Consider the following 56,267-nt stretch of genomic DNA (forward strand, 5'->3'; position numbering starts at 1 on the left):
TGCGCCGCTTCGCGCAGGCGCTGAGCCCCGAGCAGGTGCAGCTCTATTACCAGATCGCGACGCTGGGCCGCAGCGAACTGGGTCTCGCGCCCGACGAGTATGCGGGCTTCACGATGGCGCTGCTGCGCATGCTGGCGTTCGAGCCTTCGGTGAGCGCGGGCAGTGTCGGCAGCGCGCCGGTGTCTCGCGCGGACGTGCAGCCGCAGGTTGCCACGCCCGTCGCTACGGCGGCGCCCGCGCCGCGTGCGAGTGCGCCGGTCGCGCCGAGCGTTGCGGCTCCGGCTGCCGCGCCTGTCGTCGAGGCGAAGCCGGTTGAAGTCGCGCCTGCCGAACCCGCCAGGGCGGAAGCGAGCGCGGCGCAGCCGCGTGTCGTGCCGCCGTGGGAAGACGAAGATGCCGCTGCATCGCAGCCTGCTCCGGTTGAGGCCGCTGCCGTTGTTGCTGCCGCGCCGAGCGAAGCCGCGAGCCCTGTAGCGTCGGTGGAAGCCCCGGTCGAAGCCGTTGTGCAACCGGCAGCCGAGCCAGCCGCAGAGGTTGAGCCCGTTGCCGCCGCGCCCGCTCCGGCCGCACAAGAACAAGCCCAACCGACGCAGCAAACGCCCGACGACCCGTTCGAATCGTCCGCACCGGCCTCCGGGCGTAGCGGTGCGAGCGCGGCGCTCGATCTGCTGCGCAACAAGGGCCTGCGCGTCTCGACGGACCGCTCCGCCGCGCGCACGCCGGCCGGCGCCGCCGCGCNNCGCCGCGCAGGAAGCGCAGGCGCGTCAGCCGCGCGCTGCGGCTGCGCGTCAGGACGCCTCGGGCGCGCCGCCGTGGGGCGGCCAGTTCGACGACATGCCGCCCGACGACTACATGCCGCTCGGCGCCGACGACGCCTATTTCTCGTCGTCCGATGACGGTTTCGCGCCGTCGTTCGACAGCGAGTCCGCCGCGCCGCGCGCGAGCGCCGCGAATGCGCCGGCATCGGCAGGATCGGCGAATGTGGTCGATGTCAGCAAGCTGCCGCCGGGCATCGCGCTCGACGCCATCGGCTTCAACGGCGACTGGCCCGCGCTGGCCGCCACGCTGTCGCTCAAGGGCATTTCGTATCAGCTCGCGTTCAACAGCGAACTGACCGCGCTCGACGGCGACGTGCTCAAGCTCAGCGTGCCGGTGCCGCAGTACGCGGAAAGCTCGCAGGTCGCCAAGCTCAAGACGGCGCTCGCGGAAGCGCTCGGCAAGCCCGTCAACGTCGACGTGACCGTTGGTCCGGCGCGCCGCACGGCCGCCGCGCTCGACGCCGCCGCGCGCGCCGAGCGTCAGCGCGACGCCGAACGCACGATCGGCGCCGATCCGTTCGTGCAGCAACTGATTCGCGACTTCGGCGCGAGCATCGTGCCCGGTTCGATCCGGCCGATCGCGCCCGAAGCCGCGCAGGGCGGCCAGGCCGCCCATTGAATTGCGCCGCGCGGCGATGGAGCGCCTGCTTCGTCGCCGCGCGCGCGACGCATCACCCTGATCCACAAGGAGCAATGAAATGTTGAAAGGCCAACTCGCCGGGCTCATGAAGCAAGCCCAACAGATGCAGGAAAACATGAAGAAGGCGCAGGAGCAGCTGGCCCAGATCGAAGTCGAGGGTCAGGCGGGCGCCGGTCTCGTCAAGGTGACGATGACCTGCCGCAACGACGTGCGCCGCGTGTCGATCGATCCGAGCCTGCTCGCCGACGACAAGGACATGCTCGAAGACCTCGTCGCCGCTGCGTTCAACGACGCCGTGCGCAAGGCCGAAGCCACGTCGCAGGAAAAGATGAGCGGCATGACGGCCGGTCTGCCGATTCCGCCGGGCTTCAAGATGCCGTTCTAAAGCGGCTGCCGCGCGCTGCCGGTCCGTGTGGACCGGTGTCGCGCGCAATCGCGGCGCGCCCTGCGCCGGGCCGTGCGTGCGCGCCGCCCGGGCCGTTTGATCGCGCGCCGTGCTCGCATTCACCGCACGCCGATCGTCCGCTTGCCGTGCGCGCGTATCGCGTGCTTATCGTGTGCTTATCGCGCTTACTGTTTTGCCACGCTGAATCCGCATGAAACAACCTTCCGCCCTGTCGGCGCTCGTCGAGGCGCTGCGCGTGTTGCCCGGCGTCGGGCCGAAGTCGGCGCAGCGCATGGCCTATCACCTCATGCAGCACGACCGCGAGGGCGCTGAAAAGCTCGGCCGCGCGCTCACGTTCGCGACCGACCACCTCAAGCACTGCGAGAAGTGCAACACGTTCACCGAAGCTCAGGTGTGCGAAACCTGTCTCGACGACGAGCGCGATCCCACGCTGCTCTGCGTGGTCGAGACGCCTGCCGACCAGATCATGCTCGAACAGACCCTCACGTATCGCGGGCTGTACTTCGTGCTAATGGGCCATCTGAGTCCGCTCGACGGCATCGGTCCCAAGGAAATTCATTTTGACCGCCTCGTGAAGCGCGCCTCGGACGGCGTCGTCAAGGAAGTCGTGCTCGCGACCAACTTCACGAACGAAGGCGAGGCGACCGCGCACTATCTCGGCCAGACGCTCAAGGCACGCGGCCTCACGGTCACGCGCCTCGCGCGCGGCGTGCCGGTGGGCGGCGAACTCGAATACGTCGACGCGGGCACGATCGCGCGCGCGATGCTCGACCGCCGCTCGATGTAAGCGGCGCGGGCCGCAGCAAAAAACACGAAAGGAGACGTATGAGCGCAGCCGAATCCAACGAATCCGGCGCTGGCGTCGGCAATGGCGCTGACGCGAAAGGCGCGGGCCCGCTTGCGGGCGTCAAGGTGCTCGAACTCGGCACGCTGATCGCGGGGCCGTTCGCGGCGCGTTTTCTGGGCGAGTTCGGCGCCGAGGTCATCAAGATCGAGGACCCGAAGGGCGGCGATCCGCTGCGCAAGTGGCGCAAGCTCTGGCCCGAAGCGGGCGGCACCTCGCTCTGGTGGGCCGTGCAGGCGCGCAACAAGAAGTCGGTGACCGTCAATCTCAAGGCCGAAGAGGGCAAGGAGATCGTGCGTCGCCTGGCGGCGGAAGCGGATATCGTCGTCGAGAACTTCCGGCCTGGGCTGCTCGAAAAACTCGGCCTCGGTTACGACGTGCTCTCGAAGCACAATCCCGGTCTCGTGATGGTGCGGCTGTCCGGCTATGGGCAGACCGGGCCGTATCGCGATCGTCCGGGTTTCGGTGCGATCGCCGAATCGATGGGCGGTCTGCGCCACATCACCGGCTATCCCGAACTGCCGCCGCCGCGTATCGGCATTTCGATCGGCGATTCGATCGCGGCGCTGCATGGCGTGATCGGCGCGATGATGGCGCTGCATCACCGCAACATGAACGGCGGCAGCGGCCAGATCGTCGACGTGGCGCTCTACGAAGCCGTGTTCAACATGATGGAAAGCGTGGTGCCCGAGTACGGCGTCTACGGCATGGTGCGCGAGCGCACCGGCGCGTCGCTGCCGGGCATCGTGCCGTCGAATACCTATCCGTGCCGCGACGGCAGCATCGTGATCGGCGGCAACAGCGATCCGATCTTCAAGCGCCTGATGACGGCGATCGAGCGCGAGGATCTCGCCAACGATCCCGCGCTCGCGCACAACGACGGCCGCGTGCCGCGCACCGCCGAGATCGACGGCGCGATTGCCGCGTGGCTCTCGACGCGCACGATCGACGAGGCGCTCGACGTGCTCAACGCCGCCGACGTGCCCGCGGGCCGCATCTACAGCGCCGCCGACATGTTCACCGATCCGCAGTTCGCCGCGCGCCAGATGATCCAGCAGTTCCGCTGGCAGACGAAGGATGCGCATGGCGAGTCGGGCGAGGGCGTCGATATCGCGCTGCCCGCCGTCACGCCCAAGCTCTCGGCGACGCCCGGCGACACGCGCTGGCTCGGCCCGGCGCTCGGCGAGCATACCGACGAAGTGCTGCGCTCGCTCGGCTACGACGCCGATCGGATCGCGCGGCTGCACGAGCAGCAGGTCGTCTGATCGTTGCCGCTGCAAAAACAAAAAGGCTCGCACCTGGCGAGCCTTTTTTCATGGTGCGCGATGCGCGCGTGCGTCAGGGCTCGATCACGATCTTGCCCGTGACCTTGCGCGACGCCATGTCCTTGAGCGCCTGCGCGGTTTCTTCGAGCGTGTAGCGCTTCGAGACATAGGGCTTGAGCTTGCCTGCGCCGATCCAGCCGACCATCTCCGCGAATGCGGCCGCATTGTTCTGCGGCTCGCGGCGCGCGAAATCGCCCCAGAACACGCCGACGAGACTCGCGCCCTTGAGCAGGGCGAGGTTGAGCGGCAGCTTCGGAATCTCGCCGTTGGCGAAGCCGACCACGAGATAGCGACCGCGCCAGCCGATGCTGCGGAACGCCGGTTCCGCATACTCGCCGCCGACCGGGTCGTAGATCACGTCGGGGCCTTTGCCGTCGGTGAGCGCCTTGATGCGTTCGCGCAGATCCTCGGTCGTGTAGTTGATGGTTGCGTCGGCGCCGAAGCGGCGGCAGACGTCGAGCTTCTCGTCGCTCGATGCGGCCGCGATCACGCGCGCGCCGAGCGCCTTGCCAATCTCCACCGCCGCGAGGCCCACGCCGCCCGCCGCGCCCAGCACGAGCATCGTCTCGCCCGCGCGCAGCGCCGCACGGTCGACCACCGCGTGATGCGAGGTGCCGTAGGCGAGCGTGAACGCGGCGGCCGTCGCGAAGTCGGCGCCTTCGGGCAGCGGCACGCAGGCGGCCGCTTCCGCGATGGCCTGCTGCGCGAAGCCGCCGTTGCCCACGTACGCAACGACGCGCGTGCCGGGCGCGAGCTTCACGCCTTCGCCCGCCGCGCGCACGACGCCCGCGACTTCGGCGCCGGGCGTGAACGGCAGCGGCGGCTTGACCTGATATTTGTTCTCGATGATCAGCACGTCGGGGAAGTTGACGGCCGCGGCTTTCACGTCGATGACGACCTGGCCCGCGCCGGGCACGAGGTCGGGCAGTTCCTCGATCGAGAGCGTGTCGGGCGGGCCGTACTGGTTGCAGCGGATTGCGCGCATCGTGTCTCCTGTCTTGTCACTTCGGTCATGGATACTGCACAGCAGCACAGTGTACGGCAATCCGACGGATTGCGAACGATCGTGCGATTTGTTTCGTGTGCCGACGATCGTGAAGGCGCTGACGTAGCGGATCCCAAGGTAAGACGAATCGCGCGCGCCGAGATGAAGAAAATGGCCCTGCGATTTCATGAAAGCGATAGTAGGAATGCGCCGCGCGCGAAGTCGTAAGCGGCGATGCAGCGGGGCCCCGCCTGTCGTTCGCCTGCCTTCTTTCCTCGGTTACAATCGGCTGATGCGAATCCTGATCAGCAACGACGACGGTTACCTCGCCCCCGGCCTTGCCGCGCTTTACGAAGCGCTCAAGCCGCTCGGCGAAGTCACGGTGATGGCGCCCGAGCAGAACTGCAGCGCCGCTTCGAACTCGCTCACGCTGTGGCGCCCGCTTTCGGTGTTGCGCTCGGCCACGACGGGCTTCTATTACGTCAACGGCACGCCCACCGACTCCGTGCATATCGCGCTCACGGGCATGCTCGACCACAAGCCCGATCTCGTCGTGTCCGGCATCAACAACGGCCAGAACATGGGCGAGGACACGCTCTATTCGGGCACGGTCGCGGCAGCCACCGAGGGCATCATGTTCGGCGTGCCCGCCATCGCGTTCTCGCTCGTCGACAAGGACTGGGTCCACCTCGATTCCGCCGCGCGCGTCGCCGCCGACATCGTCAAGCATTACCTCGAACATCCGTTGCCGGGCAGCCCGCTGCTGAACGTCAACATTCCGAACCTGCCGTACGAGGCATTCGGCGACTGGCGCGTCACGCGCCTCGGCAAGCGCCATCCCTCGCAGCCCGTGATCCGCGAAACCAATCCGCGCGGCGAGCCGATCTACTGGATCGGCCCGTCGGGCAGCGCGCGCGACGCGAGCGAAGGCACGGACTTCCACGCAGTCGCGAACGGCCACGTGTCGATCACGCCGCTGCAACTCGACCTCACGCATACGCAATTGTTGCCGGCGACGCACGACTGGGTGCGCCAGGGCGGCGGCGCTTCATGACGGGCGAGCGCACGAAGCGTTTCCCGCTGGGCCTCGCGGATCTGGTGCGCGAGCCGCGCCGTCGCGACGACGCGCGCGGTTCTCTTGCGAGCCCGAGCAAACCCGGCGTGGCGAAAAGCAGCGCCGCGAAGCCTGCGCCGCTCGGCGCGCGCGGGCCGGGTGCGTCGGGTACGCCGGGCATCGGCGGCATCGCGGGATCGGGCGGCGTCAAGGCCGCCAAGGCGCCGGGCGCCGCGCATAGCGCGGCCTCGCCCGCGCGCAAGTCCTCGCATCCCGGCCAGCTGTCCGGCAATCCGCTTGGCAATCCATCCGGCAAGTCGGCGGGCAGTTCGTTGAGCGGCGCATCGGCCAAGCCGCGCGCCGATCTCGCCGGGCGTTCGGCGCAATCGTTTTCGGGTGCAAGCTCGCCGTCCGCGCGGCCCTCGCAGCCGCATACGGCCGCGCCCGCGCGCACCCACGTGACGCCCAGCGCGGGCGCGCCAGGCGTCGCGCTCAACGGCGCGCTCGCGCTGACTTCGGAACGGGTGCGCGAACGCATGGTCGAACGCCTGCGTGCCAACGGTGTGACCGATCCGCGCGTGATCCAGGCGCTCGCGGCCGTGCCGCGCCACATGTTCGTCGATCCGGGCCTCGCGGCTCAGGCCTACGAAGATGCGGCGCTGCCGATCGGCCATCACCAGACCATCTCGAAGCCTTCGGTCGTCGCCCGCATGCTGGAACTCGCGGGCGCGGGCCGGGAGCTCGACCGCGTACTCGAAATCGGCACGGGCTGCGGCTATCAGGCCGCGGTCTTGAGCCGGATCGCACGCGATGTGTATTCGATTGAACGCATCAAGCCGTTATACGAGCGCGCGAAGACGAATTTGCGTCCGCTGCGCATCCCGAACATCCGCCTGCATTACGGCGACGGACGGCTCGGTTTGCCGTCGGCGGCGCCGTTCGATGCGGTGGTGATCGCCGCCGCGGGTTTCGACGTGCCGCAGGCGCTGCTCGAGCAGCTCGCCATCGGCGGGCGGCTCGTGGCGCCGGTCGCTGAGCAGGGCGAGGCGACCCAGGTGCTCACGCTCGTCGAGCGCACGGGCCCGGCGCAGTGGCGGGAGTCGCGGCTTGATCGCGTTTTCTTTGTCCCTTTAAAATCCGGAGTGATCTGAAACCGATGAGTATGTTGCGCGCGATGCAAAGAAAACGCTTGAATATCGACCTGACCGCGGCCCAACGCAGTGCCTCGGTCATCGCGCTCTGTCTCCTGACGGCCTGCGCGACGCGTCTCGACAACGCGCCCGTCGTGGACCGCACCGCACCGCTCGGCACGGCCGGCGCGCAGCCGCCGGTGCCGCTCGGGCCGCCGCCTCCGGGATATTACCGGGTGAAGCCGGGCGATACTCTCTATAGGATTGCGCTCGAAAACGGTCAGAACTATCGCGACATCGCCACGTGGAACAACCTCACCAATCCGAACCAGATTGAGGTGGATCAGTTGCTGCGTGTCGTGCCGCCGGGTGCGAGCAACGCCGCGGCCTACACGCCGGGCGTCGTTACCGCGCCGGTGCCGGGCATGGCTGCTTCGCCGCAGCCGGGCTCGCAGGCTGCGATGCCGCCGATGATCGGCTCGGGTGCGAACGCCACGTCGGCGCCGCAAGCCGCTGTGCCGCCCGCTGCCAGCACGGGCGACATGGCCGCGGCGCCGGGCGGCAGCATTGCGCTCGCATGGCCGGCGCGCGGTCCGGTGCTCAACGGCTTCGACGATTCGAAGAACAAGGGTGTCAATATCGGCGGCGCGGCGGGCGATCCGGTCAAGGCGGCAGGTGATGGCCGCGTGGTTTATGCCGGAAATGGGCTGCGCGGTTACGGCAATCTCATTATCATCAAGCATGACGCCACGTTTTTGACAGCGTACGCACACAACCGGGCTTTGATGGTAAAAGAGGGCGATGCGGTCACGAAGGGCCAGAAAATTGCCGAAATGGGCAATACTGACTCCGATCGCGTGATGCTGCATTTCGAAGTACGCCGTCAGGGCAAGCCCGTCGACCCACTGAAGTACTTGCCGCCGCAATAAAGCGAGCCGACCATGCCGAAATCGAAGCGCCGTCTGCAGCAAGCCGAGTCTGACAGTCAAGCCGCCCAGGTTTCGGTGGAGGACGGCGCGCAGGCGGCCGACGACGAGGAGCGCGATCTCGAGGAGCGCGAGGAACGCGAGGAGCGTGAATCGGGCTCGGAAGAGAGCGGCAGCCGCGAAGGCGAAGAGGGCGCAGCGCCCTCGGACGCCGACGATTTCCGCGCCATCCTGCAGGCCGAACTCACGGCCGACACCATCCAGCATTATCTGAACCGGATCAGCGTCAAGCCGCTGCTCACCGTCGAGGAGGAGCAGCGCTACTCGCGTCTCGCCAAGGCAGGCGAGTTCGAGGCGCGTCAGGTGATGATCGAGCGCAATTTGCGCCTCGTCGTCAGCATCGCGAAGGGCTATCTGAATCGCGGCGTGCCTTTGCTCGATCTCATCGAGGAAGGCAATCTCGGTCTCATGCACGCGATCGAGAAGTTCGATCCTACGCGCGGCTTCCGGTTTTCGACCTACGCCACCTGGTGGATCCGTCAGAGCATCGAACGCGCGATCATGAACCAGGCGCGCACGGTGCGCCTGCCGGTGCATGTGATCCGCGAACTCAATCAGGTGCTGCGCGCCAAGCGCCATCTGGAGAAGAATTCGCTGAACGCCAACGCGGCGTCGGACCGGCGCGACGCGAGCATCGACGACATCGCCTATCTCACGGGCAAGACCACCGAGGAAGTCACCGACATCCTCGCGCTCAACGAGCACACGGCCTCGCTCGACGCGCCGCTCGATCTCGATCCCGCGAGCAGCCTGCTCGACCTGCTGTCCGACGACCAGAGCCAGTCGCCCGACGCCGAGGTGCAGCACCGCGAACTGGAGACGCTCACGCGCGCGTGGCTCGGCCGTCTGTCGGACAAGCATCGGCATGTCATCGAAAGGCGCTTCGGCCTGAACCATATCGAACCGGCCACACTCGAAGAACTGGCCGACGAAATGGGCCTCACGCGCGAACGCGTGCGGCAGATCCAGCAGGAGGCGCTGGTGCGCCTCAAACGCTTTTTCGCATCGAACGGCGTACGCAAGGACGCCGTCCTCTAAGAACAACTCATCCGGCGCGGCCGATCCGCGCCGTCATCCGGTATGACACCTGTACTCGTATTCGACATCGAGACCATTCCCGATGTGGACGGCATTCGCCGTCTCGAAGATCTGCCCGCCACGCTTAGCGACACCGAAGTCGCCGAACACGCGTTCGCCGCGCGCCGCGAGAAAACCGGCAGCGATTTCCTGCCGCATCATCTGCAACGCGTGGCCGCGATTTCCTGCGTGTTCCGCGACGGCCAGGGCTTTCGCGTGCGCTCGCTCGGCACGCCCGGCGACGGCGAAGCGAAGCTGATCGACTCGTTCTACCGCACCATCGAAAAGTATTCGCCGCAACTGGTGTCGTGGAACGGCGGCGGCTTCGACCTGCCGGTGCTGCATTACCGCGCGCTGGTGCACGGCATCCGCGCGGTGCGCTACTGGGAAATGGGCGACGCGGACCGCGAGTTCAAGTGGAACAACTACATCAGCCGCTATCACTCGCGTCACACCGACCTGATGGACCTGCTCGCGATGTATCAGGCGCGCGCCAACGCGCCGCTCGACGCGCTCGCGAAGCTGTGCGGCTTTCCGGGCAAGCTCGGCATGGACGGCGGCCAGGTGTGGACGGCGTTCCAGGCGGGCCAGATCGAGGAAATCCGCAATTACTGCGAGACGGACGTGGTCAACACGTATCTGCTCTATTGCCGCTTTCAGATGATGCGCGGCGGCTTCAGCGAGCGCGAATACGCGGACGAGATCACCTTCGTGAAGCAGTCGCTCGCGGCCGAAACCGCTCCGCACTGGGACAAATATCTGAAGGCGTTCGGCGACGCCGAATGAGCCAGCGCGGCGCGTGACGCCGCGCTTTCCGGCTCGGGATCAGTCGATTTCGAGCACGACCGGCTGATGGTCCGACGCGCGCGTCGCGCCGTCGAACTCGCAGCGCGTGAGTCGCGCGCTCAAATCCTCCGTGACGAACACGAAATCGCAGCTGATTGGCCCGTCCGACCATTGCTGCGTGTCGTAGACGCCCGCCGTGGGCGGCGGCGTCGCGCCGGGATGCAGGGCGGCCCAGGCGTCGACGAACGGCGGGCTGCCGTCGATCGCCTCCAGCATGCGCCGGTAGGCGGCGCTGTTCCACGCACTGTTGAAATCGCCGCAGACGATCGCGCTCACCGGCCGCGCTGTGCGCGCGAACGGGCCCTCGGCGTTTTCGGCGGGCGCGGGCTGCGCCGCGTGCCCGGCGGCTTCCTGTTGCAGGCGGCGCAATTCGTCCACCTGGGCGAGCCGTTGGCGCTCCGAATAAAACTCCAGATGCGTGACGAGCACGCGCAGCGCGCCGCCTTCGGTTGTCGCGCCCGAGACGTCGATGACCGCTTCGAGCGCCACGCGCTGCATCGAGGGCGCGGCCTCGTCGGCGGGCCAGGGCAGCAAGTGGCGAAACACCTGCGCGACGGGCAGCCGCGTTGCGAGCGCATTGCCGAACTGCCGGCGAGGCGCGTCGGCTTGGCCAGAAGCGGGGGGCAGATCGGCGCCAATCGCCTCGATCACCGTAAAGCCCGGCAGCAGCGCGGCGAGTTCCGCGAATTGATCGTCGCCGGGACCGCCCGGCAGCGCGTGAAAGCCGCGTGTGATTTCCTGCAGGCACAGCACGTCGAAGTCGGCGAGACGCCGGGCTTCGCGCACGGTGCGGGCGAGATCGACAATGCCCGACGCGTCGCGGCCCCATTGCACGTTCCAGCTCACGAGTTTCATGACGGGCTCCCGAGATTGCGCGATGACCGGATCGAGACAGTATCGCGCTGGAAGCCGCGCAGGAACCACGCCCGCCTGGCGCGGATCAGCGGCGCGTCACGCTGTAGTCGGCCGAATGCCAGGCAACGGCCGGTCCCGCGCTTGCGCGAACCAGTGCCGGATTGCAGGCTGCGCGCGCGGTGGCGATCACCGTCTGGCGCTTGAAGTAGATCGCGAACGGCACGTCGCCGTATTTTCCGAGCGCATACTGGAAGCATTCGTTGCCGCTTTCGCCGTAGAAGCGGTCGGGCGGCCCGACGCGCTTGATGACGTCGTTCTGCGTCATGCCGGGCGCCACCAGCGACATGACGGTTTCCGGTTTGGCGGTCGGGGCGGAGCAGGCGGCGAGCGTCAGCGCGGCCGCGCCGAGTGTGCAGCAAAGCAGGGTTTTCATGGCGATGTCGAAAATTTTGATGGGGAGTGCAACGAGTACGCCGAGCGCGGTGCCGTTTCCATCAGAAGAGTCCGAAAGCGATCGGGCGATCTGATCGGGAATCCGAACTGCCGTGTGTGAACGCGGGCAAGCAGTCTGGGCGCGGGTGTGGGAGCGCGACGCTAGTCGAGCAGCAGATGCACGGCCAGCCAGACCACGCCGATCACGAACACCGGCGTGCCGAGGATGGCTGCCGCGAAGCAGTAAGAGCGCCTGCGCGCGGCGCTGCCCGCTGACGCGCCGGTTGGCAACGCGTCGATGAGCGGCGCGAGACAGGTGACCGCCACACACAACAAGGCGAGCGGGATCGCAAAACCAGGGGTGGAAATGAGCGTGTTCATGATGTCGGGTCCTTTGTGCCGATGGCGCTGGCACATCGCAAGAACCATCGTACTGACGGGCGTCATGCACGAGGATCAGACAAGTCTGAAAGCGCTAGGGCCCAATATCAGACGGTCCGACAGGCCGTCCGCGTCGACGAATTGAGCGGCCAGTGCGCATCCTGCGACGGCGCGCATGAGGCCGCCGCCGCCGAATCGACTACAATCTCGCCTTCGCCTAAAAAATCCACCCCCCACTGTCTGTCAGGAATCCGCTGGTGTCCCAAGCTGCCCCCGACCCCCAAGCCGAAACGCTCCACGCCGAGCCCGCGCAAGCCGGCGCGATCCCCGTCGCGCCCTCGAAGAAGCGCAGCAAGCGCGAACGCCGCGCCGAAAAGCGCGCCGCCGTGGAAGCCTCGGTCGCTGATGCCCCAATTCTCGAAATCGAGTCGCTCGACATGGAGGCGCGCGGCGTGGGCCGCACCGTCACCGAATCGGGCGAGCCGGGCAAGGTGATCTTCGTCGAGGGCGCGCTGCCGGGCGAGCGCGTCACTTATCTGAGCTATCGCAAGAAGCCGACGTTCGAGCAGGCGGAAGTCGTGAGCGTGCTGCGTGAAAGCGTGATTCGCACCAAGCCGCAATGCCCGTTCTTCGGCAAGTGCGGCGGCTGCTCGATGCAGCATCTGGACGTGCGCGCCCAGATCGCCGTCAAGCAACGCGTGCTCGAAGACAATCTCCAGCACCTGTCGAAGGTGCGTTCGGAGACCATGTTCCGCCCGATCCACGGACCGTCCTGGGGCTATCGCTATCGCGCGCGCCTGACCGTGCGCAATGTGCCGAAGAAGGGCGGCGTGCTGGTGGGGTTCCACGAGCGCAAGAGCAGCTATGTGGCCGACATGACGAGCTGCGAAGTGTTGCCGCAGCACGTTTCGGCGATGCTGGTGCCGCTGCGCAAGCTGGTCGAAGGGCTGTCAATCCGCGATCGCATGCCGCAGATCGAGCTGGCCGTCGGTTCGAGCGTGACGGCGCTCGTGCTGCGTATCCTGGAGCCGATCACGGCCGCCGACGAAGATCTGCTGCGCGCGTTCGCCGACGAGCACAACGTGCAGTTCTGGCTGCAGCCGAAGGGCCCGGAAACGGTGTTCCCGTTCTATCCGCTCGACACGCCGCTCGATTACACGCTGCCGGAATTCGGCATCCGCATGCCGTTCAAGCCGACCGACTTCACGCAGGTCAATCATCAGATCAACCGCGTGCTCGTGGGCCGCGCGCTGCGTCTGCTCGCGCCCGAACCGGGCGACCGCGTGCTCGATCTGTTCTGCGGCATCGGTAACTTCACGCTGCCGCTGGCGCGCCTGTCGCGCGAGGTGGTCGGCATCGAGGGCAGCGAACAGCTGACGACGCGCGCGCTCGAAAATGCGCGCGCCAACGGCGTGGACGGCCATACGTCGTTCGCCTGCCGCAACCTGTTCGAAGTCACCGCCGACGACATCCGCGCACTCGGTCACTTCGACAAGTATCTGGTCGATCCGCCGCGCGAAGGCGCGCTCGCGGTGTCGCAGGCGCTCGCCGAGATCGCGCAGAGCGGCAACGGCCCGCTGCCCAAGCGCATCGTCTACGTGTCGTGCAGCCCTGCGACGCTGGCGCGCGACGCGGGCGTGCTCGTCAACGAAGCCGGTTATCGCCTCAAGGGCGCGGGCGTGGTGAACATGTTCCCGCACACCTCGCACGTCGAATCGATCGCGCTGTTCGAGCGCGACTGAGCGATCAGTCCCGGCAGGCGCCGCCATGAGCGGCGCCAAGGCATAAAAAAACGCCACGGAAAACCGTGGCGTTTTTTCTGTCAGGCGACGATGCAGCGCTTACCAGAGCTGCCACCAGGACTTGTTGGCGTCCTTGCTCGGGCGCGCGTGACCCGTGACGTACGGGCTGTCCGGGAACGTGGCGGCGAGCACGCGGCGCGTGTCGTCGGCCATTTGCGGCTGTTCGAGCTTCTGATACGACAGCATCATGATGTGCAGCGCGTCTTCGATCGCCGGGGCGCTCTTGTACTCCGTGATCGCGAGCTGCGCGCGGTTGATGGCCGCCACGTAGGCGCCGCGACGATAGTAGTAGTCGGCCGCGTGCACTTCGTGCGAAGCCAGCGCGTTCACGATGTAGCGCATGCGCTGCGCCGCGTCGGGTGCGTACTTGCTCTGCGGATACTTGTCGACGACCACCTTGAACGCGTCATACGACTCGCGCAGCGACTTCGGATCGCGCTCGCTCATGTCCTGGCCGGAGAAGCGGCCGAACAGACCGAGGTCGTCGTTGAAGTGGATCATGCCCTTCAGGTAGTACGCGTAGGCGATGTCCGGGTGATCCGGGTGCAGCTGGATGAAGCGATTGATCGCCTGGTCGGCGGCATCGTTCTCGTTGTCCTTCCAGTTGCAGTAGGCGACGTTGATCTGCGCCTGCTGGGCGAAGTGGCCGAACGGATCGCGGCCCTCAAGCTGCTCGAAGTATTTCGCGCACTTGCCCCAGTCGCCGCCGGACAGCGCGTCCTGGGCCTCCGTATATAATTTGTTGTTGTTCCACGTTGCCGTTTCGTCGGTCTTTTCCGGCAGGCCGTGGCAGGCCGCGACAGCGGCAATCGCAGCGCCGCAGGCGGCAATGCGAATGACGTTGCCAATCTTGCCGAGCGTTTGTGCTCGTGCCGCGTTCCGGGCCACCGCATATTGGGCCAGTTTCGTAATCGTGTTCAAGGCTCGCATTTTCCAGTCCAGCTTCAGGTCCACAGGTGACCCAGACTCAATGACCCGTTCAGTTACTCCGGGTGCCGGCGCTCCCGGCGCCCAAAACAGCATCAGCGATTATAGCCTGGGCGATGACCCCAATGCCGCAGCAGCCAATGAAGCGCTTGACGACGACCTGATCGGCGACGTCTCCGAAGGCGCTTCAGGCGCTATTTCCGGCGATGTTCCGGCGGGAATTCCGCGCACGCGTCAGGCGCAGCGGGACCAGGAGGCGCGCCGCGCCGACGTGCCCGACGAGCTTGCGGGCGAGCGTCTCGACAAGGTGCTCGCCAAGGTTTTCCCCGAATTTTCGCGTAACCGGCTGCAAAGCTGGATCGAGGCGCAGCGCGTGCTCGTCGACGGCAAACCGGCCAAGGTGCGCCAGCCCGTGCCGCTTGGCGCGACGATCGAGCTCGTGCCCGACCTGCTGCCCGAGCAGCTCGCGTTCACGCCCGAGCCGGTGCCGCTCGAAGTTATTTACGAAGATGACGCGATTCTCGTCATCAACAAGCCCGCGGGGATCGTCGTCCATCCGGCGGCGGGCAACTGGAGCGGCACGATCCTCAACGGCCTGCTGCACCGCTACGGCGAGGCGGCGGCGGGGCTGCCGCGCGCGGGCATCGTGCACCGGCTCGACAAGGAAACCTCCGGGCTGATGGTGGTCGCGCGCACGCTCGAGGCGCAGACCGACCTCGTGCGCCAGCTGCAGGCACGCACGGTCAAGCGCCGCTATCTGGCGCTGGTGTGGGGCAATATCGCCGACGAAGGCACCATCGACGCGCCGATCGGCCGCGATTCGCGCGAGCGCACGCGCATGGCGATCGTGAAGGGCGCGTCGGGCAAGCCCGCGCGCACGCATTTCCGCCGCATCGACAAGACGCTCTGGCATAACCAGCCCGTCAGCGCGATCCATTGCGATCTGGAAACCGGCCGCACGCACCAGATCCGCGTGCATTGCGCGGCGGTCGGCCATCCGCTGCTCGGCGATCCGGTCTACGGCCACGCGCGCGGCAAGCGCTCGGTCGCGGCTCTGCCCAACGGCTTCGCGCGTCAGGCGCTGCACGCGTGGCGCCTCGGCCTCATCCATCCGGTCACGGGCCGCGCGATGCAGTGGCGCGCCGAAGTGCCCGACGATATGGACGAGCTGATCGAGGCGCTGGGCTTCGGTTCGGAAGAGGACGAAGACGGCTTCGACGACATGTTCGACAGCGCCTACACGGACGAGGGCTACGTAATCGGCAGTAACGAAGAGGATTACGCAGATGACCACGACGACGAGGATGACGAGCACGAAGACGACGGCGATCACGAAGATCACGGCAAAGGAGACAAGCGCGCATGACGACGACCTGCCCGGAACTGACCGCCGCCGATCTGCTGCATCCCGACTGGCGCGTGTCGCCGCGCGTGCGCGCGTTCGTCACCACGCGTAACGGCGGCGTGAGCGCGCCGCCGTTCGGGCGCTGGCAGGCTGCGGGCGATATCGGCGGCGAAGGCGTCGATCTGCCCGGCGGCATGAATCTCGGGCGCGGTTCGGGCGACGATCTTGATCAGGTCGAAGCCAATCGCGCGCGCCTGCTCGCGCACGCGGGCGTCCCGGCCGCGTGGCTCAAGCAGATCCACGGTCCGCGCGTGGTGGATGCGGTGGACGCGCTGGCCGCCGCGCGCGCGGGCACGCCGCTCGAAGCCGATGCGAGCGTGACGGACCAGCCCGGCATCGCCTGCACGGTGATGGTCGCCGACTGCATGCCGGTGCTGCTGTGCGATCCCGAAGGCCGCGCGGTGGGCGCCGCGCACGCGGGCTGGCGCGGCCTCGCGGGTGGCGTGATTGAAGCGACGGCGCGTCGCGTCGCGGCGCTCGCCGGCTGCGAGACGGGCGCGCTGCACGCGTATCTCGGACCGGCGATCGGTCCGCAAGCCTTCGAAGTGGGGGCAGACGTGCGTGACGCGTTCATGAATCACGTCGATGCTGTCGACGCCGCACATCGCGCGGCGACCGCCGCCGCGTTCGTGCCGCGCCCCGAGGCGCCCGGCAAATTCCTCGCTAACCTCGCTGCACTCGCGCGCCTGCGCCTCGCCGACCTGGGCATCGCGCACGCGAGCGGTGGCGATATGTGCACGTTCACCGATCGCGAGCGCTTCTACTCGTATCGGCGCGAACCCGTCACGGGCCGCATGGCCGCGCTGATCTGGATCACACCTTGAGCCGGATCTGACGCAAGGCATCGCTTGCGTCGTTATCTGCGTCGTGTATCTGCGTCTTAACCCTGCATCGCCCGCAAACTGCGCGCTTCCATCGTCGTTCGATCGACCCGGAAGCGCGCGTTTGCATTCCCTTTTGCATTCACGATTCGCCGCATCTTCGCATCCTGATTTGCCTCCTGATTCGCAGCATATTTTGCTGCGCTGCACCGTTCATGACGCCATAGGGCGAAGCATGCGTCGCGAATCGAATCGGCGATTCGTCTGGCGCATCGCAAGCACTTGCGCGCACGCGATTTTTTGTGCTGCACCGCATCGATCTTTTTATACGCGCGATTTAAGCGAAGGATTACATCGGGAAAACGATAATAAAAAAAATATCGCAGTGCGGCAAAATCGGGAACAAGCATTGACACGCTTTGCGGTGGGGAGCAAAAATGTCCCTCACCTGCGGGACAGGACGCAACGAGGCGCACGGCAGTAGCGCAGCGTTCGCGGCCCACCTGCCTCTCAACCAGTCCTTCGGGACACATCGGTCAAAAGCAGGCATGACGGCATCTCAACGTTCCACGACGACCCCCGGTGCGGGCGCTTCAGACGGTGCACAGTCTTTCTTTCCGAATTTCACGCCGGACGCGGCCGGCATGCAGCACATGCTCGAAGCGTGGACGCAGGCCTGGCGCAACGCCATGAATGCTGCGCAACAAACGGGTGCGCAGCAGTGGGGCCAGGCGGCCCAGCCGGGCGCGAACGGCGCGGCTGCGAATCCATTTCAGGCGGCCTTCGGCGCGGCGTTCAATCCCACGGCTTTTAATCCTTCCGCGTTCGCTCCGCCGGGATTCAACCCCGCGGCCTTCAATCCCGCAGCGTTCAATCCGGCTGCGATGAACCCGTCGATGGGCTCGCCGTTCAGCGCCTTCGAAGCGTTCAAGATGCCCTCGGCGTCGATCGAACCCACGCGATTGCAGCATCTCCAGGCCGAGTATTCGCGCGACGCCATGGAACTGCTGCGCGAAGCGTCGGCGGCCACGCCCAAGGCGCCCGAACTCAAGGACCGCCGCTTCAGCGCCGACGCGTGGAAGACCACGCCCGCGTATGCGTTCACGGCCGCGTGGTATCTGCTCAACGCGCGCTATCTGCATGAACTCGTCGACGCGCTCGACACCGACACGAAAACGCGCGAGCGCATTCGCTTCGTCGTGCAGCAATGGACGGCGGCGGCATCGCCGAGCAACTTCCTCGCGCTGAATCCCGAAGCACAGAACGCGCTGCTCGAAAGCCACGGCGAAAGCCTGCGTCAGGGCGTGATGAATCTGCTCGGCGACATGACGCGCGGCAAGATCTCGCAGACCGACGAATCGCGCTTCGTCGTGGGTCGCAATCTCGCGACCACCGAAGGCTCGGTCGTCTACGAAAACGCGCTGTTCCAGCTGATCCAGTACAAGCCGCGCACGGCCACTGTGCGCGAGCGGCCGCTGCTGATCGTGCCGCCGTGCATCAACAAGTTCTACATCCTCGACCTGCAGCCCGAGAACTCGCTCGTTGCCTACGCGCTGGAGCAGGGGCAGCAGGTGTTCCTCGTGTCCTGGCATAACGGCGACGCCACCATCGCCGACAAGGACTGGGACGACTACATCGAAGACGGCGTGCTGCGCGCGATCGAAACGACGCGCAGCATCAGCGGCCGCGAGCAGATCAACACGCTCGGTTTCTGCGTGGGCGGCACGCTGCTCGCCACGGCGCTGGCCGTCGCGGCGGCGCGCGGCGAACATCCGGTTTCGTCGATGACGCTGCTCACCGCGATGCTCGATTTCAGCGACACGGGCGTGCTCGACGTGTTCGTCGACGAGGCGCATGTGCAGATGCGCGAGCAGACCATCGGCGGCAAGAACGGCGGCGCGCCGGGCCTGATGCGCGGCATGGAGTTCGCGAACACGTTCTCGTTCCTGCGTCCGAACGATCTCGTCTGGAATTACGTCGTCGACAACTACCTCAAGGGCCGCACGCCCGCCGCGTTCGATCTGCTTTACTGGAACAGCGACTCGACGAGCCTGCCGGGCCCGATGTACGCGTGGTATCTGCGCAATACGTATCTGGAAAACAAGCTCCGCGAGCCGGGCGTGCTCACCGTGTGCGGCGAGGAAGTGGACCTGTCGCGCATCGATGTGCCGACGTTCATCTACGGCTCGCGAGAGGATCACATCGTGCCGTGGCGCAGCGCGTATGCGTCGGTGCCGCTGCTCTCGGGGCCGCTCAAGTTCGTGCTGGGCGCGTCGGGCCATATTGCGGGCGTGATCAATCCGCCGTCGAAGAACAAGCGCAGTTTCTGGAGCGTCGAAACCGACGCCAAACATCTGCCCGACGAGGCGGACGACTGGTTCGGCGAGGCCGCGGAGCAGCCAGGCAGCTGGTGGCCCACGTGGGCCGAATGGCTCGACCAGTTCGGCGGCAAGAAGGTCAAGCCGCGTGCGCAGGCTGGTTCTGCGGAGTTTCCCGAGATCGAGCCCGCGCCGGGCCGGTATGTGCAGCAGCGCGAGTGATACGCGCGCAGGCACGCAAGGAAATGACGGGTTTTTAACTTGACTGGGTGGGCGTCTCTCGCAGAATCGCGCCGCCCGGAGGAACTGAAAATGACTGAGATTGTGATCGTTTCGGCCGCACGTACCGCGGTAGGCAAATTCGGCGGCTCGCTGGCGAAAATCGCCGCGCCGGATCTGGGCGCCATTGCCATCAAGGCGGCGCTGGAGCGCGCGGGGCTCAAGCCCGAGCAGGTCAGCGACGTGATTCTGGGTCAGGTGCTGACGGCCGGTTCGGGCCAGAACGTGGCGCGTCAGGCTTCGCTGAAGGCGGGCCTGCCGGCGTCGGTGCCGGCGATGACGATCAACAAGGTCTGCGGCTCGGGCCTGAAGGCGGTGATGCTGGCCGCGAACGCGATCATCGCGGGCGACGCCGAAATCGTCGTCGCGGGCGGTCAGGAAAACATGAGCGCGGCGCCGCACGTGCTGCCGGGTTCGCGCGACGGCTTCCGCATGGGCGATGCGAAGCTCATCGACAGCATGATCGTCGACGGTCTGTGGGACGTGTACAACCAGTACCACATGGGCGTGACGGCGGAAAACGTCGCCAAGGAATACGGTATTACGCGCGAGGAGCAGGACGCGTTCGCAGCGGCCTCGCAGAACAAGGCGGAAGCCGCGCAAAAGGCGGGCCGTTTCGACGACGAAATCGTGCCGGTCGAAATTCCGCAGCGCAAGGGCGATCCGCTCGTCTTCAAGACCGATGAATTCGTGCGCCACGGCGTGACGGCGGAATCGCTGTCGAGCCTGAAGCCCGCCTTCTCGAAGGAAGGCACGGTGACGGCGGCAAATGCGTCGGGCATCAACGACGGCGCGGCGGCGGTGGTCGTGATGTCGGCGAAGAAAGCCGAAGAACTCGGCCTGAAGCCGCTCGCGCGCATCAAGGCGTATGCATCGGGCGGCGTCGATCCGAAGGTGATGGGCATGGGGCCGGTGCCGGCATCGAAGCGCGCGCTGGAACGCGCGGGCTGGTCGGTGAACGACCTCGATCTCATGGAGATCAACGAGGCGTTCGCGGCGCAGGCGCTGGCCGTGAACAAGCAGATGGGCTGGGACACGTCGAAGATCAACGTGAATGGCGGCGCGATTGCGATCGGCCATCCGATCGGCGCGTCGGGCTGCCGGATTCTGGTGACGCTGCTGCATGAAATGCAGCGCCGCGACGCGAAGCGCGGCCTGGCGTCGCTGTGCATCGGCGGCGGCATGGGCGTGGCGCTCGCGCTCGAGCGTCCGTAAGCGCGTGATGTTGCGCGAAGGCGGCCGCTTCGCGGTACGCTTTCGCGCTCGCTTGCATCAAGCGTCAAGCGAAACGAGATAGAAACAGCGAGCAACAGCGGGCAGAGGCGAGGCCGGGGCCGTCGATCGGCGCTCTGGATAACGATAATGGAGTGTGGTTTATGTCACAGCGTATTGCGTATGTAACGGGCGGTATGGGCGGCATCGGAACGGGCATCTGCCAGCGCCTCGAAAAGCAGGGCTTCAAGGTGGTGGCCGGGTGCGGCCCGAACTCGCCGCGTCGTGTGAAGTGGCTCGAGGACCAGAAGGCGCTCGGCTTCAACTTCATCGCCTCGGAAGGCAATGTGGGCGACTGGGATTCGACGGCGCAGGCCTTCGACAAGGTCAAGGCCGAAGTCGGCGAGGTCGACGTGCTCGTCAATAACGCGGGCATCACGCGCGACGTCGTGTTCCGCAAGATGACGCGCGAAGACTGGACCGCGGTGATCGACACGAACCTGACGAGTCTCTTCAACGTCACGAAGCAGGTGATCGACGGCATGGTCGAGCGCGGCTTCGGACGCATCATCAATATTTCGTCGGTGAACGGCCAGAAGGGCCAGTTCGGGCAGACCAACTACTCGACGGCCAAGGCCGGGATTCACGGCTTCACGATGGCGCTCGCGCAGGAAGTGGCCACCAAGGGCGTGACGGTCAACACCGTTTCGCCGGGCTACATCGGCACGGACATGGTGAAGTCGATCCGTCCCGACGTGCTGGAAAAGATCGTCGCGACCATTCCGGTGCGCCGCCTCGGCGCGCCGGAGGAAATCGCCTCGATCGTCGCGTGGCTCGCCTCGGAAGAGTCGGGTTTCGCAACCGGTGCTGACTTCTCGCTGAATGGCGGGTTGCACATGGGCTGATCCCGCGCGCCGCGCGCCTGGCAGGGGACGCGCGGCGGCAACAGGGGATCGATGGCGGCGGCGCGCCTGTTTGCACGCCGGGGCAGGCTCGCCGCCGGGCTAGACGACGCGCGATGGCATCGGCCGTCGCGCGTTGGCGCATACAAGGGCGACACATGACGACTACAAAGAAAACCGCCGAACGACTGATCAAAAAATATCCGAACCGTCGGCTGTACGACACGGAGACGAGCACCTACATCACGTTGACGGACGTGAAGCAACTCGTGCTCGAGCAAGAGGAATTCAAGGTCATCGACGCAAAGAGCAACGAGGATCTGACGCGCAGCATCCTGCTGCAGATCATTCTCGAAGAGGAAAGCGGTGGCCTGCCGATGTTCTCGTCGTCGATGCTGTCGCAGATCATCCGTTTCTACGGCCATGCGATGCAGGGCATGATGGGCACCTACCTGGAAAAGAACATCCAGGCGTTCATCGACATCCAGAACAAGCTCGCCGATCAGTCGAAGAACCTTTACGAAGGCAACGCGATGAATCCCGAGGTCTGGTCGCAGTTCATGAACATGCAGGCGCCGATGATGCAGGGCATGATGACCAGCTACATCGAGCAGTCGAAGAACATGTTCGTGCAGATGCAGGAGCAAATGCAGAACCAGGCGAAGAACATGTTCAGCAGCTTTCCGTTCAAGCCCGTGGCGCCCACGGGTGCGCCGTCCCCGGCTGCGCCCGCGCATGGCGCGACCGAAGGCGGCAGCGACGACGAGAAGAAGTAAGCGCATCGAGCGTTTCATCGAGTACCGCATGGGCGTGATGGGCCAGGCTTGCGCGTGACGACGCGCCGCCCGGCGTCACGCAGCGTTCGGATCGCGTTGCCGGGCAGCGAGGGCCGTGTGGCGTCGATCCAGCCGCGATCCGGCAGCGATCCGGCCCAGGCGCGCGCGCGGTCGAGGCGAACTCGACACGCGCGTTGCGCCGCCGCTTTTGCTTGCCGGCTTTCCTTTTTCTTTCCTCAGCCCGGTTCTACGTTGGCGCGGCGATGCCACGCCCAGCGCGAATGCGCGGCTGCGCGCGCTGCCTCCGCGGCGCCATCTGACCCCGTACGTCTTGTCCGGCGCCTTCCCCAGCGCGCCGCTGCCTGTGCCAAACAGGTAAAATGGTGGATTGGCCAGAACATCGCGCGGCGCAACGAACGCCCTGCGCCCCACCTTCGGACGTACACGTGAAAAACCCTGTTGAATCAACGACCTCCCGCAATCCCGCGCCGCGCGTCGGGATGGTATCCCTTGGCTGTCCGAAGGCGCTTGTCGACTCCGAGCAGATCATTACCCAGCTGCGCGCCGAGGGTTACGAGATCTCGGGTTCGTACGACGGCGCCGACCTCGTCGTGGTCAACACTTGCGGCTTCATCGACGAAGCGGTGCAGGAAAGCCTCGACGCCATCGGCGAAGCGCTGAGCGAGAACGGCAAGGTGATCGTCACGGGCTGTCTCGGCAAGAAGGCGAGCGCAAGCGGTTCGAACCTGATCGAGGAAGTGCATCCGAAGGTGCTGGCCGTGACCGGCCCGCACGCCGTCGGCGAAGTGATGCAGGCGGTGCACAACCATCTGCCGAAGCCGCACGATCCGTTCGTCGACCTCGTGCCGGCCGCGGGCATCAAGCTCACGCCGCGCCACTACGCGTACCTGAAGATCTCGGAAGGCTGCAATCACCGCTGCACGTTCTGCATCATCCCGTCGATGCGCGGCGATCTGGTCTCGCGCCCGGTCGCGGAAGTCATGCTCGAAGCGGAGAACCTCTTCAAGTCGGGCGTGAAGGAACTGCTCGTGATCTCGCAGGACACGAGCGCCTACGGCGTCGACGTGAAGTACCGCACGGGTTTCTGGAACGGCAAGCCGATCAAGACGCGCATGACCGATCTGGTCACGGCGCTCGGCGAACTCGCCGCGCAGTACGGCGCGTGGGTGCGTCTGCATTACGTGTATCCGTATCCGAGCGTGGACGAAGTGATTCCGCTGATGGCCGAAGGTCCGTTCAAGGGCCACGTGCTGCCGTATCTCGACGTGCCGTTCCAGCATGCGCACCCCGAAGTGCTCAAGCGCATGAAGCGTCCGGCGAACGCCGAAAAGGTGATGGAGCGCGTGAAGGCGTGGCGCGAAATGTGCCCGGACCTGACGATCCGCAGCACCTTCATCGCCGGTTTCCCGGGTGAGACGGAAGAACAGTTCGAGACGCTGCTCGACTTCATTCGCGAAGCCGAACTCGATCGCGTGGGCTGCTTCGCCTACTCGCCGGTCGAAGGCGCGACGGCCAACGAACTCGACGGCGCGCTGCCCGACGAAGTTCGCGAAGCCCGCCGCGCGCGCTTCATGGAAGTGGCCGAGGAAGTGTCGGCCAAGCGCATCCAGCGCAAGGTCGGCAAGACGCTCAAGGTGCTGATCGACGAAGTGAATGCCGACGGCGGCATTGGCCGCACGGCGGCGGACGCGCCCGAGATCGACGGCGTGGTGTACGTTGCGCCCGCAACCAAGGCGTCGAAGCGCTACAAGGTCGGCGACTTCGTCTCGGTGAAGATCACCGGCGCCGACGGCCACGACCTCTGGGGCGAGGTCTGATCGGTATGACGCAGGCGACGCCGCAGATCCTCGCTTACGGCGAGGCGATGGTCGAGTTCAACCAGGCGACGCCGGGGCAGCCGCAGTATCTGCAAGGCTTCGGCGGCGACACCTCGAATTTCGCGATCGCGGCGGCGCGCCAGGGCGCGCACACGGGCTTCGTCTCGGCGGTCGGCGACGATCAGTTTGGACGCTTGCTGCTCGATCTGTGGACGCGCGAGGGCGTCGATACGGGGCACGTGCGCGTGAACGCCGAAGCGCCCACCGGCGTCTATTTCGTTTCGCACGGCCCGAACGGCCACGCGTTCGACTATCTGCGCAAGGGTTCGGCGGCGAGCCGCTACGCGCCCGGCGATCTGCCGCGCGAGGCGCTGGCCGCCGCGCGCGTGCTGCATCTGTCGGGCATCAGCGTCGCAATTGGCGATGCCGCGTGCGACGCGGCCTTCGCGGCCATCGAGCACGCACGCGCGAGCGGCGTGCAGGTGAGCTTCGACACCAATCTGCGGCTCAAGCTGTGGCCGCTCGCGCGCGCCCGCGCCGTGATGACCGAAGTGCTGCGCGCCACCGACATCTGTCTGCCGAGCTGGGATGATGTCGCCGTGCTGACGGGACTCGACGACCGCGATGCCATCGTCGACCGGCTGCTGTCGCTGGGCTCGCGTGTGGTCGCGCTCAAGCTCGGCAAGGACGGCGCGTATGTGGCGACGCCCAATGAGCGTTGCCTGGTGCCGGGCCGCACGGTCGCGGCCGTCGATGCAACCGGCGCGGGCGATTGCTTCGGCGGCGCCTTTATCGCACGCATCGTGGCCGGCGACGATCCGTTTGCGGCGGCGCGTTATGCCAATGCGGCGGCCGCGCTGTCAACGCTCGGTTATGGCGCGGTCGCGCCGGTTCCGCGCCGCGAGGACGTCGAGCGCGCGCTGGCCGAGGCCTGAGTGTGCGCGCTTCGCGTGCTCTTTTAGCACCAGGGAGTGTGATGGAAGTTTCGATTTCGAAAGATCCGGGCGGCGTGCGTCGTTCGTCGAAGACGCTGCGCGCTCGGTGCGTGTTGGCGGCCTGCGTGCTCGCGTTGCCGCTCGCGGCCTGCGCCGTGGGCGACGGCGGCGCGCAGAGCGCGTCCGCGGGTTCGACCGTCATTCAGGTGCATTCGACGCTCAAGCCGAATCCCGAATTCGCGCACTATCCGCAATACACCGGCACGCTCGGCAAGCGGGCGATCGTGATGCGGCTGGGCAAGAAGACCGATCCCGACGATCCGGGCGGCCTGCACGGCGAGTACCAGTTCACCGATACGGGCGAAGTGATTCTGATCGCGGGCGACCGCACGGGTCAGACGCTCGAAGCGGAGGAGTCGGACGACGGCACGCGCATCGTCGGCAACTGGGTCGGCACGTTTGCCGCCGACGGCTCGTTTTCCGGCGACCGCATGGAAGTCGACGATTCGAATCCGCAGCCGTTCGAGCTTAAGCCCGTGACGGCGGGCGCGGCAGCGCCGTCCGTCGCGAGTCCGGCCGCGAAGGGCGGGCAGGCGGTCAATGGTGTCGGAAACGTGGTGACGGGCGAGTGAATCTGGCGCTGAGCGGGCGCGCGTAAGCGCCGGCCGCTCAGTCGTTTGGCTCGCTCCGTTCGCTCGATTCGCTCGCGACGGCGCGTGTGCGTGCCACGCGCGCGACACGCGGCGCGTCCAGCGCGATGCGCGGTTTTCTTCGCGCTTTTGTTGTTGCTTGGGCTTTCGTCGGTTTTCGCGACGACATCGACTGGCCGTGCAACGCGGACAGTTCGGCCAGTTTGCTTTCCAGCGCCTCGCGCTCGCGCAGCCACTGCGCTTCTTGCGCGAGCAGCGCGTCGACGCGGCGTTGCGCATCACCCAGCGCATTTGCCTGCTGTTCCTCCTGCGCGCGCGCCGCGCCCAATTCGCTCACCAGTTGTTCGTTGCGCCGCTGGGCGCTCGCGGCCAGCGCGTCCGCGCGCCGACGCTCGTCGCGCGCCTCGCTGATCTGCTGCATCATGTGCTTCTGCACGCCTTCCATGCGCTGAGTCGCCTTGTCCAGTTCGGACTGAAACGCGGCGTCGCGCGTTTCCTGCGCCGCCCGCATGGCCGCGATGGCCTGTTCGTGCGCCGCGCGTTGCTCGTGCAAACGCGTTTCGGCCATCGTGCGCTCGGCGTCGCGCTGAGCTTCGAGCGCCGCCGCGCGTGCGCTCGCTTCGTTCGCGCGGGCGTTGGCGGCGTCGAGTTGCTCCTTGAGCGCCGCGATGTGCTCGTTGCGCGCAGCGAGTTCGACGTTGCGCCGCCGCAGATTCTCCTGGGCCTCATCGCGGTCGCGGACGGCATCCGCCGCGCGCGCCTCGGCCTGCGCGCCAGCCTGTTCCAGTTCCCCGGCGCGCGCGTCGTACACCTTTTCCCCATGCTCGACGGCGACGGCCCAGGCGGCCAGCATCGCGTCCGCGACAGCGGGCGGCAACTGCGAGGCGAGGGCGTCGCCGCGCGTTTTCTCGTCCTTCCATTGCTTGAGTTCGTCGTTGATCGTCGTGCGGCTGCCCTGGCGGATTTCCGCGTAAATCAGATCGACGGTGAGTTCGTGCGGCCGTTTTCCGGCCGCGACGAGGCGAGACGCGGTTTCACGCGTGCGCAAACGGGTATCGCTGATACGGGACATGGTTTTTCTGGCGCGAGAGCAGGGGATGGTGCCGAATTTTAGCGTATATCATCGTATAACGTTATACGTGTAACGAAATCAATCAGAAACTTACGATAACTCCTATAATCGCAAGTATCGATGCTGTACGCTCACGGAATCGCTCGAATCCGCTTTTTCTGTCGATGCCGGAAGATCACCCAGACTACGAAGACGCCCACGAAGACCTCGCCGCCGCTTTGCCCGCCTTGCCGCCCGCGCTCGATGGCCGCGACGGCCTGAACCGGGCGCGCGGCGGCTTCGCTCAGACGTCGGCGCGTAACGACATCGAAGCCGTGCGCCTCTGGCTCACGGAATACGCGGGCTCGCCGCACACGCTGCGCAGCTATCGCAAGGAAGCGGTGCGCCTGATGCTCTGGAGCACGAACGCGTTGCGCAAGCCGCTGTCGAGCCTCACGCGCGAAGACTTCGTGCTCTACGAGCAATTCCTCGCCGCGCCCAGCGCCGACTGGGCCGATCCCGCCCGCCCGCGAAGAGGGCGCGAGCGCCGTCTGTTCGACGGGCCGCTGGCGCCGCGCAGCCGCCGCCAGGCGCTCGGCATCCTTGGCGGGCTGTTCAATTACCTCGTCGCGGCGGGCTATCTCGCGGGCAATCCGCTCGCGCTGCGCCGCTCGCGCATGCCGCAGGCGGCGCGCAGCCGCCGCGTCGAGCGCTATCTCGATCAGGCGCTCTGGCAGCAGGTGCTCGACGGCATCGACGCCTTCCCGCAAGACACGCCGCGCGAGCGCCAGCACTACGAGCGCTGCCGCTGGCTGATCCGCTTTCTGTACCGCACAGCGCTGCGCGCGAGCGAAGCCGCGCAGGCGCGCGCGGGCGACTTCGAGCGGCGGCGCGGACGCTGGTGGCTGCGCGTGGTGGGCAAGGGTGGTGTGGAGGGCGACGTGCCCGCGAGCGACGAACTGATGGCCGATTTCGCGCGCTACCGCGCGTTTCACGGCTTGCCTGGCACGCCCGCGCCGGGCGAGACGCGTCCGGCCGTACTGGGCGTCGCGGGCAACGACGAGCGGCCGCTCACGTCCACGGCGGTCTATCTGATCGTGAAGACGGTGTTCCGCCGCGTCGCGGACCGTCTCGAAGCCGACGACCCCGCGGGCGCCGACACGCTGCGGCGCGCCTCGACGCACTGGCTGCGCCACACGGCCGCGACGCATCAGGCCGATGCCGGCACCGACCTGCGCTACATCCAGAAGAATCTGCGTCACGCGTCGATCGAAACCACAGGCCTCTACCTGCACGCCGACGACGACGCGCGCCACGAGCGCACGACCGCCTCAGCCCAACCCCCGAACGACCCTGCCCGATGAGACAGCCGCACGCCGGTGTTAATCTTCGGGATACGTCGCGCGCGCCGCCTGAAACGGCCGCCGCGCGCGTCTGCTTATTTCACGCACCAACCGCATCACTCCCGATATGACGAAATCCGACTCCAGCCGCACGGTCCAGACGCAGATCCTGCATCCGCAAGACGACCTCACGCCCGGCTTCGAATCGTTCGCGGCGCCCGTCACGCGCGCCTCGACCGTGGTCTTCCCGGACCTCGCGTCCGTGCGCGCGCTCGACTGGCGCAACGACGCGCAATGGCGCTACGGCCTGCACGCCACGCCTACGTCCACGATGCTCCAGCATCGGCTGGCCGCGATCGAAGGCGGCGAGCACACGCTGCTCCAGCCGTCCGGTCTATCGGCGATCTCCAACGTCTATTTCGGCCTCCTGAAGAGTGGCGACGACGTTCTGATTCCCGATAACGTCTATTCGCCGAACCGCGATCACGGCGACTGGCTCGCGCGCGACTTCGGCCTTACGGCGCGCTATTACGATCCGATGATCGGCGCGGGCATCGCCGACCTGATCCAGCCGAACACGAAGCTGATCTGGGTCGAAGCGCCCGGTTCGGTGACGATGGAAGTGCCCGACGTGCAGGCGATCACGGCGGCGGCGCGCGCGCGCAACGTGATCACCGCGATCGACAATACGTGGTCGGCGGGCCTCGCGTTCAAGCCCTTCGATCACGGCATCGACATCTCGGTGCAGGCGCTCACGAAATATCAGTCGGGCGGCAGCGACGTGCTGATGGGCGCGACCATCACGCGCGATCGCGATCTGTATCTGAAGCTGAAGTCGGCGCGCATGCGTCTGGGTATCGGCGTGTCGTCGGACGATTGCTCGCTCGTGCTGCGCGGCCTGCCGAGCATGAAGGCGCGTTTCGAAGCGCACGACCGCAGCGCATACGCGCTCGCAACGTGGCTCAACTCGCGCGCCGAAATCGCAGCGATGCTGCATCCGGCGTTCGAGGATTGCCCGGGCCACGCGTTCTTCAAGCGCGATTTCACGGGCGCGGGCGGGCTGTTTTCGGTGGTGTTCGACGAGCGCTACAGCGCGGCGCAGATCGACACGTTCTGCGAATCGCTCGACCTGTTCGCGCTCGGCTGGAGCTGGGGCGGGGCGAACAGTCTCGTGATGCCGTACGACATCGCGTCGATGCGCAGCGCGGCGCAATGGCCGCATCGCGGCACGCTGGTGCGCTTCTACATCGGTCTCGAAGACGAAGCCGATCTGCGCGCCGATCTCGAACGCGCGCTCGCGACGCTCGCCTGAGCCTGATTCGCGCGCGCAGTTGAAGCGCGCGCCGCAAAAGCAAAACGGCCGCTCGCCGTCCCGTGGGACGCGAGCGGCCGTTTCGTTTGGGACCGCGCCCGGCGACGCTCAGTGCTTCTTCAGTGCAGCTTCAACAAGCCGTCGAGCCCGACGAAGTTGAACGCGACGCTCGCCGCCTCGCGCACCACCGGCTTGGCGCGGAACGCCACCGACAAACCGGCTTCGGCCATCATCTTGAGGTCGTTCGAACCGTCGCCCATCGCGATCGCGCGGCGCGGCTCGATGCCCAGCTGCGCGCAGGTTTCGACCAGCGTGCGCGCCTTCACATCGGCATTGACGATCTCGCCGGTCACGCGGCCCGTGAGCTTGCCGTCGACGATTTCCAGCGTGTTCGCACGCGTGAAGTCGAGACCCAGACGCGCCTTGAGGCGCTCGGTGAAGAACGTGAAGCCGCCCGAGACGAGCAGCGTCTTCAGGCCCGCCGCGCGTGCGCCCGCGAGCATGGTTTCCGCGCCCGGCGAGAGTTGCAGGCGTTCTTCGTAGACGCGTTCCAGCGCGCTCGCGTCGAGGCCCTTGAGCAGCGCCACGCGGCGCGTGAGGCTCTCGTTGAAATCCTTGATCTCGCCGCGCATCGACGCTTCGGTGATCGCCGCGACTTCGGCCTTCAGGCCGCAGAAGTCGGCGATTTCGTCGATGCATTCGATCGTGATGAGCGTCGAGTCCATATCCATCGCGACGAGGCCGAAATCGGCCAGCGTGCGGCCCGCTTCGACGAACGCGTAGTCGAGCTGGTGCGTGCCGCAGTAGACGTCGAGATCGGGACGCTGCGCGGGATCGGCGTTGTCGATACGCAGCGCGCAGGCGTCGATCGGCGTAAGGCGGCTGCCGCGCGCGAGCGCGAGCAGCGGCTTGTGGTGTTCGGCTTGCAGCGGGACGGGACTCTGGATGACGAGGTTCATGACGTGAGCGGCGCGGACCCTGCGAGGGCGCCGGATGCCCGAAAACGGCGGAAATCGAAAAAGGGCGCGAAGGCGGCCTGGTGGCTGCCGCGCGCGGCGAATGACGGCGAAAGGCGAATTGTACCGCCTTGGCGGGCGCGGGCGGCGGCGTCGAGTATGGGCGTGGACGCGCGATGCGCCATCGAAACTGCCGTTTCGGCCCGCCTCGTGCGCCCCGTGCGGCGGCGCAATGCGGCCTCGCGCACAGCTTTCAGCGACGAAAGCGAGCTTTCGAGGCACAATGACTGCACGTGCGGCGTCCGACGGGGGCGGCCGCCGCGTGCCGTCAACCGTACGTGTCGCGACTCGCGTCGCGCGATGCGTCGCATGCGCCACCGCGCAAGGGGAACCGGTATGCAGGACGCTCTCAAGGCCGAATCGGCTCAATCGTCGCAATCGACACCCACCCGAACGCCGACCGGCGTCCGGGCCCAGGCTCCGGACGCCAGTGCTCTGGCCTCGCATCCCGCGTCCACGCCCCGCGCGCCGCGCGCCACCGCGCCGCGCAAGCGCTCCGGGCGAGCTTCCACCACCGGCGAAGTCGCCGGCATCCGCATCACCAGTGCGCGCCGCGTGATCGACGCGCAAACCGGCATCCGCAAGCTCGACGTCGTGCGTTATTACGCGCGCGCCGCGCCGCTGCTGCTGCCGCATCTGCGCGACCGTCCCGTTTCGCTGCTGCGCGCGCCGCAAGGGCTCGCTGGCGAGACGTTGTTCCAGCGTCACAGCGCCCGCGCGCCGATCGACGGCGTCACGCAACACGAAGGGCTCGATCCGGGTCATCCGGCGATCCTCAGCATCGATACGCTCGACGCGCTCGTTCACGTCGCGCAGATGGACACGATCGAACTGCACACGTGGAACGCGCTCGCGAGCGACGTCGAGCAGACCGACCGCGTGGTGTTCGATCTCGATCCCGATCCGGCGCTCGGCTGGGACCGCATGATCGAGGCCGCGCAGCTCACGCGCGGGATTCTGGCCGATCTCGGGCTGGAAGCGTTCTGCAAGACGAGCGGCGGCAAGGGCCTGCACGTGGTCGTGCCGGTCGTGCCGGGCACGAGTTGGGATGAGTCGAAAGCGTTCGCGCGAGCGGTCGCGCAGCGTCTCGCCTCGGGCTGGCCCACGCAGTTCACGGCGACGTTGAGCACCGAGCATCGCAAGAAAAAGATCTTCGTCGACTACCTGCGCAACGCGCGCGGCGCCAGCACGGCGGTCGCGTGGGGCGTGCGCGCGCGGCCCGGCATGGGCGTGTCGGTGCCGATCAGTTGGGACGAACTGCCCGAGACAACGGGCGGCGCGCAATGGACGCTCGCCAATATCGACGCGCGCATTGCCCGGGTCACGCGGAGCGCGCACGGCAAGAGCGCGGACCCGTGGGCGCGTTATGCCAGCGTGCGCCAGAGGGTGACGAGCGAACTCACGCTGCGGCTCGAAGAAGGCGGCGCGTAGCGCGCGTGGTCGTGTCCGGCCGCGTGCTGTCGAACGCGGTTGGGCGCGCGCCGCTCGTTCCAGTCCGATGCCGCTCGGGTTTCGCCGATGGGGTGCTCATGTTGCGCTCAGTTGCGCTCACGTTCCGCTCAGTTCCGCGCAGTTCCGTTCACGCGCCGTTTTCACGGCAAGTTCGACCCTGCCTTCGCGTCGCCATCCCAATACGGCGGATCGCCGAAATGCTCGCCGAGAAACTCCACGAACGCGCGGGTTTTCGGCGGCACGAACGCGCGGCTCGGATAGACGGCCCAGATCGCCGTGGTCTCCGCGAGCGGATAGCTGTCGAGCACGCTCACGAGCGCGCCGCTGCGCAGATGCGGCGCGACATCCCACGTCGATTTGAGCGCGATGCCGAAACCGGCGAGCAGGGCGTCGCGGATCGCCTCGCCGTTGTCGGTGACGAGCCGCCCGTCCACGCGCACGGTCAGCGGTCCGGCGGGCGTGACGAAGGCCCAGTCGCGCTGATCCCCGAGTATCACGCACTCGTGCCGCGCCAGATCGGACGGATGATGCGGCGTGCCGCGCTCCGCGAGATAGGCGGGCGACGTGCAGATCACGCGCCGGTTCACGGCGAGCCGCCGCGCGACCAGCGTCGAATCCTTGAGCGCGCCGATGCGGATCGCGACATCGATGCCCGCATCGACGAGATCGACGACCTGGTCCGTCAGACGCAAATCGACACTCACGCCCGGATAGCGGCGCAAAAACGCGGCGATCACGGGCGAGACATGCTGACGTCCGAACGACGACGGCATCGACACGCGCAGGCGGCCCTGCGGCGCGGCGTGCGCGCGTCCGACGGCGGCGCGCGCGGCTTCGGCGGCGTCGAGCAGCGCGAGCGCGCGCGCCATGAACACCTCGCCGTCCTCGGTCGGGCTCACGCGGCGCGTGGTGCGATGGAGCAGACGCGCGCCGAGCGTGCGTTCGAGATTCGCAAGCCGTGCGCTTGCCACCGCCGCCGACAGCCCGTATTCGCGCCCTGCGGCGGACACGTTCGCGAGTTGCGCCGCGCGCACGAACAGCGCGACGTCGAGCAGGTCGAGGCGCTCGCGCGGATCGGCGGCGAGCGGGGAAGCGGACGGCGGTGTGCTCATCGCGGTGCCGATTATCAAAAATAGCCGAAGAATGTTTCAGTGATTATGAGGCTTTTCGGCGATGAATGTGCCGCTTAGGATACGACTCAACGGCGCGCGGCTGTCCACGCGTAGTCCAGCGACAGCGCCGCGCCCGAAGCGAAATCCGTCGTTCCCCTCGCCAGCCTTCCCGAAGGAGCCCGAAATGAAAGCCGTTGGCCTCTACCGCTATCTCCCCATCGACGCAGCCGAAGCCCTGCTCGATCTCGATCTGCCCACGCCCGCGCCCACGGGCCGCGACGTGCTCGTGAAGGTCGAAGCGGTGTCCGTGAATCCCGTCGATTACAAGGTGCGCGCGCCGAAGGACAAGGTCGAAACCGAAGCGAAGGTGCTCGGTTACGACGCCGCCGGCACGGTCGGGGCCGTCGGTCCCGAGGTCACGCTGTTCAAGGTCGGCGACCCGGTGTTCTACGCGGGCGACATCACGCGCAGCGGCTCGAACAGCGAGTTCCAGCTCGTCGACGAACGCATCGTCGGCCACAAGCCCGCATCGCTCGATTTCGCGCACGCGGCGGCGCTGCCGCTGACCGCGATCACCGCGTGGGAAGCCTTGTTCGAGCGCCTGCACGTCTCGCCGCAAGGCGCCGACGCGGGCAAGCGCGTGCTGATCATCGGCGGCGCGGGCGGCGTCGGCTCGATCGGCATTCAACTGGCGAAGCAGCTCGCGAAGCTCACCGTGATCGCGACGGCGTCGCGGCCGGAATCGGCCGAATGGGCGCGCTCGCTCGGCGCGGACCACATCGTCAATCATCACGGCGACATGCCCGCGCAGATCCGCGCGCTCGGTTTCCAGAACGTCGACTACGTGTTGATCTTCAACGACACCGACGCGAATTTTCCGGCCGCCGCCGAGATCATTGCGCCGCAGGGCGGCATCGCGACCATCGTCGAAAACGACAAGCCGATTCCCGTCGAACTGCTCAAGGCCAAGAGCGCCGCGCTGCACTGGGAATTCATGTTCACGCGCTCGATGTTCAACACGCCCGACATGATCGAGCAGCACAAGCTGCTGACCGAAGTGGCGCGGCTCGTCGATGCGGGCACGCTGCGCACGACCGTGGGCGAGGTGCTCGGGCCGATCAACGCGGCGAACGTGCGGCGCGCGCACAAGATGCTCGAAGAAGGGCGCGCGATCGGCAAGCTGGTGCTCAGCGGTTTCTGATGACGTGTTTCTGATCGCGTGATGCGGTGATAGCCCGATGATGACGGCGACGCCCCGGCCGCCATGCGCGACGCATGGTTGCCGGGGCGTCGCCGCGCTTGCCGTGGCGCGTCGGCGCAATCCGCGCCCTGGCGAGAGGGAGAAAGCAAGCAGGATAAAACCTGGGCCGCGCGATGGCATCGCCGGGCGCACGCTCACGCGCGGCACGCTAGACTGACAGAAGAAGATTCGCCACACGCCGCAGTGGCCGCGTTTGTCGCGGCGACGTCGGCGCCAGCCAGGAGGTGACGCATGTCTTGCAGCAGCTCCAGCCACGCCCGCCGCAGCCGCGCGGCGCTCGTCCGTGCCGCCGTCGCTTTGTCTCTGTCGTGCGCGATCGCGTTGCCGGCGTTCGCCACCACGCCGATCACGGTGACTTCGAAGGCCGCGCCCGATGGCCCGATCCGCTACACGGTGAAGGTCACGTCGAAACTCTTCGGCAATTCGCAGGAAACGCGCACGCTGCGCTCCGGCGACACCGACGACTTCACCTGGCGCACCCAGCCGCCCGGCGGTCCGGTGCCGGCGGCGCAGAGTTGTCCCGACTACAGTTCGCTGCCGCTCGACGCGAATGGCGCGATGGTGCGCCAGACCCAGGTGCGGCTCGCGCCGATCGTGGCCGCCGACGGCACCGCGACGGTGCAGGTGAGCTTCCGCGCTCAGGCGCCGCGCGGCAAACCCGCAAGCGGCCAGACCTGCCCGGAAGTGGTGGCGCACAGCGAGGTGCGGCGTTTCTCGATGCCGACCAACGGCACCGTCAAGACGATCACGCTCAGCGACGGCACGCAGCTGGCGATTTCGGCGCAACGCTGATCGGCGCTGTTCTACGTGGAATGCCGGGTGCGCGGCGAATGACGCGCGGCTAGCGCGTCTCGCGTGCGATCAGCTTCGCCGAGAGAAAGCAATGCTCGGGCGAGAACAGCCGCCGGTACGCGAGCAGCACCGCGCCCACGGTGCCGAGCGCCGACGAAGCCGCGATCAGGAACATGATCACGATCTGGTAGCGCACCGCCTGCAACGGCGACTGGCCCGCCAGCACCTGGCCCGTCATCATGCCGGGCAGGCTCACCACGCCCACGACCGCCATCTGGTTGAGCGTCGGGATCATGCCCGCGCGCACCGCCTCGCGCGCGCTCGCCTGCGCGGCTTCCCAACGCGTCGCGCCGAGCGCGAGCGCGCTTTCCACGCGGTCGCGCCGCGCCGTGAGTTCCTGCATCATCCGCTCGACGCCGAGCGACACGCCCGTGAGCGTGTTGCCGAGAATCATGCCGAGAATCGGAATCGCGTATTGCGGCTCGTACCACGGCCGGATGCGGATCACGGCGAACAGGCCCACGGCGGCCACGAGCCACGCGCTCACCCAGATCGACACGATGCTGTCCGCGCGCTGCCCGCCATAGGTGCGCGCGCCGCGCTGCGAACCGGCGATGCCGGCGATCAGCGTCATCAGCGCCATGAGCGGCAGCACCGCATACCAGCGGTTGAACGCGAACACCCAGCCGAGCACGTAGCCGATCGCGAGCAGTTGCACGACCGTGCGCACGGCGGCCCACGCGAGCTTGCGTTCGAGATCGAGCTTGAGCAGCACCGAGACCGCGCCGTTCACGAACACGAGCAGGGCCGCGATGCCGACATCGACGAGGCTGAGGTCTTGCAGCACGCCTGCATTCATGGCGCGTCTCCCGGAATCAGTTGCGTATTGAGTGTCGTGCTGGACGATGCGCCGTCTGCGTCGAGCACGCCCGCGCGCATCGTGATGTGACGCGTGCCGACGCGCTGCGCCTGCGCCGGATCGTGCGAGACCCACACGGTCGCGCGCGCATCGCGCCGCTGCTCGAACCATTGCGCGACGAGCGCTTCGACCTCGCGCGCCGACTCGGGGTCGAGCGAGGCCGTGGGTTCGTCGAGCAACAGCGCTTCGGGATCGAGTTGCAGCACGCGCACCAGCGCGACGATCTGCGCTTCGCCGCCCGAGAGGTCGGCGGCCGCGCGCGCGAGAAAATCGGCGCCGCGTCCGGTGGCGTCGAGCAGCGCGCGCACGCGCGCGGCGTCGAACGCGGTGTCGCGATAGACCGCGAGCGAATACGGATAACGCAGGTTGTCCTCGACGCTGCCGTCGATCAGCGCGGGCCGCTGCCGCAGATAGGCGATATGACGCCGATACGACGGAATGCGCGCGCGCGTGACCGGCTCGCCGTGCCAGCGCAGCGCGCCGCCGTCGTGCGGTTTGGGCGAATCAAGCGGATCGAGCAGCGCGAGCGCGCGCAGGAACACGCTTTTTCCCGAGCCCGACGGCCCGGTGAGCACGACGCGCTCGCCGTTGTGCAGCGCGAAATCGGTGGGATGCAGCAGGACCTGGCCGCGCTGCGCGTCGCGCCGGGCGATACCGTGCGCTTCGACGAGCGGTGCGCGCGCGTCAACGCGGGGACGATTCGAATCGTTTTGAGAGTTCATTGAAAGATTGCAAACAAGACGTGCGAGCGTGCGTGAGCTGGCGAGCGCATTGTGAGGGAAACCAGGCACGTCTTCTGCTGTCGTATCGCTGGCGAAACAACAACGCATAACCCGGAGTGCGCATGACGTCACCGCAACCCAAGCCCCGCGGCCCCGGCCGCACACTCGCCAAGATCTTCGCATGGCTCGTCGCGATTGTGGTCGTGCTCATCGCCGCGCTCGCCGTCTTTATCTACACCTTCGACTGGAATCGCGCCAAGCCCTACGTCAACGAGAAAGTGACGGAGGCGATCGGGCGTCCGTTCGCGATCGTCGGCGATCTGAAGGTGGGCTGGCGCCGTCCGCCCGGCGAAACGGGGTGGCGCGCGTGGGTGCCCTGGCCGCGTTTTTCGGCGGCGCAGATCGAAGTGGCCAATCCCGACTGGGCGAAGTCGCCGCACTTCGCGACGCTCGACGAAATCGACTTCGAAGTGGCCGTGCTGCCGCTGCTCGCGCACGACATCGTGATTCCGGCCATCAATCTCGTGAATCCGACCGTCGACGTCGAACGGCTCGCCGATGGCCGCAACAACTGGACCTTCAAGCTGCCCGCATCGAGCGGGCCGTCGACGTGGAAACTCAATCTGCATGACATCACCTTCGGCAGCGGCAATATCGCGGTCAGCGACCAGCAGACCAAAACCGAGGTGAAGATGGTCGTGAGCCTGCTCGGCCAGGGCATTCCGATCGGCAAGGTGATGGAGGAGCAGGAAGCGGCTTCGCGGCAGGGTTCGGCGCAGGTGATCGGCAAGGCGGGCGCGAACCGGCTCGCGCAGCAGGCCGAGAAGCAGCAGGCGTCCGAGGCGGCGGCCGCGAGCGAAGCGGCGGCGAGTGGGGCTAATGCCACGAGTGCCACGAGCATGGCTTCGGTCGCTAGCGCGGTTTCCACGGCATCGGCTGCCGCCGACGCCAGCGCCGCTTCCCAGGGCATCGGTTCGAAGCTCGCCGCGGTCGGTGCGAGCGCCGCGAGCAACGCGAATGCGGCCGCGGGCGGCACGAGCAGCGAGCCGTTGTACGCGATCGGCTGGACCATCAAAGGCTCGTACAACAAGACCGCGCTCTCGGGCGAAGGCAAGCTCGGCGGCGTGCTCGCGCTGCAAAACGCACGTCATCCGTTCCCGGTGCAGGCCGATGTGCGTGTCGGCGACATGCACATCGCGCTGGTCGGCACCGTGACCGATCCGGCGCATCTGGCCGCCGTCGATCTGCGCCTCTGGCTCCAGGGCCAAAGCATGGCGCATCTCTACAACCTGACCGGCGTGACGCTGCCCGAAACGCCGCCATACGCGACCGAAGGGCGCTTCGTCGGCCAGTTCCGCAAGGGCGCGAGCGTGTTCCGCTACGAGAAGTTCACGGGCCGCGTGGGCGGCAGCGACCTCAACGGCACGCTCGTCTATACGCAGCGCGATCCGCGTCCGCTGCTGTCGGGCGAACTCGTTTCGAACCTGCTGCAATTCTCCGATCTCGCGCCGATCATCGGCGCGGACAGCAAGGCGAGCAAGGCCAAACGCGGCGACACCGTGCAGCAGCCCGCCGACCGCGTGCTTCCGGTCGAGCCCTTCAAGACCGACCGCTGGAACGCCATCGACGCCGACGTGAAGTTCACGGGCCGTCACATCATCAAGCAAGGTAGCCTGCCGATTCAGGACCTCTACACGCACGTGACGATGACCAACGGCGTGCTCGACTTCGAGCCGCTGCAATTCGGCGTCGCGGGCGGCACCTTCGCCACGCGTCTGTCGCTCGACGGCAGCGGCGCGCCGCTCAAGGCGCGCGGCACGGTGGAGGCGCGTCATCTGAAGCTCAAGCAGCTGTTCCCGGGCGTCAAGTCGATGCAGCAGGCGCTCGGCGAGATCAACGGCGACGCCTCGCTGTCCGCGACCGGCAATTCGCCCGCGGCGCTCGCTTCGACCTCGAACGGCGAGATCAAGGCGCTCGTCACGCAAGGCACGATCAGCCGTCTGCTGATGGAGGCGGCGGGGCTGAACGTGGCGAACGTGGTCTACGAGAAGCTGTTCGGCAACCGCGACGTCAATATCAATTGCGCGGCCGCCGATTTCGTGGCGACCAACGGCGTGGTGAATCCGCGCGTGTTCGCGCTCGATACCGACGACGCGGTGATCGACATCGACGGCCCGATCGATCTGCGCGACGAATCGATGGATATGAAGGTGCATCCGCACACGAAGGGCTTCCGCATCTTTTCGCTGCGCTCGCCGCTGTACGTGAAGGGCACGTTCAAGAATCCGCACGTGGGCGTGGATGCGGCAGCGCTCGCACTGCGCGGCGGCGCGATGATCGGCCTCGGCTTGATCAACCCGTTCGCGGCGCTGATCCCGCTGATCGCGCCGAGCAACAACAAGCCGCTGCCGTGCGCGCAACTGTTCGCGCAGATCCGCGAGCATCCGGTGGCGCCGCCGCCGGGGCAGAAGATGCGCGCGCCGGCGCCCGCGAAGGGCACGGGCGGTTCGGGCAGCAAGGGCGGGGAGAAGGGTGCGGCGCAGCCCGCTACGGCGCCTGACTCGCGGTCCGGCTCGCAGGCTGCCTCGCAGCCGGGCATGCAGGCGCTCTACAAGGGAAGCTGACAGGAACGCTGACAAGCAAGCTGACAAGCCAGCCGAACACGCAAGCCGAACGCTCGTTCAGGCGAGCGCCCATGCGAAAACGCCCGGCGGGAATGCCGGGCGTTTTTTTCGGGTGGAACTCAGCGCAACTGACGCGGCGCCGGATCGCCGGGCGCGTCCTGACGGCGCGTCGCGCGCCGCGAAGCCGCGCCGGGTTGCGTCCCGCCGAACTCGGGCAGGATGCGGGCGCGCGCACGGCTCGCGAAAATCAGGAACCCGAAACCGTCGGCCTCATACCAGTAGCCGCCGTTTTCCAGTCCCTCGATCGGCTGCTCGAGCGCATGCGCGATGGATTCGATGCAGCGCCTGCGCAATTCGCTCGTGGCGGGATAGGGCGGCTGCGCGCCGCGCACGCAACAGAGCAGCACGTCGAGCCCCGGCAGCACGTGTGCATAGAGCACCGGCTCGTCCTGGGCGCGCGCACGCGCGATCTTGGTGTCGAGTTGACCGAACGGTTTGAAGTGGTTCAGTACGGCGAGAAACGACTCGTCGCCATCCAACTTGACGCGTTTTCGCTTTTTCGGGAAGGACATAAAAATTCGCCTGAAAAAGGTGGATTGCAAAACACGCAGCGTTCCCATGCGACCACTCCCGGATTGGTGCGCCGCACGTCGATCCTTCGTAGCATGCCGACCTGTCACAGGCAATCGCCATGCCGGACCTCACGTCGCGCTCATGTAGGTATCCCGGCGCTCCTTCGCTTACTTTTGCTCGTCTCCGGTCTCAATAATAGACCTGCATGCGTGCGCGGTGTGGCGATTTCTCGGGAAATCTCGGGCTTTTCTCATCGCGTCGTGCGTGCTGCCACACACGTTGTCATCTCTTAATTTCACGCCGATAATGTTCTGGCTCTGGCGCCCGCGGTTAATCAGAAGGCATCTCGCCCAGACCGCCACCGGACCAGACCGTCATGAAACTCTTCGCCAAGGGGCTTCTGCTGATCGCGATTCCCAGCGCCATCGAACTGGCGCTGCTCGGCGTCGTGTTCGACACGCAAGGCAAGACCGCGCAGGCCGCGCGCAGCGCCGACAACAGCAAGCAGATTCTCTGGCAAGCCACCAGTCTCCTCGATCCGCTGCTGCGCGAAGCCGCGCGCGTGCGCACCGCGATCGTGCTCGAAGATGCCTCGTTCATCGACCGCCGCGCCGTCTGGACCGAATTCTCCGATCGCGTCTCGCTGCTCGCGCACATGGTCAACGACAACCCGCAACAGCACGCGCGCGTCGAGCGCATCCGCGCCCACGCGCGGGCGTGGCGCGCGCGCTGCGCCGAGGTCGCCGACGCCTTGCGCGAAGGCCGCGCCGAGACGATGGTGCGCGCGGCCGGCGACGGCATGCCGCCCGAGATCGACGCGGTGCGCAGCGAACTGGCCGCCTTTATCGCCGACGAAAGCCGCCTCGACGAAGCGCGCAGCGCATCGCTGCGCGAGACGCGCGAGCGCCAGCAGGATGCGCTGATCGTCGCCGTGGTCGGCTCGATGCTGATCTGGGGCGCGACGGCGTGGGCGTTCGCGCGCAACGTCGGCAAGCGGCTCGCGGCGCTCGGCGCGAACGTGGAGCGGCTCAGCGTGGGCGCGCCGCTCGCGCAGCCGCTCGCGGGCGACGACGAAATCGCCGCGCTCGACACGGTGCTCAATCAGACCAGCCGCCGTCTGCGCGCGGCCGATCGCGAGCAGGCCGCGCTCAAGCTCCAGTTGCAGGCGCGCGCCGCCGATCTCGCGACGGCCAACGACAATCTGCGCCAGGAGAGTCAGGACACCGAGATGTTCATCTACAGCGTCTCGCATGATCTGCGCTCGCCGCTCGTCAATCTGCAGGGTTTTTCGAAGGAGTTGCAGGTGTCGTGCGAGGAACTGCGCACGCGCATCGATGCGGCGGGGCTGCCCGAAAGCGAGCACGCGCGCATGGTCGAAGTGCTCGACGGCGACGTGGACGAATCGCTGCAATTCCTGCGCCAGGCGGTCGCGCGCGCGGCGGCGATCATCGACGCGCTGCTGCGCATGTCGCGCGCGGGGCGCCTCGAATACCGCTGGCAGCGCGTGAACGTGGCGCGCATCGTCGAGCGCGCGCTCGCGGGGCTCGCGGCCGGGCTCACGCAGCGCGCGCAGATCGACGTGCTCGACCTGCCGCCCGCGTGGGGCGATCCGGCTGCGCTCGAGGAAATCTTCGGCAACCTGATCGACAACGCCTTGCGCCATCTCGATCCGGCGCGGCCGGGGCAACTGGAAATCGGTGCGCTCGACGCGTTCGCGAGTGTCGACAGTGCAGCCGAAAAACCGCTGGAAAAATCGGCGGAAAACGCAGCAGAAAGCGCAGCGGAAAACGCGCGCGATGCGTCGCGCATGTCCGGCGGACATACGCGGACTTATTATGTGCGCGACAATGGCATCGGCATTCCGGCGGCGTATTTGCCGAAGCTGTTTCGCGCTTTTCAGCGTCTGCACGGTGGCGAATCGGCGGGTCAGGGCACCGGGCTCGCGCTCGCGCGCCGCATCGCCGAACGCCACGGCGGGCGCTTGTGGGTGGAGTCGACGGAAGGCGCGGGCTCGACCTTCTTCGTCGCGCTGCCCGATGCGCCAATGCGGCAGGCATGAACAGTCCGGCACGCAGTCACATCCGAGCCGAAAAACAGCACGCGAACAGCGCGCAATCAATCGATAACGCATCAGAAAACGGTGGAGAGCGGGATGACACGCGGGGAGCAGGCGGGGGAAGGCGCGCAGGCGCAGGCGGGCGTCCGGCCGGACGTCGCGTCAACGGAGCCGGCGGTATCGGCAAATTCAACGGTCCATCCGGCGATGCATTCGGCTATCCATCCGCCGGCACATCCCGAGGCGGATCCCGCGTCAAAGCCCGCATCGATGGAACCCGCCGCGCACGAACCGCGCCCGTCGCGCGCGCAGCGTGTGGCGCTGCCGGGCGAGCGCGTGAGCATCGTGCTGATCGAAGACGACGACGGCCACGCCACGCTGGTCGAGCGCAACCTGCGCCGCTCGGGGGTGTCGAACGACTTCCTGCGCTTTTGCGACGGCCAGGAAGCGCTCGATTATTTTTTCGGCGCACCAGGCGGCGAGACGCCGGGCGGCACGTCGCTCGCGACGGCGCGCTATCCGTCACGCGAGGCGCTGGCGAATTTCGTCGTGCTGCTCGATCTGCGCATGCCGCGCGTCGACGGCTTCGAGGTGCTGCGGCGTTTGAAGGCCGATCCGTCCACGGCGACCGTGCCCGTGATCGTGCTCACGACCACTGACGATCCGCGCGAGATCGAGCGCTGCTACGAGCTGGGCTGCAACGTCTATATCACGAAGCCGGTCGAATACGACGCGTTCATCGAAGCGGTGCGCCGGCTCGGATTTTTTCTGCAAGTCGTGAAGCTGCCGCCGGGGCATCGCTTTTCACGCGCCTGATGAGGGTTGGGGGAATGACAAGCTGGAGCCTGTTCCGAGGACCGCGACGCGCATGAACGAAGAAGCAACGCTGTTGGCAGGCGCGCATGTGCTCGTCGTCGACGACGACGAAGGCATTCTGCGCCTCGCGCGCAAATCGCTGGTGCGTGCGGGCGCGCGCGTCGATACCTGTACGAGTGTCGTCGATGCGCGTGACGTGCTCGCGGCGCGCACGCCCGACGTGCTCGTGCTCGACTATCAACTCGACGGCGCGGAAACCGGCCTCGACTTTTTCCGCCGTCTGCGCGCCGACGACGTACGCGTGCCGGCCATCCTCGTCACCGGATTCACCGACGAATCGCGTGTGATCGCGGCCTTGCGCGCGGGCGTCTCCGACGTGGTGCCGAAGTCGGGCGACTATCTCGACTATCTGCCCGAAGCCGTCGCGCGCGTGCTCTCGCAAGTGACCCTGCAGCGCGATTCCGATCAGGCGCTGCTGCTGCGCGACCGCGAGGCGCATTATCGTTCGCTATCCGAAGCATTGCCGCACCTCGTGTTCACCTGCGACGCGAGGGGCGATTGCGATTTCCTCTCGAAGCAGTGGTGCGATTACACGGGCCTCGACGCCAATGCCTCGCATGCGCTCGCGTGGCTCGACGCCGTGCATCCCGACGACCGCGAGGCCATCAGCGCGTCGTGGCTCAAGGCGATCCGCAGCGACAACAGCGAATTCCGGCACGAATTGCGCATACGCCGCCACGATGGCGCGTATCGCTGGTTCGACACGCGCATCGTGGCGATGCGCGATCCGCGCGGCGGCATCAACAAGTGGTTCGGCAGTTGCACGGACATCCACGCGCAGCGCGAGTACAACGAGGAGCGCGACCAGTTGCTCGCCTCCGAGCAGGCGGCGCGCCAGGCGGCCGAAGAAGCCAATCGCGCGAAAGACCGCTTTCTCGCGATGCTGTCGCACGAACTACGCACGCCGCTCACGCCGGTGCTCGCCGGCACGCGTCTGCTCGAACAGATTCCCGGCTTGCCCGAGGCCGCGCGCACGGGTGTGCTAATGATCCGCCGCAACATCGAACTCGAAGCGCGCCTGATCGACGATCTGCTCGATCTCACGCGCGTCGCGAACGGCAAGCTGAGTCTCGCGCTCGACGTCGTCGATGTGCACGAAGTGATCGATGCCGTGCTCGATCTCTTTCACAGCGAAATCCAGATCAAGCAGCAGGACGTGCACGTGGACTTGCGCGCGCAGCATCATTACGTGAGCGGCGACCGCGCGCGCATGCAGCAGATGCTCTGGAATCTGGTGCGCAACGCGGCGAAGTTCACGTCGGACGGCGGGCACATTTTCGTGCGTACGCGCGACGAGCGCATGCACGTGGTGATCGAGGTGGAGGACACCGGCATCGGCATCGCGCCCGAGCAGATCGGCAAACTCTTTCACGCGTTCGAGCAGGGCAGCCACAACATGACGCGGCAGTTCGGCGGCCTCGGCCTCGGGCTCGCGGTCACGAAGGCGCTGACCGAGGCGCATGGCGGCACGGTCAGCGCGAAGAGTCCCGGCACGCATTGCGGCGCGACCTTCACGATCGTGCTGCCCACGGCGGCGCCGGGCGAGGGCGCGGCGCGGCAGGCGGAGCGTGGCGGCGCGTATCATGCGGGCGCGCTGGACATCCTGCTGATCGAGGATCACGAGGACACGGCCGAGGTCATGTCGCAACTGATCCGCGCGCTCGGTCACGACGTGGCGGTGGCGGTCAGCGTGGCCGGCGCGCTCGCGCTCACGGCCGCGCGGCGCTTCGATCTGGTGGTCAGCGACATCGGTTTGCCGGACGGCTCGGGCATCGACTTCATCCGCGCGTTCCGCAAGGAATCGGCGGCGCCCGCTATCGCGCTCACGGGCTTCGGCACCGACGACGACGTGCGCCGCAGCCTCGACGCGGGCTTTACCGCGCATCTGACCAAGCCGGTCAACTTCGAGCAGCTCGAACGGCTGATCGAGGAGGCTGTCGCGCATCGTGCGACCAGCGCGGATCGGGCGGACAGCGGCGCCTAAAAGCAAAAAACCCGCGTGCCCTGACGGCGACGCGGGTTTTTGCGGCATGCCGGGGCACGCAGCGGCGCGCGTTCAGCGCGGCGTATTCTTCAGCGAATCGCGGATCTCGCGCAGCAGCAGCACGTCTTCCGGCGTGGGCGGCGGCTCGGCCGGCGCGGCGGCGGGGTCCGGCTGGCGCAGCTTGTTGATGAACTTCACCATCAGAAAGATGATGAACGCCAGAATGATGAAGTTGATCAGCACCGTGATGAACGAGCCGTAACCGAACACGGCCACGCCCGCGGTTTGCAGATCCTTGTACGAATCGGGATTGCCCTTGAAGGTCTCGGGAATATGCCCGAGGCGCACGAACATGTTCGAGAAATCGAGGCCGCCCGTGACGACGCCGATCACCGGCATGATGAGGTCTTTCACGACCGAATTAACGATGCTGGAAAACGCACCGCCGATGATCACGCCGACCGCGAGATCCATCACGTTGCCTTTGACGGCGAATTCCTTGAATTCCTGAATCATGCTCATGAGCGGGCTCTCCTCTGGACAGGGCGGCACAGCAGGCCTGGGGACATAACGACACAATGGCGCAATGATAGCGAACGGCCCCGCGATGCGGTAGCAATTTGACAGTTCCTGACGTTCGGCTGCTTGCGGGCGTTACGGGCCATGCGGTAATGCACGCAGCGTGCCCGGCTGCGTTTTTCGGCTGGCGCGTTCAGCGCGCGAGCGCGATCTGCTCGTGAAAGCGCTGCGGATCGGTGTTGGTCCCGCACAGCAGGACGCCCACGCGCTTGCCTTGCAGCGTCTCGCGCAACGGGCCGTAGAGGCCCGCGAGCGCGGTCGCGCAGGCCGGTTCGACGGCCAGCTTCAAGGTGTCGAAGATCTGGCGCATGGTGGCGCGCAACGCGTCGTCGGAGACGGTCACGATACGTTCGAGATGACGTCGGCACAGCGTGTAGCTGTATTCCTCCGTGTGCGGCGACATCAGCGAATCGGCGATCGAATGCATGTGCGTCAGGCGCACCGTGTGATTGGCGGCGAAGCTGCGGCTCATGACGTCGGCGCCTTCGGGCTCCACGCCGTACACGCGCACGCGCGGATTGGCGAGCCGCAGCGCCGTGGCGACGCCCGCCGCGAGTCCGCCGCCGCCGATCGGCACGATCACGGCGTCGAGGTCGGGCGCTTGCGTCGCCCATTCGTAGCCGAGCGTCGCGGTGCCGAGCACGGTGCGAAATCCGTTGAACGGATGCACGAAATAGCGGCCTTCCTCGGCTTCCACGCGGCGCACGATGTCGAACGCTTCGCTGCTGTCGTTCGCACGCACGATTTCCGCGCCGAGATCGCGGCACTGCTCCACACGCGCCTCGCTCGCGGTGCGAAACAGCACGACCTTCGCGCTGATACCGAGGCGCTTCGCCGCGTAGGCCACGGCGATCGCATGATTGCCGCCCGACACGCAGGTCACGCCCGCGCTGCGTTGCGCGGCGTCGAGCGCGAGCAGATGCGTGAACGCGCCGCGCACCTTGAAGCTGCCGCTTGCCTGCAACAGTTCGAACTTGAAGTTGACGAAGGTGCCGTCGAGCGCGGGCAGATCGTGGCGGTCGAACACCGGCGTACGCAGCACCCACGGCGTGAGCGCGAAGTGCTGCGAGGCGATGTCGTCGAGCGAGGGAATGGCTTCGCCGTCGATCGTTCGGTCGGTGCGCAGCGGCGTGCCGGTGGACATGGGGTCGTCTCTTGCGTCAGCGACGCGGCTTTACTGGACCTGGGCGTCGACGGAGAGGCCGCGCACGAGCTTGCGCAGGAAACCTTCGCATGCCGAAAGCTGCGCGAGCGAGACGTATTCGTTGGGCTTGTGCGCCTGCTCGATGTCGCCGGGACCGCACACCACGCTCGGAATGCCCGCGCGCGCGAACAGGCCCGCTTCGGTGCCGTAGGCGACCTTGCGGCGAGACTGGTCGGCGGTGAGCGCGCGCACGAGCTGCGTGACGGCGGCCTGCTCGGTGTCGTCGAGACCGGGCGCGGCGGCGATTTTCATGAACTCGATCGCGCCCGCCGGATGCTCGCGCTGCATTTTCGGCACCAGCGTTTCGCGCGCGTATTGCTCGATGCGCGCGAAGATCGCGTCGGGGTCGAGCGTCGGCAGATTGCGGAACTCGAACGCGAAGCGGCATTCGGCGGGCACCGTGTTGATGGCGTTGCCGCCTTCGATCGTGCTGGTTTGCGCGGTCGTGAAGGGCACGTCGTAGAGTTCGTCGAACGGACCGTTGGCGCGGAACGCGTCGGCCATATCGCGGATATAGCAGATCAGGCGCGCCGCGTACTCGATCGCGTTGAGGCCGCGCGGCGTCAGCGACGAATGCGCCGCGTGACCGCGCACGCAGCACTGATACGCGTTGATGCCCTTGTGCGCCACGATCGGCCGCATGCTGGTCGGTTCGCCGACGATGCAGCCTTCGGGCTTCACGCCGCGCTTGACGAGTTCCTCGATCATCAGCGGCGCGCCCACGCAGCCCACTTCCTCGTCGAACGAGAGCGCGAGGTGCAGCGGCCTGGCGAGCTTCGTCTGCTGGATTTCGGGCACGAGCGAAAGCGCCGCGCCGATAAAGCCTTTCATGTCGCAGGTGCCGCGCCCGTAGAGCAGGCCGTCGCGAATCTCGGGCTTGAACGGATCGCTGTCCCACTTCTGGCCGTCGACGGGCACCACGTCGGTGTGGCCGGACAGCACGATGCCGCCGTTCGTCGAGCCGTCGTGCGCGGGCAGCGTGGCGAACAGGTTCGCCCATTTGCCGTCGCGGCCGTAGGTGAGCGTCGATTCGATGCCGCGCGCGCGCAGGTCGTCGCGCACGGTTTCGATCAGGCCGAGATTCGGATGGCGGCTGACCGTGTCCATCGACACGAGGCGGGTGACCCAGGGAAGCGAGGCGGGAAGATCGGCGGACGAGGCTGCGGACGACGGGGAAGACTGCGCTGATTCAGCGGCGATGGTCATGGTGGACTCCAGCTTGCTTGTGGATTCCATCTTACCCAAAAAGAATCCCGCAAGCTAAAGAGCCGGGCAGCGGACGCCCCGGATTGGCGCGACGCAACATGCGGCCCGGCACCCGTGCCCGCGCGGCGAATGCGCGGGCGCGGAGCCGGCCTCACGCATTCGGCGTGAGGCGTGACGCGTAGAGCGCGGCCCTCAAGCCCGCGCGGGCGCGCCGAGCGCGCGCAAGGTTTCCTTCACCGTGGCCACGCGCACCGCGAGGTCGGGGCTGCGCGTTTCGATGCGCAGCTTGTCCTGGCCCGCGAGCTTCACGTGCTTGTGCTTCTGCACCATCTCGATGATGCGCATCGCGTCCACGGGCGGATTCGGCACGAATTGCAGGCCGATCACCGCTTCGCCCGCATCGATCTTCGTGATGCCGAGCGGCTTGGCGGCGAGACGCAGGCGATGCGTCTCGATCAGCGCGTGCGCCTGCGCCGGCATCTTGCCGAAGCGGTCGATCAACTCCTCCTGAATGCCGTCGATCGAATCGTCGTGCTCGCAGTTCGCGAGGCGCTTGTAGAGCGACAGACGCTCCTGCACGTCGCCGCAATAATCGGCGGGCAGGATCGCGGGCGCGTGCAGATTGATCTCGGTGGTCGCCGCGAGCGGCGCGTTGAGATCGGGCTCGCGGCCGTCCTTGAGCGCCTTCACGGCGTCGTTGAGCATGTCGGTGTACAGCTGGAAACCGATCTCCTGAATCTCGCCCGATTGTTTATCGCCAAGCACTTCGCCCGTGCCGCGAATCTCCAGATCGTGCATCGCCAGATAGAAGCCCGAGCCGAGTTCCTCCATCTGCTGGATCGCTTCGAGGCGGCGCTGCGCCTGCTTCGTGAGGCCTTGCGGATCGTGCACGAGCAGATACGCGTAGGCCTGGTGATGCGAGCGCCCGACGCGGCCGCGCAACTGGTGCAGCTGCGCGAGGCCGAATTTGTCGGAGCGGTGGATCAGGATCGTGTTCGCGGTCGGCACGTCGATGCCGGTCTCGATGATGGTGGTACAGAGCAGCACGTTCGCGCGCTGTCCCACGAAATCGCGCATCACGGTTTCGAGTTCGCGTTCATGCATCTGGCCGTGCGCCACGGCGATGCGCGCCTCGGGCACCAGCGCTTCGAGCATCGCGCGGCGGTTCTCGATGGTCTCGACCTCGTTGTGCAGGAAGTACACCTGACCGCCGCGCTTGAGTTCGCGCAGCATCGCCTCGCGAATCACGCTGTCTTCCTCGCGGCGCACGAAGGTCTTGATCGCGAGGCGCTTTTGCGGCGCGGTCGCGATCACCGAGAAGTCGCGCAAGCCTTCCAGCGCCATGCCGAGCGTACGCGGGATCGGCGTGGCGGTGAGCGTGAGCACGTCCACTTCGGCGCGCAGCGCCTTGAGCGCTTCTTTCTGGCGCACGCCGAAACGGTGTTCCTCGTCGATGATGACGAGCCCGAGCCGCTTGAACTGCACGTCCGACGACAGCAGCTTGTGCGTGCCGATCACGATATCGACGCTGCCGTCGTTGATCTGCTGGATCGCGCCCGTCACTTCCTTCGCGCTCTTGAAACGCGAGAGTTCGGCGATGCGCACGGGCCACTCGGAGAAGCGGTCGGTGAAGGTTTGCGTGTGCTGTTCGGCGAGCAGCGTCGTGGGCGAGAGGATCGCCACCTGCTTGCCGCCCATCACCGCGATGAAGGCCGCGCGCAGCGCGACTTCGGTCTTGCCGAAACCGACGTCGCCGCAGACGAGGCGGTCCATCGGCTTGCCGCTCGTCATGTCGCCGATCACGGCCGCGATGGCGGCGGCCTGGTCGGGCGTTTCCTCGAAGCCGAAGCTTTCGGCGAACTTCACGTAATCCTTCGGTTCGAGCGCGAACGCGTGGCCTTCGCGCGCGGCGCGGCGCGCGTAGAGGTTGAGCAGTTCGGCGGCGGTGTCGCGGATCTGCTGTGCGGCCTTGCGGCGCGCCTTTTCCCACTGGCCCGAGCCGAGCGCGTGCAGCGGCGCGCTGTCCGGGTCGGCGCCGCTGTAGCGCGAGATCACGTGCAGTTGCGACACGGGCACATAGAGCTTGCTAGCGTTCGCGTATTCGAGGTGCAGGAACTCGGTGTCGCCTTCGCCGAGGTCCATCGTCACGAGGCCGTGATAGCGGCCGATGCCGTGCTGCGCGTGCACGACCGGATCGCCCACTTTCAGCTCGGAGAGGTCGCGCACCATCGAATCGACGTTGCTCGCCTGCTCCTGGCGGCGGCGTCCCGCGCGGCGCGCGAGCGGGCCGTACAGCTCCGTTTCGGTGATGACGGCGAGTTCCTCGCCGGGCAGCGCGAAGCCGGTCGACAGCGGCGCGACGCCGAGCACGAAGCGCTCGTCGCTTTCGAGCCAGTCGGCGTAGCTGTCGGCGGAAGTGGGGCGCAGATGGTTGTCGGCCAGCAGTTGCGCGATGGTTTCGCGGCGGCCCGCCGATTCCACCGCGAACATCACGCGGTTCTTCGTGGTGTCGAGATAGCTGCGCAGCGTCGCGAGCGGGTCGTCGGCGTGACGGTCGATCGCCAGCGTCGGCAGCGGCACGGCCCAGCCGCCCGCGCTCGCGGCGGGCAGCACGAGGCGGCCGAACGGTTTGGCGAGCGTGAAGAAGTCCTCGTCGCTCAGAAACAGGCGCTGCGGTTCGAGAATCGGCCGCTCGCGATCGTGCGAAAGGAAGTTGTGGCGCTGCTTCGTGTCGGCGGTGAAGCGGCGGATCGAGGCTTCCAGATCGCCGGAAAACACCAGTTGCGCGTTCGACGGCAGATAGTGGAACAGCGTCGCCGTCTCTTCGAAAAAGAGCGGCAGATAGTACTCGATGCCCGCCGAGGGCACGCCGTTGCCGATGTCCTTGTAGATCGTCGCGCGGCTCGGGTCGCCTTCGAACACCTCGCGCCAGCGGCTGCGAAACGCGGTGCGCGCGGCCTCGTCGAACGGAAACTCGCGGCCCGGCAGCAGGCGCACCTCCTTCACCGGATAGAGGCTGCGCTGGCTGTCCGGGTCGAACGCGCGGATCGAATCCACCTGATCGTCGAACAGGTCGATGCGGTAAGGCAGCGGCGAGCCCATCGGGAACAGGTCGATCAGCGAGCCGCGCACGCAATATTCGCCGGGCCGCACGACCTGGCTCACGTGCTCGTAGCCCGCCAGCGTCAGTTGCGACTTGAACTTCGCTTCGTCGAGGCGCTCGCCCTGCGTGAACGAGAACGTGTAGGCCGCGAGGAACGAGGCGGGCGGCATGCGGTAGAGCGCCGTCGTGGCCGGCACGAGCAGGATGTCACAACGTCCCTCGCCGAGATCGTGCAGCGTCGCGAGGCGCTCGGAGACGAGATCCTGGTGCGGCGAGAACGTGTCGTAGGGCAGGGTTTCCCAGTCGGGCAGCAGGCGCACGCGCGCGTCGGGCGCGAAGAACGGGATTTCCTGCGCGAGCCGCTGGGCGTCGACGGCGCTCGCGCAGATCACGGCGAGGAGCGGCGCGCCGGCGCGCGAGGCTTCGCGGTAGCGGGCGATCAGCAACGCGTCGGACGAACCGTGCGTGCCGTCGAACGAGAAGCGCTGCCCCGGCTTGACGACGGCAACCGGTGACGAGGACGTGGACGGTGACTGCGAGGATGCGGCGATATCGGACATAGAGGCAACAGGTTGGCTTCGCGATGCGGGCCGGGCTCAGGAAAAAAGCCGCGGGCGCGCGCGAGGCGGAGAGCATGCGATCCGGGGTTGACAGTTAATCGTAACGTTCGCGTAAGGTTCGCGCACGCGCCGAGGCCCGCTGCGGGCCGCTTGCGGGCGGCTTCGCATCGGGCGCCGGCGCGGCCCGCGCGTCGTCTGCGAAGGGCTGCCGGGCGCCCGCCAGAGCGTCGCGCGCGTGCAGATTGCGGGCGATGGGCGTGCGGGCAAAGGACCTATTATAAAATCCGTCCTTTACTTTGACTCATGCGGCTCGCGACACCGTGACCTCACGCCTTTTTGCCTTGATCCCCTGCGCCGGAACCGGCAGCCGTTCGGGATCGGCCATGCCCAAACAATATCGAACGGTCGCCGGACGCGAACTCCTGCACTATACGCTGGCCGCCTTCGATGCCTGCTCCGAATTCACCCAGACGCTGGTCGTGATTTCCCCCGACGATAGCCACTTCGACGCGCGCCGCTTCAGCGGCCTGCGCTTCGCGGTGCGCCGCAACGGCGGGGCCTCGCGCCAGGCGTCGGTCTTCAACGGCCTCGCCGCGCTCGAAGAGTTCGGCGCCACCGACGACGACTGGGTGCTCGTGCACGACGCCGCGCGCCCCGGCATCACGCCCGCGCTGATCCGCTCGCTCGTCGACGCGCTCAAGGACGATCCGGTCGGCGGCATCATGGCGCTGCCGGTCGCCGACACGCTCAAGCGGGTCGCGCCCCATCACGTGCCGGGCGGCCCGCGCATCGAGCGCACCGAATCGCGCGACGGACTCTGGCAGGCGCAGACGCCGCAGATGTTCCGCATCGGCATGCTGCGCACCGCCATCGAGCGCGCGCAGCAGGACGGCCACGATCTCACCGACGAAGCCAGCGCGATCGAATGGCTCGGCCATTCGCCGCGTCTCGTGCAGGGCAGCCTGCGCAACTTCAAGGTGACGTACCCCGAAGACTTCGCGCTCGCCGAAGCCATCCTCAGTCACAGCAGCAACCGGCCCGCCGGCTCCTGACCGCGCGCCGCGCCTCACCACACGGAAATACACATGGATATCAGAATCGGACAAGGCTACGACGTGCACGCACTGGTCCCGGGACGCCCGCTCGTGATCGGCGGCGTGACGGTGCCTTACGACCGTGGCCTGCTCGGCCACTCGGACGCCGACGTGCTGCTGCACGCCATCACCGACGCGCTGTTCGGCGCCGCCGCGCTCGGCGACATCGGCCGCCATTTCCCCGACACCGACAAGCAGTTCTACGGCGCGAACAGCCGCGTGCTGCTGCGCGAATGCCTGCGTCGCGTGGAAGAGGCGGGCTTCACGCTCGTCAACGTCGACAGCACGGTGATCGCTCAGGCACCCAAGCTTTCGCCGCATATCGACGCCATGCGCGCGTGCATCGCCGAAGATCTGAAGCTGCCGCTCGACCGCGTCAACGTGAAGGCGAAGACCAACGAGAAGCTCGGCTATCTCGGCCGCAGCGAAGGCATCGAGGCGCAAGCGGCGGTGCTGCTCACGCGCGCGTGATTGCGTGCTTGCGTGCATTTTATCCCTTGAAACAAGGGCTTTTCTGAACGACTCGCGCTGCTGCGCAAGCGCCGTGCCGCGCAAGCGTTCATCTGCGTGAGCAGGCTGCGTGCCTGCCCCGCATCCGAGGCGATGGTTGCACCTGCAATCATCGCCTCGTGCTTTTCTTGCCGATTACTTTTCGTTTTTGTCGCCTTATGCTGAAAGCGTAACCGGAAACGGAAAGGGCAATGACGGGACTCGAAAGACGCGTGAAAGGCCTCGACGGTCTCCGGGCACTGGCCGTGATGCTGGTGTTCCTCTCGCACAAGGCGCATCTCGATGCGATCGACGCGGGCAAGATCGGCGTGTGGCTGTTTTTTCTGATCAGCGGCTATCTGATCATCGGCGAGCTGCATCGCAACCGGCTGCGCGTCGAGGGACAGGGCGCGCGTCGCGACGCCGTGCTCTATGTGTTTTTCGTGAAGCGCGCGCTGCGGATTTTTCCGGTCTATTACTTGCTGCTGATCGCGCTGACCATCGCGCACGCTTTGTTCTATCAGCGCGGTGTCGAACTGGGCCTCGCCTGGCACTTCGCATTCCTGTCTAATTTCTGGATCGGCGTGGTGCACGATGGATGGCCCGGGACGGTGTCGCATTTCTGGAGTCTCGCGGTCGAGCAGCAGTTCTATCTGATCGCGCCGTTCGCGCTGCTGTTCACGCGCGCGTCGCGGCATCTGGGCATCTGCATCGGCATGATCGCGGCGGCGGCGCTCGCGCATCTGGCGCTCTACGCGACAGGCGCGATCGAGCCGCTGGTCTATGCGTTCTCGCCGTGGAATTTCGCGCTGCTCGCACTGGGCGGCGCGCTCGCGATCGGCGGCCAGCGCGTGCACATCGACGGTCCGGTGCCGCGCGCCGCGTGGTTCGTGCTGGCGTTCGCGAGCCTCGCGGTGTTCGCGTTCGCGCGCGCCGATTGCGACACCTGCGAGGCGACCCAGCGCGCGCTGCTGCCGGGGCTGCTCGATATCGGGTTGTCGATGTCGCTGGGCGCGGTGTTCCTGTGGATCGTGCGCGCGCAGGACAGCGTGCTCGTGGCCGCGCTCGAAGTGAAGCCGCTCGCGTACCTCGGCACGATCAGCTACGGCTTCTATCTGTTTCACAATCTCGTGCCGTCGCGTCTGGGCGACGCGCCCGCGCTTTACACGCGGCTCGGCCTGCCGCCGTTCGCGCAGGACATGCTGGCGCTCGGCGCGCAGTTCGCGCTATCGGTGCTGCTCGCGCATCTGTCGTGGCGCCTGCTCGAAAAGCGCGTGCTCGAATGGAAAGAGCCGCTGGCCGGGGCGATCCGCGAACGCCTGCCGGCGCGCGCGGCCGCCGGCCCCACCTGATTCAGTGCAGGAGACCACCCAGGGCGAATCCGACGACGCCGCTCAGAGCGTCGCGCCGCCCACCTCGCGACCGCTCGGGCACAGCTCGCCGGTTTGCAGCGCGTCGAGCACGCGCAGCACTTCGGTGGCGCTGCGCCCGACGTTGAGCGTGTTCACGCTCACGTACTGGATCGTGTTGTCGGGATCGACGATAAAGGTCGCGCGCAGCGCCACGCCCGCTTCCTTGTCGCGGATGCCAAGCTGATCGATCAGCTCGCCTTTCACGTCGCCGAACGCATAGTGGTTCAGGCGGTTGAGATCCTTGTTCTCGCGCCGCCACGCGAGCTTCACGTATTCGTTGTCGCAACTGCCGCCGAGCAGCACGGTTTCGCGATCCTCGAATTCCTTCTGAAGTTTCGCGAACGCGACGATCTCCGTCGGGCAGACCACGGTGAAATCCTTCGGGTAGAAGTAGATGACCTTCCACTTGTCCGAGAAGCTTTGCTCGGTGATTTCCTGAAACGCGGATTCGCCGTTTTCTTCAGGGAAATTGAAGCCGGGCTTCGCGGCCGTGACGGTGAAGGCTTCGAGTTTGTCGCCGACGGTTTTCATGTCGCTGCTCCCCTGTGACGTATGCGTGAACGCGCGCACGGTGCGCGCGGCCCATCGACAGATTGTGGCAGGGGAAGGCGGCGCGTGCCGCGAGCGTGCGCCGCAGTTGAGGCGAACATTGATCCACGCGTTGATCCGCGCCCGTGCGGGGCGCAAATCAACACGCAAATCAACGGGCGAAAGCCGTGGAAGGTGAGGCGAGGGCGCTCAGGCGCCCTTGGCCAGCGGAAACTCGATGGTGACTTCGAGGCCCGGGCCGGGCGCGCGGTTGCGCAGACGCAGCGCGCCGCGATAGCGGCTCACGAGACGCTGGACGATGGCCATGCCGAGGCCGGTGCCGTTGGCCTGCGTACGGGCGCTGTCGACGCGATAGAACGGCCGTGTCACGAGCGCGAGTTGATCCTCGGGAATGCCGGGGCCTTCGTCGACCACCGACAGCTCCACGCGCGAGTGCGAGACGCGCGTCTCCAGCATGATGTGAGGAATGCCGTCGGTTTCGCTTGCGCCGTACTTGCGCGCATTCTCGATGAGATTGCCCACCACGCGGCGCATGTCGGTGTCGTCGGCTTCGACGACGGCCGTGGGCGCGAGGCGCGTGATCAGGCGCACGCCGTCCTCGGTCGCCATGCGCGCGGCCATCTCGCTCGCGATCACCGAAAGGTCGACGCGCTCGGTCATGCGCTGCACGGGCCGCGCATAGTCGAGGAAGCGGCCGATGATCATGTCCATCTGCTCGATGTCGTCGATCATGGCGTCCTTCGTCGTCTGGTCGGACGGGCTCATCTCCGTCTCCAGCCGTAATCGCGCGAGCGGCGTGCGCAGGTCGTGCGAGATGCCCGCGAGCATCAGCGCGCGGTCGGCCTCCAGCTGTTCGAGGTCGCGCACCATCTGGTTGAACGAGCGGTTGGTTTCCGCCGCCACGCCCATGCCGCTTTCGGGCAAGGTCGAGGGCGACTGGCCGGAGCCGACCATGCGCGCGGACATCGCGAGCCGCGCGAACGGACGGTTCACGAGACTCGTGATGAACGCCGCGCCGAACAGCGATAGCGCGAGCGCGGAAATACCCCATCCGACCCACTGCAGGCCGGTGACGTTGTCGAGCTGGTCGCGGTCGAGCGCGACCCAGTAGTCGTCGTCGTCGATCTTGAAGCTGATCCACACGCCCGGGATGTCGTTGACCGACTGGGCGATCACCGTGTCGTCGCCGAGACGGCCGCGGATGTCGTGCTCGATCAGACGATTGAGCGACTCGTCGGGCTGGAGCTTGTATTTGTCCGTGGTCTCGCGCGGGTACACGCGCACGCCCTCGTTGCTCTCCAGATCCTGCAGCAGCGCGCGGCGCAGATCGGGAT

The 56,267-nt window shown here is 66.9% G+C and carries 50 protein-coding genes (1 of these 50 only partly in view); 32 read left to right on the plus strand and 18 right to left on the minus strand.

Annotated features, from left to right (window positions below; translation table 11 throughout):
- Positions 1-35 precede the first annotated feature (35 nt).
- From LDO54_RS39195 to LDO54_RS05195, 5 genes are all read left to right on the plus strand, one after another.
- A complete protein-coding gene (locus LDO54_RS39195; protein ID WP_436975511.1) occupies positions 36-896 on the plus strand; it encodes a hypothetical protein in 861 nt (286 codons plus the stop codon).
- Complete coding sequence (locus tag LDO54_RS39200) at positions 835-1,437, plus strand: DNA polymerase III subunit gamma/tau C-terminal domain-containing protein (protein ID WP_436975508.1); 603 nt, start codon at positions 835-837, stop codon at positions 1,435-1,437. Before LDO54_RS39195 ends, LDO54_RS39200 begins: the two co-directional genes overlap by 62 nt.
- A 79-nt stretch (positions 1,438-1,516) precedes the next feature.
- Complete coding sequence (locus tag LDO54_RS05185; protein WP_027818382.1) at positions 1,517-1,843, plus strand: YbaB/EbfC family nucleoid-associated protein; 327 nt, start codon at positions 1,517-1,519, stop codon at positions 1,841-1,843.
- 211 nt (positions 1,844-2,054) lie between these two features.
- The gene (gene recR / locus LDO54_RS05190) at positions 2,055-2,651 is read left to right on the plus strand and encodes a recombination mediator RecR (protein WP_224007375.1); all 597 of its coding nucleotides are present in this window, start codon (positions 2,055-2,057) and stop codon (positions 2,649-2,651) included.
- A 38-nt stretch (positions 2,652-2,689) separates the two neighbouring features.
- Positions 2,690-3,973: a CaiB/BaiF CoA transferase family protein gene (locus LDO54_RS05195; protein ID WP_224007392.1), complete on the plus strand. Its 1,284-nt coding sequence runs from the start codon at positions 2,690-2,692 to the stop codon at positions 3,971-3,973.
- A gap of 73 nt (positions 3,974-4,046) precedes the next feature.
- Here the strand turns inward: LDO54_RS05195 and LDO54_RS05200 are convergent, their stop codons facing one another.
- Positions 4,047-5,018, minus strand: a complete 972-nt coding sequence (locus LDO54_RS05200) for an NADPH:quinone oxidoreductase family protein (RefSeq protein WP_224007395.1) — start codon at positions 5,016-5,018, stop codon at positions 4,047-4,049.
- 292 nt (positions 5,019-5,310) lie between these two features.
- On the opposite strand from LDO54_RS05200, the gene surE reads away from it, so the two are divergent.
- The 5 genes from surE to LDO54_RS05225 are packed head-to-tail and all read left to right on the plus strand — an operon-like array spanning position 5,311 to position 10,051.
- Positions 5,311-6,072: a 5'/3'-nucleotidase SurE gene (gene surE, locus LDO54_RS05205; RefSeq protein WP_224007398.1), complete on the plus strand. Its 762-nt coding sequence runs from the start codon at positions 5,311-5,313 to the stop codon at positions 6,070-6,072.
- The gene (locus LDO54_RS05210; RefSeq protein ID WP_224007401.1) at positions 6,069-7,223 is read left to right on the plus strand and encodes a protein-L-isoaspartate(D-aspartate) O-methyltransferase; all 1,155 of its coding nucleotides are present in this window, start codon (positions 6,069-6,071) and stop codon (positions 7,221-7,223) included. Before surE ends, LDO54_RS05210 begins: the two co-directional genes overlap by 4 nt.
- Positions 7,224-7,228: 5 nt before the next feature.
- Positions 7,229-8,131, plus strand: a complete 903-nt coding sequence (locus LDO54_RS05215) for a peptidoglycan DD-metalloendopeptidase family protein (protein WP_224007404.1) — start codon at positions 7,229-7,231, stop codon at positions 8,129-8,131.
- A gap of 12 nt (positions 8,132-8,143) precedes the next feature.
- On the plus strand, positions 8,144-9,226 hold the full coding sequence (gene rpoS / locus LDO54_RS05220; RefSeq protein WP_224007407.1) for an RNA polymerase sigma factor RpoS: 1,083 nt from the start codon (positions 8,144-8,146) through the stop codon (positions 9,224-9,226).
- A gap of 42 nt (positions 9,227-9,268) precedes the next feature.
- Positions 9,269-10,051 carry a 3'-5' exonuclease gene (locus tag LDO54_RS05225; protein ID WP_224007410.1) on the plus strand — a complete coding sequence of 261 codons (783 nt, stop codon included), beginning with the start codon at positions 9,269-9,271 and terminating at the stop codon, positions 10,049-10,051.
- 39 nt (positions 10,052-10,090) lie between these two features.
- On the opposite strand, the gene LDO54_RS05230 is transcribed toward LDO54_RS05225, so the two are convergent.
- The 3 genes from LDO54_RS05230 to LDO54_RS05240 form a co-directional block, all read right to left on the minus strand.
- On the minus strand, positions 10,091-10,966 hold the full coding sequence (locus LDO54_RS05230) for an endonuclease/exonuclease/phosphatase family protein (RefSeq protein WP_224007413.1): 876 nt from the start codon (positions 10,964-10,966) through the stop codon (positions 10,091-10,093).
- 85 nt (positions 10,967-11,051) lie between these two features.
- Positions 11,052-11,399, minus strand: a complete 348-nt coding sequence (locus tag LDO54_RS05235; protein WP_224007415.1) for a hypothetical protein — start codon at positions 11,397-11,399, stop codon at positions 11,052-11,054.
- A 161-nt stretch (positions 11,400-11,560) separates the two neighbouring features.
- Entirely contained in the window at positions 11,561-11,779 is a 219-nt protein-coding gene (locus LDO54_RS05240) for a hypothetical protein (RefSeq protein WP_224007417.1), read from the minus strand.
- 386 nt (positions 11,780-12,165) lie between these two features.
- Here LDO54_RS05240 and rlmD point away from each other — a divergent pair, with 386 nt between their 5' ends.
- The gene (gene rlmD, locus LDO54_RS05245) at positions 12,166-13,521 is read left to right on the plus strand and encodes a 23S rRNA (uracil(1939)-C(5))-methyltransferase RlmD (RefSeq protein ID WP_290371067.1); all 1,356 of its coding nucleotides are present in this window, start codon (positions 12,166-12,168) and stop codon (positions 13,519-13,521) included.
- Positions 13,522-13,620: 99 nt separating this feature from the next.
- On the opposite strand, the gene LDO54_RS05250 is transcribed toward rlmD, so the two are convergent.
- The gene (locus tag LDO54_RS05250; RefSeq protein ID WP_224007433.1) at positions 13,621-14,511 is read right to left on the minus strand and encodes an outer membrane protein assembly factor BamD; all 891 of its coding nucleotides are present in this window, start codon (positions 14,509-14,511) and stop codon (positions 13,621-13,623) included.
- 40 nt (positions 14,512-14,551) lie between these two features.
- Between LDO54_RS05250 and LDO54_RS05255 the strand changes: the two genes are divergently transcribed.
- Together LDO54_RS05255 and pgeF are read left to right on the plus strand one after the other, a co-directional pair.
- The gene (locus tag LDO54_RS05255) at positions 14,552-15,874 is read left to right on the plus strand and encodes an RluA family pseudouridine synthase (protein ID WP_224007437.1); all 1,323 of its coding nucleotides are present in this window, start codon (positions 14,552-14,554) and stop codon (positions 15,872-15,874) included.
- Positions 15,871-16,737, plus strand: a complete 867-nt coding sequence (pgeF, locus tag LDO54_RS05260; RefSeq protein ID WP_224007440.1) for a peptidoglycan editing factor PgeF — start codon at positions 15,871-15,873, stop codon at positions 16,735-16,737. The genes LDO54_RS05255 and pgeF overlap by 4 nt, the downstream gene beginning before the upstream one ends.
- A 56-nt stretch (positions 16,738-16,793) precedes the next feature.
- On the opposite strand, the gene LDO54_RS05265 is transcribed toward pgeF, so the two are convergent.
- Positions 16,794-17,144 (minus strand): hypothetical protein, encoded by a 351-nt coding sequence (locus tag LDO54_RS05265; protein WP_224007443.1) that lies wholly within the window; start codon positions 17,142-17,144, stop codon positions 16,794-16,796.
- Between the two features lie 138 nt (positions 17,145-17,282).
- On the opposite strand from LDO54_RS05265, the gene phaC reads away from it, so the two are divergent.
- The 7 genes from phaC (at position 17,283) to LDO54_RS05300 (ending at position 25,626) form a co-directional block, all read left to right on the plus strand.
- Positions 17,283-19,274, plus strand: coding sequence for a class I poly(R)-hydroxyalkanoic acid synthase (phaC, locus tag LDO54_RS05270; RefSeq protein WP_224007446.1), 1,992 nt, complete (start codon positions 17,283-17,285; stop codon positions 19,272-19,274).
- Positions 19,275-19,364: 90 nt separating this feature from the next.
- Complete coding sequence (locus tag LDO54_RS05275; protein WP_224007448.1) at positions 19,365-20,546, plus strand: acetyl-CoA C-acetyltransferase; 1,182 nt, start codon at positions 19,365-19,367, stop codon at positions 20,544-20,546.
- A 161-nt stretch (positions 20,547-20,707) separates the two neighbouring features.
- Positions 20,708-21,448: a 3-ketoacyl-ACP reductase gene (locus LDO54_RS05280; RefSeq protein ID WP_065065584.1), complete on the plus strand. Its 741-nt coding sequence runs from the start codon at positions 20,708-20,710 to the stop codon at positions 21,446-21,448.
- A 155-nt stretch (positions 21,449-21,603) separates the two neighbouring features.
- Positions 21,604-22,221 carry a polyhydroxyalkanoate synthesis repressor PhaR gene (gene phaR / locus LDO54_RS05285; RefSeq protein WP_224007451.1) on the plus strand — a complete coding sequence of 206 codons (618 nt, stop codon included), beginning with the start codon at positions 21,604-21,606 and terminating at the stop codon, positions 22,219-22,221.
- 500 nt (positions 22,222-22,721) lie between these two features.
- On the plus strand, positions 22,722-24,059 hold the full coding sequence (gene rimO, locus LDO54_RS05290) for a 30S ribosomal protein S12 methylthiotransferase RimO (RefSeq protein WP_224007454.1): 1,338 nt from the start codon (positions 22,722-22,724) through the stop codon (positions 24,057-24,059).
- 5 nt (positions 24,060-24,064) lie between these two features.
- Positions 24,065-24,994 carry a sugar kinase gene (locus tag LDO54_RS05295; protein ID WP_224007457.1) on the plus strand — a complete coding sequence of 310 codons (930 nt, stop codon included), beginning with the start codon at positions 24,065-24,067 and terminating at the stop codon, positions 24,992-24,994.
- 41 nt (positions 24,995-25,035) lie between these two features.
- Complete coding sequence (locus LDO54_RS05300) at positions 25,036-25,626, plus strand: hypothetical protein (protein ID WP_224007460.1); 591 nt, start codon at positions 25,036-25,038, stop codon at positions 25,624-25,626.
- Positions 25,627-25,663: 37 nt separating this feature from the next.
- Here the strand turns inward: LDO54_RS05300 and LDO54_RS05305 are convergent, their stop codons facing one another.
- Positions 25,664-26,716, minus strand: coding sequence for a DNA-binding protein (locus tag LDO54_RS05305; RefSeq protein ID WP_224007463.1), 1,053 nt, complete (start codon positions 26,714-26,716; stop codon positions 25,664-25,666).
- Positions 26,717-26,880: 164 nt separating this feature from the next.
- Here LDO54_RS05305 and LDO54_RS05310 point away from each other — a divergent pair, with 164 nt between their 5' ends.
- Together LDO54_RS05310 and LDO54_RS05315 are read left to right on the plus strand one after the other, a co-directional pair.
- Positions 26,881-28,059, plus strand: a complete 1,179-nt coding sequence (locus LDO54_RS05310; RefSeq protein ID WP_224007466.1) for a tyrosine-type recombinase/integrase — start codon at positions 26,881-26,883, stop codon at positions 28,057-28,059.
- Between the two features lie 106 nt (positions 28,060-28,165).
- On the plus strand, positions 28,166-29,350 hold the full coding sequence (locus tag LDO54_RS05315; protein ID WP_224007469.1) for a cystathionine beta-lyase: 1,185 nt from the start codon (positions 28,166-28,168) through the stop codon (positions 29,348-29,350).
- 119 nt (positions 29,351-29,469) lie between these two features.
- On the opposite strand, the gene serB is transcribed toward LDO54_RS05315, so the two are convergent.
- On the minus strand, positions 29,470-30,309 hold the full coding sequence (serB, locus tag LDO54_RS05320) for a phosphoserine phosphatase SerB (RefSeq protein ID WP_224007472.1): 840 nt from the start codon (positions 30,307-30,309) through the stop codon (positions 29,470-29,472).
- 393 nt (positions 30,310-30,702) lie between these two features.
- Between serB and ligD the strand changes: the two genes are divergently transcribed.
- Positions 30,703-31,797: a non-homologous end-joining DNA ligase gene (gene ligD / locus LDO54_RS05325; RefSeq protein ID WP_224007475.1), complete on the plus strand. Its 1,095-nt coding sequence runs from the start codon at positions 30,703-30,705 to the stop codon at positions 31,795-31,797.
- A gap of 161 nt (positions 31,798-31,958) precedes the next feature.
- On the opposite strand, the gene LDO54_RS05330 is transcribed toward ligD, so the two are convergent.
- Complete coding sequence (locus LDO54_RS05330; protein WP_224007478.1) at positions 31,959-32,930, minus strand: LysR family transcriptional regulator; 972 nt, start codon at positions 32,928-32,930, stop codon at positions 31,959-31,961.
- Between the two features lie 184 nt (positions 32,931-33,114).
- Here LDO54_RS05330 and LDO54_RS05335 point away from each other — a divergent pair, with 184 nt between their 5' ends.
- Complete coding sequence (locus tag LDO54_RS05335; protein WP_224007495.1) at positions 33,115-34,131, plus strand: zinc-binding alcohol dehydrogenase family protein; 1,017 nt, start codon at positions 33,115-33,117, stop codon at positions 34,129-34,131.
- Positions 34,132-34,422: 291 nt separating this feature from the next.
- Positions 34,423-34,983 carry a DUF6013 family protein gene (locus LDO54_RS05340; RefSeq protein ID WP_224007498.1) on the plus strand — a complete coding sequence of 187 codons (561 nt, stop codon included), beginning with the start codon at positions 34,423-34,425 and terminating at the stop codon, positions 34,981-34,983.
- 49 nt (positions 34,984-35,032) lie between these two features.
- On the opposite strand, the gene LDO54_RS05345 is transcribed toward LDO54_RS05340, so the two are convergent.
- Entirely contained in the window at positions 35,033-35,842 is an 810-nt protein-coding gene (locus tag LDO54_RS05345; RefSeq protein WP_224007501.1) for an ABC transporter permease, read from the minus strand.
- Positions 35,839-36,624, minus strand: a complete 786-nt coding sequence (locus LDO54_RS05350) for an ABC transporter ATP-binding protein (protein WP_224007504.1) — start codon at positions 36,622-36,624, stop codon at positions 35,839-35,841. Before LDO54_RS05350 ends, LDO54_RS05345 begins: the two co-directional genes overlap by 4 nt.
- Positions 36,625-36,746: 122 nt before the next feature.
- Here LDO54_RS05350 and LDO54_RS05355 point away from each other — a divergent pair, with 122 nt between their 5' ends.
- A complete protein-coding gene (locus LDO54_RS05355; RefSeq protein ID WP_224007507.1) occupies positions 36,747-39,248 on the plus strand; it encodes an AsmA family protein in 2,502 nt (833 codons plus the stop codon).
- Positions 39,249-39,367: 119 nt separating this feature from the next.
- Here LDO54_RS05355 and LDO54_RS05360 read toward each other — a convergent pair whose 3' ends face one another.
- On the minus strand, positions 39,368-39,868 hold the full coding sequence (locus LDO54_RS05360; RefSeq protein WP_224007510.1) for a hypothetical protein: 501 nt from the start codon (positions 39,866-39,868) through the stop codon (positions 39,368-39,370).
- A 329-nt stretch (positions 39,869-40,197) separates the two neighbouring features.
- Here LDO54_RS05360 and LDO54_RS05365 point away from each other — a divergent pair, with 329 nt between their 5' ends.
- The 3 genes from LDO54_RS05365 to LDO54_RS05375 all read left to right on the plus strand — a co-directional run bounded on the left by LDO54_RS05365 (position 40,198) and on the right by LDO54_RS05375 (position 44,737).
- Positions 40,198-41,880: a sensor histidine kinase gene (locus LDO54_RS05365; protein WP_224007513.1), complete on the plus strand. Its 1,683-nt coding sequence runs from the start codon at positions 40,198-40,200 to the stop codon at positions 41,878-41,880.
- Positions 41,881-42,147: 267 nt separating this feature from the next.
- Positions 42,148-42,693 (plus strand): response regulator, encoded by a 546-nt coding sequence (locus LDO54_RS05370; RefSeq protein ID WP_224007516.1) that lies wholly within the window; start codon positions 42,148-42,150, stop codon positions 42,691-42,693.
- 52 nt (positions 42,694-42,745) lie between these two features.
- Positions 42,746-44,737, plus strand: coding sequence for a hybrid sensor histidine kinase/response regulator (locus tag LDO54_RS05375; protein ID WP_224007519.1), 1,992 nt, complete (start codon positions 42,746-42,748; stop codon positions 44,735-44,737).
- A 72-nt stretch (positions 44,738-44,809) separates the two neighbouring features.
- Here LDO54_RS05375 and mscL read toward each other — a convergent pair whose 3' ends face one another.
- The 4 genes from mscL to mfd form a co-directional block, all read right to left on the minus strand.
- Positions 44,810-45,259 carry a large conductance mechanosensitive channel protein MscL gene (gene mscL / locus LDO54_RS05380; protein WP_224007522.1) on the minus strand — a complete coding sequence of 150 codons (450 nt, stop codon included), beginning with the start codon at positions 45,257-45,259 and terminating at the stop codon, positions 44,810-44,812.
- A 190-nt stretch (positions 45,260-45,449) separates the two neighbouring features.
- Positions 45,450-46,460, minus strand: a complete 1,011-nt coding sequence (locus tag LDO54_RS05385; RefSeq protein ID WP_224007524.1) for a threonine/serine dehydratase — start codon at positions 46,458-46,460, stop codon at positions 45,450-45,452.
- Between the two features lie 30 nt (positions 46,461-46,490).
- Complete coding sequence (gene argE, locus LDO54_RS05390; RefSeq protein ID WP_224007527.1) at positions 46,491-47,726, minus strand: acetylornithine deacetylase; 1,236 nt, start codon at positions 47,724-47,726, stop codon at positions 46,491-46,493.
- 192 nt (positions 47,727-47,918) lie between these two features.
- A complete protein-coding gene (gene mfd, locus LDO54_RS05395; protein WP_224007530.1) occupies positions 47,919-51,389 on the minus strand; it encodes a transcription-repair coupling factor in 3,471 nt (1,156 codons plus the stop codon).
- Between the two features lie 320 nt (positions 51,390-51,709).
- On the opposite strand from mfd, the gene ispD reads away from it, so the two are divergent.
- The 3 genes from ispD (at position 51,710) to LDO54_RS05410 (ending at position 54,324) form a co-directional block, all read left to right on the plus strand.
- Positions 51,710-52,441: a 2-C-methyl-D-erythritol 4-phosphate cytidylyltransferase gene (ispD, locus tag LDO54_RS05400; RefSeq protein ID WP_224007533.1), complete on the plus strand. Its 732-nt coding sequence runs from the start codon at positions 51,710-51,712 to the stop codon at positions 52,439-52,441.
- A 33-nt stretch (positions 52,442-52,474) separates the two neighbouring features.
- A complete protein-coding gene (ispF, locus tag LDO54_RS05405; RefSeq protein WP_224007536.1) occupies positions 52,475-52,954 on the plus strand; it encodes a 2-C-methyl-D-erythritol 2,4-cyclodiphosphate synthase in 480 nt (159 codons plus the stop codon).
- A gap of 230 nt (positions 52,955-53,184) precedes the next feature.
- Positions 53,185-54,324, plus strand: coding sequence for an acyltransferase family protein (locus LDO54_RS05410; protein WP_224007553.1), 1,140 nt, complete (start codon positions 53,185-53,187; stop codon positions 54,322-54,324).
- Positions 54,325-54,366: 42 nt separating this feature from the next.
- On the opposite strand, the gene LDO54_RS05415 is transcribed toward LDO54_RS05410, so the two are convergent.
- Both LDO54_RS05415 and LDO54_RS05420 read right to left on the minus strand, forming a co-directional pair.
- Positions 54,367-54,915, minus strand: coding sequence for a peroxiredoxin (locus LDO54_RS05415; protein WP_224007556.1), 549 nt, complete (start codon positions 54,913-54,915; stop codon positions 54,367-54,369).
- A 207-nt stretch (positions 54,916-55,122) separates the two neighbouring features.
- Positions 55,123-56,267: the 3' portion of an ATP-binding protein gene (locus tag LDO54_RS05420; protein WP_224007559.1), read on the minus strand. 205 nt of this gene lie beyond the right edge of the window; 1,145 of the gene's 1,350 nt are visible here — the last part of the coding sequence; its start codon lies beyond the right edge, outside the window — the gene reads right to left on this strand; its stop codon occupies positions 55,123-55,125.

It is taken from the genome of Paraburkholderia tropica (assembly GCF_914484835.1).
Taxonomy (GTDB): Bacteria; Pseudomonadota; Gammaproteobacteria; order Burkholderiales; family Burkholderiaceae; genus Paraburkholderia; species Paraburkholderia tropica_A.

What these genes read in the sequence shown, in the direction of transcription:
- LDO54_RS05275 (WP_224007448.1), top strand. Translation starts at nt 19,365, where the DNA reads ATGACTGAGATTGTGATCGTTTCGGCCGCACGTACCGCGGTAGGCAAA.
- LDO54_RS05310 (WP_224007466.1), top strand. Translation starts at nt 26,881, where the DNA reads ATGCCGGAAGATCACCCAGACTACGAAGACGCCCACGAAGACCTCGCC.
- LDO54_RS05370 (WP_224007516.1), top strand. Translation starts at nt 42,148, where the DNA reads ATGGAACCCGCCGCGCACGAACCGCGCCCGTCGCGCGCGCAGCGTGTG.
- LDO54_RS05330 (WP_224007478.1), bottom strand. Translation starts at nt 32,930, where the DNA reads ATGAGCACACCGCCGTCCGCTTCCCCGCTCGCCGCCGATCCGCGCGAG.
- LDO54_RS05195 (WP_224007392.1), top strand. Translation starts at nt 2,690, where the DNA reads ATGAGCGCAGCCGAATCCAACGAATCCGGCGCTGGCGTCGGCAATGGC.
- LDO54_RS05185 (WP_027818382.1), top strand. Translation starts at nt 1,517, where the DNA reads ATGTTGAAAGGCCAACTCGCCGGGCTCATGAAGCAAGCCCAACAGATG.
- LDO54_RS05230 (WP_224007413.1), bottom strand. Translation starts at nt 10,966, where the DNA reads ATGAAACTCGTGAGCTGGAACGTGCAATGGGGCCGCGACGCGTCGGGC.
- LDO54_RS05365 (WP_224007513.1), top strand. Translation starts at nt 40,198, where the DNA reads ATGAAACTCTTCGCCAAGGGGCTTCTGCTGATCGCGATTCCCAGCGCC.
- argE (WP_224007527.1), bottom strand. Translation starts at nt 47,726, where the DNA reads ATGACCATCGCCGCTGAATCAGCGCAGTCTTCCCCGTCGTCCGCAGCC.
- LDO54_RS05375 (WP_224007519.1), top strand. Translation starts at nt 42,746, where the DNA reads ATGAACGAAGAAGCAACGCTGTTGGCAGGCGCGCATGTGCTCGTCGTC.
- rimO (WP_224007454.1), top strand. Translation starts at nt 22,722, where the DNA reads ATGGTATCCCTTGGCTGTCCGAAGGCGCTTGTCGACTCCGAGCAGATC.
- LDO54_RS05350 (WP_224007504.1), bottom strand. Translation starts at nt 36,624, where the DNA reads ATGAACTCTCAAAACGATTCGAATCGTCCCCGCGTTGACGCGCGCGCA.
- LDO54_RS05335 (WP_224007495.1), top strand. Translation starts at nt 33,115, where the DNA reads ATGAAAGCCGTTGGCCTCTACCGCTATCTCCCCATCGACGCAGCCGAA.
- phaC (WP_224007446.1), top strand. Translation starts at nt 17,283, where the DNA reads ATGACGGCATCTCAACGTTCCACGACGACCCCCGGTGCGGGCGCTTCA.
- serB (WP_224007472.1), bottom strand. Translation starts at nt 30,309, where the DNA reads ATGAACCTCGTCATCCAGAGTCCCGTCCCGCTGCAAGCCGAACACCAC.
- rpoS (WP_224007407.1), top strand. Translation starts at nt 8,144, where the DNA reads ATGCCGAAATCGAAGCGCCGTCTGCAGCAAGCCGAGTCTGACAGTCAA.
- mfd (WP_224007530.1), bottom strand. Translation starts at nt 51,389, where the DNA reads ATGTCCGATATCGCCGCATCCTCGCAGTCACCGTCCACGTCCTCGTCA.
- LDO54_RS05210 (WP_224007401.1), top strand. Translation starts at nt 6,069, where the DNA reads ATGACGGGCGAGCGCACGAAGCGTTTCCCGCTGGGCCTCGCGGATCTG.
- LDO54_RS05345 (WP_224007501.1), bottom strand. Translation starts at nt 35,842, where the DNA reads ATGAATGCAGGCGTGCTGCAAGACCTCAGCCTCGTCGATGTCGGCATC.
- LDO54_RS05240 (WP_224007417.1), bottom strand. Translation starts at nt 11,779, where the DNA reads ATGAACACGCTCATTTCCACCCCTGGTTTTGCGATCCCGCTCGCCTTG.
- LDO54_RS05295 (WP_224007457.1), top strand. Translation starts at nt 24,065, where the DNA reads ATGACGCAGGCGACGCCGCAGATCCTCGCTTACGGCGAGGCGATGGTC.
- LDO54_RS05315 (WP_224007469.1), top strand. Translation starts at nt 28,166, where the DNA reads ATGACGAAATCCGACTCCAGCCGCACGGTCCAGACGCAGATCCTGCAT.
- surE (WP_224007398.1), top strand. Translation starts at nt 5,311, where the DNA reads ATGCGAATCCTGATCAGCAACGACGACGGTTACCTCGCCCCCGGCCTT.
- LDO54_RS05360 (WP_224007510.1), bottom strand. Translation starts at nt 39,868, where the DNA reads ATGGGAACGCTGCGTGTTTTGCAATCCACCTTTTTCAGGCGAATTTTT.
- LDO54_RS39200 (WP_436975508.1), top strand. Translation starts at nt 835, where the DNA reads ATGCCGCCCGACGACTACATGCCGCTCGGCGCCGACGACGCCTATTTC.
- phaR (WP_224007451.1), top strand. Translation starts at nt 21,604, where the DNA reads ATGACGACTACAAAGAAAACCGCCGAACGACTGATCAAAAAATATCCG.
- LDO54_RS05265 (WP_224007443.1), bottom strand. Translation starts at nt 17,144, where the DNA reads ATGCTTGTTCCCGATTTTGCCGCACTGCGATATTTTTTTTATTATCGT.
- LDO54_RS05255 (WP_224007437.1), top strand. Translation starts at nt 14,552, where the DNA reads ATGACCCGTTCAGTTACTCCGGGTGCCGGCGCTCCCGGCGCCCAAAAC.
- LDO54_RS05355 (WP_224007507.1), top strand. Translation starts at nt 36,747, where the DNA reads ATGACGTCACCGCAACCCAAGCCCCGCGGCCCCGGCCGCACACTCGCC.
- LDO54_RS05385 (WP_224007524.1), bottom strand. Translation starts at nt 46,460, where the DNA reads ATGTCCACCGGCACGCCGCTGCGCACCGACCGAACGATCGACGGCGAA.
- LDO54_RS05215 (WP_224007404.1), top strand. Translation starts at nt 7,229, where the DNA reads ATGAGTATGTTGCGCGCGATGCAAAGAAAACGCTTGAATATCGACCTG.
- LDO54_RS05235 (WP_224007415.1), bottom strand. Translation starts at nt 11,399, where the DNA reads ATGAAAACCCTGCTTTGCTGCACACTCGGCGCGGCCGCGCTGACGCTC.
- LDO54_RS05250 (WP_224007433.1), bottom strand. Translation starts at nt 14,511, where the DNA reads ATGCGAGCCTTGAACACGATTACGAAACTGGCCCAATATGCGGTGGCC.
- LDO54_RS05415 (WP_224007556.1), bottom strand. Translation starts at nt 54,915, where the DNA reads ATGAAAACCGTCGGCGACAAACTCGAAGCCTTCACCGTCACGGCCGCG.
- mscL (WP_224007522.1), bottom strand. Translation starts at nt 45,259, where the DNA reads ATGAGCATGATTCAGGAATTCAAGGAATTCGCCGTCAAAGGCAACGTG.
- ligD (WP_224007475.1), top strand. Translation starts at nt 30,703, where the DNA reads ATGCAGGACGCTCTCAAGGCCGAATCGGCTCAATCGTCGCAATCGACA.
- LDO54_RS05225 (WP_224007410.1), top strand. Translation starts at nt 9,269, where the DNA reads ATGACACCTGTACTCGTATTCGACATCGAGACCATTCCCGATGTGGAC.
- LDO54_RS05340 (WP_224007498.1), top strand. Translation starts at nt 34,423, where the DNA reads ATGTCTTGCAGCAGCTCCAGCCACGCCCGCCGCAGCCGCGCGGCGCTC.
- LDO54_RS05305 (WP_224007463.1), bottom strand. Translation starts at nt 26,716, where the DNA reads ATGTCCCGTATCAGCGATACCCGTTTGCGCACGCGTGAAACCGCGTCT.
- ispF (WP_224007536.1), top strand. Translation starts at nt 52,475, where the DNA reads ATGGATATCAGAATCGGACAAGGCTACGACGTGCACGCACTGGTCCCG.
- LDO54_RS05410 (WP_224007553.1), top strand. Translation starts at nt 53,185, where the DNA reads ATGACGGGACTCGAAAGACGCGTGAAAGGCCTCGACGGTCTCCGGGCA.
- LDO54_RS05300 (WP_224007460.1), top strand. Translation starts at nt 25,036, where the DNA reads ATGGAAGTTTCGATTTCGAAAGATCCGGGCGGCGTGCGTCGTTCGTCG.
- LDO54_RS05280 (WP_065065584.1), top strand. Translation starts at nt 20,708, where the DNA reads ATGTCACAGCGTATTGCGTATGTAACGGGCGGTATGGGCGGCATCGGA.
- recR (WP_224007375.1), top strand. Translation starts at nt 2,055, where the DNA reads ATGAAACAACCTTCCGCCCTGTCGGCGCTCGTCGAGGCGCTGCGCGTG.
- LDO54_RS05200 (WP_224007395.1), bottom strand. Translation starts at nt 5,018, where the DNA reads ATGCGCGCAATCCGCTGCAACCAGTACGGCCCGCCCGACACGCTCTCG.
- pgeF (WP_224007440.1), top strand. Translation starts at nt 15,871, where the DNA reads ATGACGACGACCTGCCCGGAACTGACCGCCGCCGATCTGCTGCATCCC.